Source organism: Solirhodobacter olei (assembly GCF_004010155.1).
Taxonomy (GTDB): domain Bacteria; phylum Pseudomonadota; class Alphaproteobacteria; order Rhodobacterales; family Rhodobacteraceae; genus Solirhodobacter; species Solirhodobacter olei.
On the sequence record NZ_RRYH01000018.1, the window covers coordinates 1 to 55,096 of the forward strand.

The 55,096-nt window shown below is 69.0% G+C and carries 54 protein-coding genes and 3 tRNA genes (1 of these 57 cut by a window edge); 19 read left to right on the top strand and 38 right to left on the bottom strand.

What is annotated here, in order from left to right; all coding sequences use genetic code 11:
* Positions 1-156: 156 nt before the first annotated feature.
* From EIP85_RS13620 to EIP85_RS13635, 4 genes are all read right to left on the bottom strand, one after another.
* Entirely contained in the window at positions 157-1,554 is a 1,398-nt protein-coding gene (locus EIP85_RS13620; protein WP_127902745.1) for a DUF5930 domain-containing protein, read from the bottom strand.
* Positions 1,555-1,657: 103 nt separating this feature from the next.
* Complete coding sequence (locus EIP85_RS13625) at positions 1,658-2,971, bottom strand: N-acetylmuramoyl-L-alanine amidase (protein ID WP_127902746.1); 1,314 nt, start codon at positions 2,969-2,971, stop codon at positions 1,658-1,660.
* 208 nt (positions 2,972-3,179) lie between these two features.
* Positions 3,180-4,439, bottom strand: a complete 1,260-nt coding sequence (locus EIP85_RS13630; protein WP_127902747.1) for an MFS transporter — start codon at positions 4,437-4,439, stop codon at positions 3,180-3,182.
* A gap of 202 nt (positions 4,440-4,641) precedes the next feature.
* Complete coding sequence (locus EIP85_RS13635) at positions 4,642-5,565, bottom strand: LysR family transcriptional regulator (protein ID WP_127902748.1); 924 nt, start codon at positions 5,563-5,565, stop codon at positions 4,642-4,644.
* A gap of 78 nt (positions 5,566-5,643) precedes the next feature.
* Here EIP85_RS13635 and EIP85_RS13640 point away from each other — a divergent pair, with 78 nt between their 5' ends.
* Positions 5,644-6,540, top strand: coding sequence for an oxidoreductase (locus tag EIP85_RS13640; RefSeq protein WP_127902749.1), 897 nt, complete (start codon positions 5,644-5,646; stop codon positions 6,538-6,540).
* Between the two features lie 125 nt (positions 6,541-6,665).
* Here the strand turns inward: EIP85_RS13640 and EIP85_RS13645 are convergent.
* Both EIP85_RS13645 and EIP85_RS23430 read right to left on the bottom strand, forming a co-directional pair.
* Positions 6,666-6,742, bottom strand: a tRNA-His gene (locus EIP85_RS13645).
* Positions 6,743-6,997: 255 nt separating this feature from the next.
* Positions 6,998-7,900 (bottom strand): GNAT family N-acetyltransferase, encoded by a 903-nt coding sequence (locus EIP85_RS23430; protein ID WP_127902750.1) that lies wholly within the window; start codon positions 7,898-7,900, stop codon positions 6,998-7,000.
* A gap of 117 nt (positions 7,901-8,017) precedes the next feature.
* On the opposite strand from EIP85_RS23430, the gene EIP85_RS13655 reads away from it, so the two are divergent.
* Entirely contained in the window at positions 8,018-8,239 is a 222-nt protein-coding gene (locus tag EIP85_RS13655; protein ID WP_127902751.1) for a DUF6324 family protein, read from the top strand.
* Between the two features lie 32 nt (positions 8,240-8,271).
* Here the strand turns inward: EIP85_RS13655 and EIP85_RS13660 are convergent, their stop codons facing one another.
* The 3 genes from EIP85_RS13660 to EIP85_RS13670 all read right to left on the bottom strand — a co-directional run bounded on the left by EIP85_RS13660 (position 8,272) and on the right by EIP85_RS13670 (position 11,314).
* Positions 8,272-9,810, bottom strand: coding sequence for a tripartite tricarboxylate transporter permease (locus EIP85_RS13660; protein ID WP_127902752.1), 1,539 nt, complete (start codon positions 9,808-9,810; stop codon positions 8,272-8,274).
* Positions 9,811-9,813: 3 nt separating this feature from the next.
* Positions 9,814-10,245: a tripartite tricarboxylate transporter TctB family protein gene (locus EIP85_RS13665; RefSeq protein ID WP_127902753.1), complete on the bottom strand. Its 432-nt coding sequence runs from the start codon at positions 10,243-10,245 to the stop codon at positions 9,814-9,816.
* Positions 10,246-10,315: 70 nt separating this feature from the next.
* Positions 10,316-11,314, bottom strand: a complete 999-nt coding sequence (locus EIP85_RS13670; RefSeq protein WP_127902754.1) for a Bug family tripartite tricarboxylate transporter substrate binding protein — start codon at positions 11,312-11,314, stop codon at positions 10,316-10,318.
* A 174-nt stretch (positions 11,315-11,488) separates the two neighbouring features.
* Here EIP85_RS13670 and EIP85_RS13675 point away from each other — a divergent pair, with 174 nt between their 5' ends.
* Genes EIP85_RS13675 through EIP85_RS13685 form a run of 3 tightly spaced genes read left to right on the top strand, consistent with a single transcriptional unit; the run spans position 11,489 to position 14,620 of the window.
* On the top strand, positions 11,489-12,160 hold the full coding sequence (locus tag EIP85_RS13675) for a response regulator transcription factor (RefSeq protein WP_127902755.1): 672 nt from the start codon (positions 11,489-11,491) through the stop codon (positions 12,158-12,160).
* The gene (locus tag EIP85_RS13680; protein ID WP_241560018.1) at positions 12,144-13,529 is read left to right on the top strand and encodes a sensor histidine kinase; all 1,386 of its coding nucleotides are present in this window, start codon (positions 12,144-12,146) and stop codon (positions 13,527-13,529) included. Before EIP85_RS13675 ends, EIP85_RS13680 begins: the two co-directional genes overlap by 17 nt.
* Positions 13,526-14,620 (top strand): ABC transporter substrate-binding protein, encoded by a 1,095-nt coding sequence (locus tag EIP85_RS13685; RefSeq protein WP_127902757.1) that lies wholly within the window; start codon positions 13,526-13,528, stop codon positions 14,618-14,620. The genes EIP85_RS13680 and EIP85_RS13685 overlap by 4 nt, the downstream gene beginning before the upstream one ends.
* A gap of 9 nt (positions 14,621-14,629) precedes the next feature.
* Here EIP85_RS13685 and EIP85_RS13690 read toward each other — a convergent pair whose 3' ends face one another.
* The 4 genes from EIP85_RS13690 to EIP85_RS13705 form a co-directional block, all read right to left on the bottom strand.
* Positions 14,630-15,160 (bottom strand): DUF2478 domain-containing protein, encoded by a 531-nt coding sequence (locus EIP85_RS13690; RefSeq protein ID WP_127902758.1) that lies wholly within the window; start codon positions 15,158-15,160, stop codon positions 14,630-14,632.
* Positions 15,157-16,572: a mannose-1-phosphate guanylyltransferase/mannose-6-phosphate isomerase gene (locus EIP85_RS13695; RefSeq protein ID WP_127902759.1), complete on the bottom strand. Its 1,416-nt coding sequence runs from the start codon at positions 16,570-16,572 to the stop codon at positions 15,157-15,159. The genes EIP85_RS13690 and EIP85_RS13695 overlap by 4 nt, the downstream gene beginning before the upstream one ends.
* Before the next feature lie 120 nt (positions 16,573-16,692).
* Positions 16,693-17,325, bottom strand: coding sequence for a nucleoside/nucleotide kinase family protein (locus tag EIP85_RS13700; RefSeq protein WP_127902760.1), 633 nt, complete (start codon positions 17,323-17,325; stop codon positions 16,693-16,695).
* Positions 17,325-18,383, bottom strand: a complete 1,059-nt coding sequence (locus tag EIP85_RS13705; RefSeq protein WP_127902761.1) for a dipeptidase — start codon at positions 18,381-18,383, stop codon at positions 17,325-17,327. Before EIP85_RS13705 ends, EIP85_RS13700 begins: the two co-directional genes overlap by 1 nt.
* Positions 18,384-18,592: 209 nt before the next feature.
* Here EIP85_RS13705 and EIP85_RS13710 point away from each other — a divergent pair, with 209 nt between their 5' ends.
* The 3 genes from EIP85_RS13710 to EIP85_RS13715 all read left to right on the top strand — a co-directional run bounded on the left by EIP85_RS13710 (position 18,593) and on the right by EIP85_RS13715 (position 19,764).
* Positions 18,593-19,060, top strand: coding sequence for an Rrf2 family transcriptional regulator (locus EIP85_RS13710; RefSeq protein ID WP_127902762.1), 468 nt, complete (start codon positions 18,593-18,595; stop codon positions 19,058-19,060).
* A gap of 107 nt (positions 19,061-19,167) precedes the next feature.
* On the top strand, positions 19,168-19,344 hold the full coding sequence (locus tag EIP85_RS22805) for a hypothetical protein (RefSeq protein ID WP_164871735.1): 177 nt from the start codon (positions 19,168-19,170) through the stop codon (positions 19,342-19,344).
* 81 nt (positions 19,345-19,425) lie between these two features.
* A complete protein-coding gene (locus EIP85_RS13715) occupies positions 19,426-19,764 on the top strand; it encodes a TfoX/Sxy family DNA transformation protein (RefSeq protein ID WP_127902763.1) in 339 nt (112 codons plus the stop codon).
* 30 nt (positions 19,765-19,794) lie between these two features.
* On the opposite strand, the gene EIP85_RS13720 is transcribed toward EIP85_RS13715, so the two are convergent.
* The 6 genes from EIP85_RS13720 to hemA form a co-directional block, all read right to left on the bottom strand.
* A complete protein-coding gene (locus tag EIP85_RS13720; RefSeq protein WP_127902764.1) occupies positions 19,795-20,256 on the bottom strand; it encodes a DNA polymerase III subunit chi in 462 nt (153 codons plus the stop codon).
* A gap of 5 nt (positions 20,257-20,261) precedes the next feature.
* Complete coding sequence (locus EIP85_RS13725) at positions 20,262-21,743, bottom strand: leucyl aminopeptidase (RefSeq protein ID WP_127902765.1); 1,482 nt, start codon at positions 21,741-21,743, stop codon at positions 20,262-20,264.
* 160 nt (positions 21,744-21,903) lie between these two features.
* The gene (locus tag EIP85_RS13730) at positions 21,904-22,566 is read right to left on the bottom strand and encodes a DUF1236 domain-containing protein (RefSeq protein ID WP_164871736.1); all 663 of its coding nucleotides are present in this window, start codon (positions 22,564-22,566) and stop codon (positions 21,904-21,906) included.
* Positions 22,567-22,803: 237 nt separating this feature from the next.
* A complete protein-coding gene (ispG, locus tag EIP85_RS13735) occupies positions 22,804-23,925 on the bottom strand; it encodes a flavodoxin-dependent (E)-4-hydroxy-3-methylbut-2-enyl-diphosphate synthase (protein WP_127902767.1) in 1,122 nt (373 codons plus the stop codon).
* Positions 23,926-24,045: 120 nt separating this feature from the next.
* Positions 24,046-25,323, bottom strand: a complete 1,278-nt coding sequence (locus tag EIP85_RS13740) for a helix-turn-helix domain-containing protein (RefSeq protein WP_127902895.1) — start codon at positions 25,321-25,323, stop codon at positions 24,046-24,048.
* Between the two features lie 136 nt (positions 25,324-25,459).
* Entirely contained in the window at positions 25,460-26,686 is a 1,227-nt protein-coding gene (hemA, locus tag EIP85_RS13745; RefSeq protein WP_127902768.1) for a 5-aminolevulinate synthase, read from the bottom strand.
* Between the two features lie 239 nt (positions 26,687-26,925).
* Between hemA and EIP85_RS13750 the strand changes: the two genes are divergently transcribed.
* Positions 26,926-28,296: a M20/M25/M40 family metallo-hydrolase gene (locus tag EIP85_RS13750; protein WP_127902769.1), complete on the top strand. Its 1,371-nt coding sequence runs from the start codon at positions 26,926-26,928 to the stop codon at positions 28,294-28,296.
* 83 nt (positions 28,297-28,379) lie between these two features.
* Here the strand turns inward: EIP85_RS13750 and EIP85_RS13755 are convergent, their stop codons facing one another.
* The 4 genes from EIP85_RS13755 to EIP85_RS13770 form a co-directional block, all read right to left on the bottom strand.
* Positions 28,380-28,649: a DUF1344 domain-containing protein gene (locus EIP85_RS13755; RefSeq protein ID WP_127902770.1), complete on the bottom strand. Its 270-nt coding sequence runs from the start codon at positions 28,647-28,649 to the stop codon at positions 28,380-28,382.
* Positions 28,650-29,194: 545 nt separating this feature from the next.
* A tRNA-Asp gene (locus EIP85_RS13760) sits at positions 29,195-29,271 on the bottom strand.
* Between the two features lie 196 nt (positions 29,272-29,467).
* On the bottom strand, positions 29,468-29,932 hold the full coding sequence (locus tag EIP85_RS13765) for a disulfide bond formation protein B (RefSeq protein ID WP_127902771.1): 465 nt from the start codon (positions 29,930-29,932) through the stop codon (positions 29,468-29,470).
* Positions 29,933-30,517 carry a YqaA family protein gene (locus tag EIP85_RS13770; RefSeq protein ID WP_127902772.1) on the bottom strand — a complete coding sequence of 195 codons (585 nt, stop codon included), beginning with the start codon at positions 30,515-30,517 and terminating at the stop codon, positions 29,933-29,935.
* Positions 30,518-30,729: 212 nt separating this feature from the next.
* Between EIP85_RS13770 and EIP85_RS13775 the strand changes: the two genes are divergently transcribed.
* The gene (locus EIP85_RS13775; protein WP_127902773.1) at positions 30,730-32,016 is read left to right on the top strand and encodes an FAD-dependent monooxygenase; all 1,287 of its coding nucleotides are present in this window, start codon (positions 30,730-30,732) and stop codon (positions 32,014-32,016) included.
* A 35-nt stretch (positions 32,017-32,051) separates the two neighbouring features.
* Positions 32,052-32,135 (top strand) — tRNA-Leu (locus EIP85_RS13780).
* Positions 32,136-32,549: 414 nt separating this feature from the next.
* Here EIP85_RS13780 and EIP85_RS13785 read toward each other — a convergent pair.
* On the bottom strand, positions 32,550-32,729 hold the full coding sequence (locus EIP85_RS13785) for a hypothetical protein (protein ID WP_127902774.1): 180 nt from the start codon (positions 32,727-32,729) through the stop codon (positions 32,550-32,552).
* A 153-nt stretch (positions 32,730-32,882) separates the two neighbouring features.
* Here EIP85_RS13785 and EIP85_RS13790 point away from each other — a divergent pair, with 153 nt between their 5' ends.
* Complete coding sequence (locus EIP85_RS13790) at positions 32,883-34,250, top strand: Hint domain-containing protein (RefSeq protein ID WP_127902775.1); 1,368 nt, start codon at positions 32,883-32,885, stop codon at positions 34,248-34,250.
* A gap of 160 nt (positions 34,251-34,410) precedes the next feature.
* Here the strand turns inward: EIP85_RS13790 and EIP85_RS13795 are convergent, their stop codons facing one another.
* Positions 34,411-35,019 (bottom strand): nucleotidyltransferase family protein, encoded by a 609-nt coding sequence (locus EIP85_RS13795; protein ID WP_127902776.1) that lies wholly within the window; start codon positions 35,017-35,019, stop codon positions 34,411-34,413.
* 2 nt (positions 35,020-35,021) lie between these two features.
* Positions 35,022-35,474 (bottom strand): Lrp/AsnC family transcriptional regulator, encoded by a 453-nt coding sequence (locus EIP85_RS13800; RefSeq protein WP_422067216.1) that lies wholly within the window; start codon positions 35,472-35,474, stop codon positions 35,022-35,024.
* Positions 35,475-35,565: 91 nt separating this feature from the next.
* Here EIP85_RS13800 and rocF point away from each other — a divergent pair, with 91 nt between their 5' ends.
* Positions 35,566-36,498 carry an arginase gene (gene rocF / locus EIP85_RS13805; RefSeq protein WP_127902777.1) on the top strand — a complete coding sequence of 311 codons (933 nt, stop codon included), beginning with the start codon at positions 35,566-35,568 and terminating at the stop codon, positions 36,496-36,498.
* Positions 36,495-37,553, top strand: coding sequence for an ornithine cyclodeaminase (locus EIP85_RS13810; RefSeq protein ID WP_127902778.1), 1,059 nt, complete (start codon positions 36,495-36,497; stop codon positions 37,551-37,553). Before rocF ends, EIP85_RS13810 begins: the two co-directional genes overlap by 4 nt.
* Here the strand turns inward: EIP85_RS13810 and EIP85_RS13815 are convergent.
* Together EIP85_RS13815 and EIP85_RS13820 are read right to left on the bottom strand one after the other, a co-directional pair.
* Positions 37,511-38,590 (bottom strand): lysine-2,3-aminomutase-like protein, encoded by a 1,080-nt coding sequence (locus tag EIP85_RS13815; protein ID WP_127902779.1) that lies wholly within the window; start codon positions 38,588-38,590, stop codon positions 37,511-37,513. The two genes, EIP85_RS13810 and EIP85_RS13815, sit on opposite strands and share 43 nt — an antisense overlap.
* A 125-nt stretch (positions 38,591-38,715) precedes the next feature.
* Positions 38,716-38,985, bottom strand: coding sequence for an usg protein (locus tag EIP85_RS13820; protein WP_127902780.1), 270 nt, complete (start codon positions 38,983-38,985; stop codon positions 38,716-38,718).
* A gap of 194 nt (positions 38,986-39,179) precedes the next feature.
* Here EIP85_RS13820 and gyrA point away from each other — a divergent pair, with 194 nt between their 5' ends.
* The 3 genes from gyrA (at position 39,180) to gluQRS (ending at position 44,231) form a co-directional block, all read left to right on the top strand.
* A complete protein-coding gene (gene gyrA / locus EIP85_RS13825) occupies positions 39,180-41,945 on the top strand; it encodes a DNA gyrase subunit A (RefSeq protein WP_206615539.1) in 2,766 nt (921 codons plus the stop codon).
* Between the two features lie 118 nt (positions 41,946-42,063).
* Entirely contained in the window at positions 42,064-43,404 is a 1,341-nt protein-coding gene (gene trmFO, locus EIP85_RS13830) for a methylenetetrahydrofolate--tRNA-(uracil(54)-C(5))-methyltransferase (FADH(2)-oxidizing) TrmFO (protein WP_127902782.1), read from the top strand.
* Entirely contained in the window at positions 43,401-44,231 is an 831-nt protein-coding gene (gene gluQRS / locus EIP85_RS13835) for a tRNA glutamyl-Q(34) synthetase GluQRS (protein WP_127902897.1), read from the top strand. Before trmFO ends, gluQRS begins: the two co-directional genes overlap by 4 nt.
* 10 nt (positions 44,232-44,241) lie before the next feature.
* Here gluQRS and EIP85_RS13840 read toward each other — a convergent pair whose 3' ends face one another.
* The 3 genes from EIP85_RS13840 to EIP85_RS22810 all read right to left on the bottom strand — a co-directional run bounded on the left by EIP85_RS13840 (position 44,242) and on the right by EIP85_RS22810 (position 46,214).
* On the bottom strand, positions 44,242-44,772 hold the full coding sequence (locus tag EIP85_RS13840; protein WP_127902783.1) for an RSP_2648 family PIN domain-containing protein: 531 nt from the start codon (positions 44,770-44,772) through the stop codon (positions 44,242-44,244).
* Positions 44,769-45,968: an RSP_2647 family RNA methyltransferase gene (locus EIP85_RS13845; RefSeq protein WP_422067217.1), complete on the bottom strand. Its 1,200-nt coding sequence runs from the start codon at positions 45,966-45,968 to the stop codon at positions 44,769-44,771. The genes EIP85_RS13840 and EIP85_RS13845 overlap by 4 nt, the downstream gene beginning before the upstream one ends.
* Positions 45,969-46,064: 96 nt before the next feature.
* Positions 46,065-46,214 (bottom strand): hypothetical protein, encoded by a 150-nt coding sequence (locus EIP85_RS22810; protein ID WP_164871737.1) that lies wholly within the window; start codon positions 46,212-46,214, stop codon positions 46,065-46,067.
* Between the two features lie 210 nt (positions 46,215-46,424).
* Between EIP85_RS22810 and edd the strand changes: the two genes are divergently transcribed.
* Together edd and EIP85_RS13855 are read left to right on the top strand one after the other, a co-directional pair.
* Entirely contained in the window at positions 46,425-48,230 is a 1,806-nt protein-coding gene (gene edd, locus EIP85_RS13850) for a phosphogluconate dehydratase (RefSeq protein WP_127902785.1), read from the top strand.
* Between the two features lie 138 nt (positions 48,231-48,368).
* Positions 48,369-49,010, top strand: coding sequence for a bifunctional 4-hydroxy-2-oxoglutarate aldolase/2-dehydro-3-deoxy-phosphogluconate aldolase (locus EIP85_RS13855; protein ID WP_127902786.1), 642 nt, complete (start codon positions 48,369-48,371; stop codon positions 49,008-49,010).
* Between the two features lie 45 nt (positions 49,011-49,055).
* On the opposite strand, the gene EIP85_RS13860 is transcribed toward EIP85_RS13855, so the two are convergent.
* The 7 genes from EIP85_RS13860 to murI all read right to left on the bottom strand — a co-directional run.
* A complete protein-coding gene (locus tag EIP85_RS13860; RefSeq protein WP_127902787.1) occupies positions 49,056-49,832 on the bottom strand; it encodes an enoyl-CoA hydratase-related protein in 777 nt (258 codons plus the stop codon).
* A 65-nt stretch (positions 49,833-49,897) separates the two neighbouring features.
* Positions 49,898-50,353: a cytochrome c-type biogenesis protein gene (locus tag EIP85_RS13865; protein ID WP_127902788.1), complete on the bottom strand. Its 456-nt coding sequence runs from the start codon at positions 50,351-50,353 to the stop codon at positions 49,898-49,900.
* Positions 50,350-52,323 carry a heme lyase CcmF/NrfE family subunit gene (locus tag EIP85_RS13870; RefSeq protein WP_127902789.1) on the bottom strand — a complete coding sequence of 658 codons (1,974 nt, stop codon included), beginning with the start codon at positions 52,321-52,323 and terminating at the stop codon, positions 50,350-50,352. The genes EIP85_RS13865 and EIP85_RS13870 overlap by 4 nt, the downstream gene beginning before the upstream one ends.
* Positions 52,324-52,469: 146 nt before the next feature.
* Positions 52,470-52,979: a holin family protein gene (locus tag EIP85_RS13875; RefSeq protein ID WP_127902790.1), complete on the bottom strand. Its 510-nt coding sequence runs from the start codon at positions 52,977-52,979 to the stop codon at positions 52,470-52,472.
* Positions 52,970-53,581: a holin-associated N-acetylmuramidase gene (locus tag EIP85_RS13880; RefSeq protein ID WP_127902791.1), complete on the bottom strand. Its 612-nt coding sequence runs from the start codon at positions 53,579-53,581 to the stop codon at positions 52,970-52,972. Before EIP85_RS13880 ends, EIP85_RS13875 begins: the two co-directional genes overlap by 10 nt.
* A gap of 293 nt (positions 53,582-53,874) precedes the next feature.
* The gene (gene ccmE, locus EIP85_RS13885) at positions 53,875-54,327 is read right to left on the bottom strand and encodes a cytochrome c maturation protein CcmE (protein WP_127902792.1); all 453 of its coding nucleotides are present in this window, start codon (positions 54,325-54,327) and stop codon (positions 53,875-53,877) included.
* 81 nt (positions 54,328-54,408) lie between these two features.
* Positions 54,409-55,096 carry the 3' portion of a glutamate racemase gene (murI, locus tag EIP85_RS13890; RefSeq protein ID WP_127902793.1) on the bottom strand. It continues 125 nt past the right edge of the window, so 688 of the gene's 813 nt are visible here — the last part of the coding sequence; its start codon lies off the right edge, out of view; it ends in the stop codon at positions 54,409-54,411.

A 55,096-nucleotide genomic window follows, 5' to 3' on the forward strand; every position in this document is an offset into this window, starting at 1 on the left:
GATACCGTTCAACCGCCTTTGACGCAGGCGCCCCGGGCCCGACCCGTTGGCTGCGCAGGCGCCTTTGCAGGTCCCAACGGCCGGCTTCTCTCCCCAAGGCTGAATCGGCGGATCCGGGCGGTTCCAGGCTGCTGACCGCCTGCCCCGCCACCTGTCCTATTTCACGATCCGGCCTTCGCGGTGGATCTCGAAATCCGCCACGCGGCGGCCCTGGCTGGGGGCAGCGAGGGCCCTGATGTAGGGCACCGGGTCGACATGGCGGTTGCCGATGCGGATCTCGTAATGAAGATGCGTGCCGGTGGAGCGGCCGGAGCTGCCCATGTCGCCGATGCGCTGGCCGCGGGTGACATGCTCGCCCACCTTCACGCGAACCTGCGACATATGGCCGTAGAGCGACTTCACCCCGAAGGCGTGCTGGATCAGCACCTCGCGCCCGTAGCCGCTTATCCAGCCGGCATGGATCACCACCCCCTCGCCCGTCGCATAGATCGGCGTGCCATAGGCGCTGGCCATGTCGATGCCCGGGTGGAAATTGCTCCTGCCGGTGAAGGGATCGGTGCGCGGCCCGAAGGGCGAGGTGTAGACAAACCTCGTCTTCAGCGGCAGGCCGAGGGGCAGATGCTCTTCCGCAAGACGGTAGTCGTTGAGCGCGCGCAGGCTCTCCAGCAGGCGGTTTGCGGCGCTCACGTCATGGGCGCCCTGCGCGTCATGGGGCTTGAGCGTAAGGGGCGAGAGCACGCCGCCCGACCCGGCGTCGTAGCTTGCCCGCATCTCGGCGACGACGCGCTTCGGATCGAGGCCGATCGACTTGAACATCGTCCCCATCGGCGCGGCGGCGGCGGTGACGGCGCTGTCGAGCTGCGCGAAGAGCAGCGCGTTGCGCTGCTCGATCAACTTGGCGCCGCGTTGGGCGTGCGCGGCCGCGGCCTCGGCTGCCGCATGGCGGGCGACGGCGTCATCGCGGGCGCTCGCGGTCTTCCACAGCTCCGCCGAAATCGCGTCCAGCGTGGCGGCGGCGTCCTCGTCGCGGCCGGCCGTGGTATAGTTCGCGCCGCTGACACGGGTCAGCTTGTGGCGCAGCCGCTCGGCCTCGTCGCGGGCGGCGTCGCGCTGGCGGATGGCGCGGCGCAGGATCTGCTGGACCACGTCGATATCGGTCTGCAGCTCCTTGCGGTGATCCTCCGAGGCGAGCAGCTCGGTCTGCATCTGCGACACCTGGCCAAGCGCGGTCTCGAACCGCTGGGAGGCCGAGGCGATCTCGGCCGTATGGGCCTCGCGGGCTTGGGTCAGCGCCTTCAGCCGACCCTGGAAGATGCCCTGCTCGAGGATCGACTGCTGATGCGCGTCGCCGGCCGAGAGTGTGCCCACGACCATGATCGAGGTGGCCAGGATCGCCCAGCCGATCAGCAGCGCCGAGCCGGCGAGCACCATCACCTGCGCCGAGGGGGTCAGCCGCAGGAAGCGCGTCTCGGTGTCGGACCGCAGGAACACGAGCCGCTCCGGGATCAGGCGCCCGAGGGCCTTGTTCAATCGATGCGAAATCCGTCCGCTCATCGTCCTGTCCGTGTTGCGCCCGCCCGCGGTGCCGGCCCCGGGGTCATGGCGCGGTGCGCCAGTGGATACATATCCGCAGCCCTTGCCGCAACCCGCCGCCCGCTCAATGCCGCAGCAGGGTCGCCTGGGCCGCGTCCTGTCTGGCCCAGTGGTCCATCGCCACGGCGATCGCCTTTTCCATCTTTCCCCGCCAGGCAAGGTCCTGCAGGTTCCTCAGGTCGGCCGAGCTGGAAAGATAGCCGAGCTCAAGCAGCGCCGAGGGGATATCGGGAGATTTCAGCACCGAGAACGCGGCCTCCAGATGCGGGCGGTGGCGCATGCGTATGCCCGCGGCGGTGATCGACTTCACGAGGTCGGCCGCGAACATGTCCGACCGCGGCTGGTTCTCGGTCCGCGCCAGATCCATCAGCACCGTGGCGATGCGGTCGTCGGTATTCGCGAGGTTCACCCCCGCCATGATGTCGTCGCGGTCATGGCGGGCGGCGAGTTCGGCAGAGGCGCGGTCGGTGGCCTTCTTGGCGAGCGTATAGACGGTGGCGCCGCGCGCCTCGCGCGAAGCCTCTGCATCGGCGTGGATCGACAGGAACAGGTCCGCCCCTGCCGCCCGCGCGATCGAGAGCCGCGTCTCCAGCGGCACGAAGACATCCTTGTCGCGGGTCATCACCACGTGAAGGCCGTCGCGGATCAGCACCTCGCGCAGCGCACGCGCGAAGCTGAGGGTGATGTCCTTCTCGTAGATCACACCGTTGATTGAGCCGGGGTCGATCCCGCCGTGGCCGGGGTCGAGCACCACTGTCAGCGGCCGATCGCCGGTCTGGCGGCGCTTGGGCGGGCCGACGGGCGCAGGTTTCGGCAGCGCCCAGCGACCGGAGGAAGGCGCACCGGCGGAGGCGAGAAAGGCCTTGTGGGAGGTTGGGGCAAGCTGCAGCTGCACCATCGCGCCGCCATCGAGGTTGCGCGTCGCCATTTCCGCCTGGCGGACCGCGTAGGGTCCGTCGAGCGCGATCACCATGCGCGACCAGCCCTGCGCGATCGCCCCGGCGCGGACCGCCTTGACATGCCGGGAGCGGGAGAAGGTGGCGGCATCGAAGGCCGACCATTTCACCTCGTGGAAATCGAGGACGAGGCGCGGCGGGTTGGCGAGCGTGAAGACCCGGTAGGGCACCGGGCGCGACAGCGACAGGACGAGGTTGATCGTCGGCTTCGATGTCGGGCCGAAGCCCGCCGCGTGATCGACGATGAAGGAGGTCTTGGGCTGGAACACCGCCAGTGCGGTCAGGGTCTGGTCCGCCCGCGCCTGCGTGGGCCAGAGCGCCAGCACCGGGCCGATCAGCGCGAGCGTCAGGGCCAGCGCCCGCCCGAGGCGCGCGCCCCGCGCCGCCGGCCGAAAGAAGAGATGCCTGCAAGTCCTGTTCATGCGCCTGTCCCGATCCCGGCGCATCTTAAAGACCAAATCGGCGCGGGGTGAAACCGCCCGGGCGGCCCCGACGGGAATGTGACCGGGCCGCGACCGGCCCTCGGCATGATCGCGCCGCAGGCGAAGCCGGCATGGACGACCCGGCAGGCATGGCCTCGACCGGCCGATGCGGCCGATGTTCGAGCGCTGAAGGCGCGGGGCGCGGGCCCTACTCCAGCTCGGCGCCGCTGAAGCTTCGGTGGTACATGTAGATATAGGCGCCCTGGAAAACCGCGGCGATGACGAAGGGAAGCTCCAGAAACCCCGCCTCGAACAGCGCGCCGGTCACCACCGGCCCGACGGAGCGCGGGATCTGCAGCGAGACGGAGGCCGCGCTGGCGGCAAGCCCGCGGCGGTGCTGGCGGACGATGCCGGCCATCACCGCGCTGCGGGCGCCAGTGGTGGAGCGGTTGAAGACACTGCGGAACATGTAGAGCCCGGCCGCGATCCAGAAGCTTGGCGCGAACGGCATCGCGATCAGCATGGCAAGGCCGACAAGCCGCATGATCACCACCATCCTCACCGCGCCGAAGCGGTCGGCGAGACGGCCCGTCACCAAGAGCCCGGCGCCTGACAGGAGAAATCCGAGCGCCATGAGCGAGCCGATCGATGCAGGCCCCTCGCCGAAGCGGATCGCGAACCAGTAAGAGATCAGCGGCCCGGTCATGCCGATCCCGCTGCCGTTCAGCATGTTCGACAGGATGAGCCGCAGGATCATCCCGTTCTCGCGCTTGCGGATCGCGGCCTCAGCGGCATCGGGAAGCGGCGCCGCCTCTGGGGCCGCGTCGCGCAGGCGGGCGGGCCTGGCCTCGCGGTCCTCGGCGCGGGAGATCAGCACGAGACAGACGGCCGAAGAAAGCGTGCAGAGCAGGAACAGCGGCCGGAAGGCGAGCGCACCGGGCAGCACCCCTTGCAGCCACGAGGGCGAGGTCGCCAGAAGCCCGCCGACCGCCATGCCGGCCGCGCCCGCCGCGCCGTTGATGCTGAAGATCCGGCCGCGCGACCCGGCCGGGGCGCTCTGTGCGATCCAGGCTTGCTCGACCGGCGAGAACGGGCCCGCCGCGCCGTTGCCGCCCCGCCCGAAGCCGCCGACGATCCCGGCCAGGCCGATGGCCAGCGGCGCGGCGCTCAGCGCCGCGACGAGGGCGGCAAGAAGCTGCACGCTCTCATATGCCAGAAGGAAGCGGCGGCGGCCGGCGCGGTCGCTCAACGGGCCGACGATCAGCGTCAGCACGGAACCGAACAGCAGCGCCCCGCCAAGGACCAGGCTGATCTCCACCGCGCTCCAGCCGAGACGGTGCAGATAAAGCGAAAAGTCGACGACCAGCGCGCCCTGGCCAATGCTGCGAACGGCCCGGATGCCGATCAGAAGGCGGATCGTCCGCAACCCCGAGTCGGTCTCGGGCGTGATCCCGGTTGTCCGGTTCATGCGCAGGCTACCAGTGTTAGAGACCGCGTGGCCTTACGCCTCTCTTCAGGGAGGCGCGAGGGCCCGGGCGCGCGGTGCCGGACTCGTGATCGCAAAGGCCGGAACGGGAGGCGGCCGCGCCACCCCCTTTCCCCGCCCTCAGCGCCCGTTGACGCGAGCGAGGACCGGGCGCAGCGGGCGGCCGGCGCATGGGCCTTCCCCGCTAGGTGCCACGCTCCGCACCCGGCCCGGCGATGTAATCGACGAAGGCGCGCAGCGGCGGCGGCATGAAGCGGCTGGAGAAATAGAGCCGCGGGCCCTCGAAATCGGACCACCAGTCCTTCAGCACAGGGACGAGCGCACCGCTTTCCAGATGCGGCGCCACCCAGTTGTGAAAGATGCCGACGATCCCCTGCCCGGCGACGGCAAGGTCGATCACCGCATGCGGCGCGGCGGCCCCTACGACAACCCGCGCCGGCGGATCGACCACGAGTACCTCGCCGTCCTTAGACAGTTCCCATGCCGCCAACGCGCCGCTTGCAAAGCGGACGCGGAGGCAATCGTGTTCCAGAAGATCGCCGGGGTGGCGCGGCAACCCGCGACGGGCAAGGTAGGCGGGCGCCGCCACCAGCGCCGAGCGCTGCCGGCGCGGGCCGATCGGCACGGCGATCATGTCCTGCGCCAGATGCTCTCCGTAGCGGATGCCCGCGTCGCAATCCGCCGCCGTCACGTCGATCAGCCGGTCGTCGACCTGCACCTCCATCCGCACGCCGGGATGGGCGGTGAGAAAGCCATCGATCAGCGGCGGCAGAATGTCGACCATCACCGCGCCGGGCACGTTGAGCTTCAGCAGCCCCCGCACCGCCTCGCCCGAGCTTGCCGCCGCGTCAAGCGCCGCCTGCGCTCCGGTCAGAAGCGGCGCAAGGCGCCCCGCGAGCTCGCGCCCGGTCTCCGTCAGCCGGACGCTGCGGGTGGTGCGGCTGAGAAGCGGCACACCCACCTGCCGTTCCAGCCGCGAGACCGTCTCGCTCACCGTCGAGGCCGAAAGCCCGAGCCGCCGCGCGGCGGCACGGAAGCCGCCCGCCTCGGCCACGGCCAGGAAGACCGAGAGATCGTCGAGCGAGGGCTGACCTGCAGTGTTCGGCATGCCGAACAACCTATTCGGAATTGCCCGGATTATCAATCAGCGCTCCTTGCGCCATCTCTGTCGCGAAAGGAGATCTCCATGACCGATCTTACCCCTGCCGCTTCCCCTCCGTCCTCCCCCGCCACCGCCGCCGGGCGCTTCACCTTCCCGGGCACCACAATCACGGTGAACCGGATGGGCTATGGCGCGATGCAGCTCGCCGGCCCGCATGTCTTCGGCCCGCCGAAGGACCCCGACGAGGCGCTGGCCGTGCTGCGCGAGGCGCTCGCGCTCGGCATCGACCACATCGACACGTCGGATTTCTATGGTCCGCATGTCACCAACCAGCTGATCCGCGAGGCGCTGCATCCCTATCCGGAACAGCTGACCCTGGTCACCAAGATCGGCGCCTGGCGCGACGATTCCGGCGACTGGATCCTGGAACGCAGCCCGGCATTCCTGCGCCGCTCGGTGGAGGAGAACCTCGAACGGCTCGGCCTCGACCGGATGGCGATCGTGAACCTGCGCATGGGTGGCCCGGAGGATGACATCATCGCACCGATGCGCGCCATGCGGCAGATGCAGGCGGAAGGCCTGATCGGACATATCGGCATCAGTACGGTGGACATGGCACAGCTAAGGGCCGCGCGGGACGTGGCCGAGGTGGTCTGTGTGCAGAACCACTACAACCTCGTCGAGCGCGGGGACGATGAGATGATCGACTTGCTGGCGGAGGACGGCATCGCCTACGTGCCCTATTTCCCGCTCGGCGGCTTCACGCCCCTGCAGACCGAGGGGCTGCACCGGATCGCGGCCGAACTCGGGCAATCCGCTCAGAGCGTGGCACTGGCCTGGCTGTTGAAGCGAAGCCCGAACATTCTGCTGATCCCCGGCACCTCGCGCCGCAGCCACCTGCGCGAGAACATCGCTGCCGCCGCGCTGGCGTTATCCGACGGGGTGATGGCACGCCTGAACGGCCTCGCCGAAGCGGCCTGAGGGATTTCGCAAGACGTCAAAGCGCCCTCGGTGCCCCGAAAAGGGCGCCGGGGCGCATGCGGTTGAGGTCGCTGGCTGCGGCGCACCAATCCCGGCAAGACCTAAGCATGGCAGATGGGGAGAAGTGGTACCGCCTCCCCGGCTCGAACGGGGGACCCCCAGATCCACAATCTGGTGCTCTAACCAACTGAGCTAAGGCGGCACTGGCGGGGATTTATCGCCACCTCCCCGCGATTGCAAGGGCTCATTGAAGGGCCTCGGCGCCTGCGCCGCGGCTGGTCAACGCGCCCCGGCGAGGACCGGCGAGAGCCCCGGCCAGAGCGCCGCCCCAGGCGTCCCTCCCGACGGGATCACGCCCGAAAGCGCCGACGTGACAGAGGCGAGCGCGACGAATTGGACGATCCGCGCGGGCCCAGAGCGCCGGTCGGCGCCGCCGCGACGAGGCCGCGCGCTGCCCTCACAGCGCGAGCTCCCAGGTCTGGTCGACCACCGCCTGGCCGAAGGCCTGCGTCGGCACGGCCTCTACCATTCGCCAGCCGGTGGCGGCATAGAGCGCGCAGGCCGCGCGGTGGCTCTCATGCGTCCAAAGCACCATGCGGCGGTAGCCGCGCGCCCGCGCGTAATCGGTGCAGGCCGCGAGAAGCCGCTTGCCCAGGCCCGTGCCCCGCGCCGCGGGCTCGACAAGGAAGAGGCGGAGCCGCGCCACCTCCGCGCTTTCCCGCACGCAGAAGATGCAGCCGAGCCGCTCGCCCGCCCGTTCGGCGATCCAGCCGCGCTCGCAGTCCGGGTCATGGCGCTCGATGAAGCCTGCGAGAATGCCCGCCACCAGCCCCTCGAAGCGCATGTCATAGCCCTCGTCGGCGGCATAAAGCGCGCCGTGGCGGGAGATGATCCAGCCCGCGTCGCCGGGGGCGAGGTCGCGCAGCGTGATCTCGCCCGCCCCCTCCTCCAGCAGGCCCCGGGCACGGTCCATCGCGGCGCAGAGCGCCTCTTGCCCCGCCGGGTCGAGGGTGGAGACCATCTCGCCGATATCGCTGCGTGAGCGCTGCACGAGCGGGCGGAAGGCGGCGAGACCCGCGGGGGTCAGCGACAGCAGTGACTGGCGGGCGTCCTGCGGGTCCGGCCGCCGGACGACCCAGCCCCTTGCGCGGAAGCGCTTCAGGATCCGGCTCAGGTAGCCCTCGTCGAGGCCGAAGGCCTGGGCGAGACCGCGGGCGGTCCTGAGCTCCCCCTCCGCCAGCTCGTAGAGCACGCGCACCTCCGGCAGGGTCAGTCCGCTGGAGAGGTAGCTCTTCTCCAGAAGCCCGAGCCGCCCGGTATAGAAGCGGTTGAAGGCGCGGATACGGTCGATGCGGTCCATCGGGCTCCTCCCCCGGCGTAATTGCGAGGAAGAATGACAATTTACTTGCCTGAGTCAAGCAACCTTCGCTTGCCTGCGTCCGCGCCCGGGGCTAGCGAGAGTCAAACGGAGGGCCTCATGAGCATCGACAAGGAAAGCGAGATCGCGGCGAACCTGCAGATCGGGCCGACGACGCTGGGCATGGTGCGGATCTATGTCGAGGGCGAGGGCATGGAGCTGCCGCTCGACTTCGAGCCGGAAGAGGCCGAGGAGATCGCGGAAGAGCTGATGGCCGCGGCCAAGATGGCCCGCGAGATGGCCACGCGCGCGCCGCAGGGCGGCGGCAAGAAGAAGCGCTGAAACAGAGCGGGGCGGCCTGCGGCGCCCCGGGCTTAGTCGGCGTCCATCGCCTCGGCCAGCTCGCCCTTGGCCCGCGCCATCCGCGCCTTCACGCGCTTGCCGACGACGATCGGCAGCAGGAAGCCCACCGCCGCCAGCACCCAGAGCGCGATCGCCAGCGGCGAATGCAGCAGCGCCCCCCAGTCGCCGTTGGAGATCGTCAGCGCCCGGCGCAGGTTGGCCTCCATCTGGTTGCCAAGCAGCACGCCCATGATCACCGGCACCAGCGGCACGTCGAATTTCCTGAGCACCCAGCCGAGCATGCCGAAGACCACCATCTCGTAAAGATCGAAGGTGGAGCCGTTGATGCCGTAGATCCCAACGAAGGAGATCATCGCGACGAGCGGCATCAGGAAGCGCGGCGGGATCAGCAGCACGCGGGCGAAGATGCCGACCAGTGGCAGGTTCATCGCGATCAGCATCACGTTCGCCATAAAGAGCGCCGCGATCAGGCCCCAGACGACATCGGGGTGCTGCGCGAACAGCAGCGGCCCCGGCGTGATGTTGAGCGACAGGAGCACCGCCAGAAGAACCGCAGTCGTCCCCGAGCCCGGCACACCCAGCGCCAGCATCGGCACCAGCGCGCCCCCGGCCGCGGCATTGTTCCCCGCCTCGGGCGCCGCCACCCCCCGCGGATCGCCGGTCCCGAAGGTCTTGTCGCGGTTCGAGATGTTCTTCTCCGTCGCATAGGCCATGAAGGAGCCGAGCGAGGCCCCTGCCCCCGGCAGCACGCCCGCAACGAAGCCAATGACGGTCGAGCGCAGCATCGCCGGCGTGCAGTGTTTCAGCACCGCCCAGGAGGCGACCGGCCGGCCGATCGCGACCTTGCCATGGACTTCGCCCTCTCCCCGGTGCTCGAGGAAGATCAGCACCTCGGAGAGCGCGAAAAGCCCGACGATGGCGACGAGGAAGTCGATCCCGTCATAAAGATGCACCGTCCCGAAGGAGAAGCGCGGCACCCCGGTCTGCCCGTCCACCCCGATCATCGCGATGCCGAGGCCGAGCGCGGCGGCGAAGGCTGCCTTGGCCTGGTTGGCAGAGGAGATCCCGCCCAGCGTCGCGAAGGCCAGCACATAAAGCGCGAAATACTCCGCCGGCCCGAAGAGCAGCGCGACCTTGACGAGCTGCGGCGCCAGGAACACCAGCCCCCAGGTCGCGATGAAAGAGCCCACGAAGGAGGCGATGCCCGAGATCGCCAACGCCTCGCCCGCCTTGCCCGCCCGGGCCATCGGATAGCCGTCGAGCGTGGTCATCACGGCAGGCTCGTCGCCGGGTATGTTTAGCAGGATCGAGCTGATCCGCCCGCCGTACATCGCCCCGTAATAGACCGAGGTCAGCAGGATCAGCGCCGCCGTCGCGTCGAGCCCGAGCGAGAACGAGAGCGGGATCAGGATCGCCACCCCGTTCGAGGGGCCAAGCCCCGGCAGGGCGCCGATGACGGTGCCCAGAAGGCAGCCGATGAAGGCAAGGCCGAGGTTCTGGAAGGTCAGCGCGACCTCGAAGCCATGGCCGAGCGAGGAAAACACGTCCATGGCTCAGATCCCCAGGAATCCCTTGGCCAGCGTCAGGCCAAGCAGCAGGTGGAAGACGACGTAGATGCCAAGCGCGATGGCGATCCCCGCCAGCGCCGCCTGCAGCGCCGAGGCGCCGAGCCGCCAGGAGAAATAGGCAGAGGCCAGCGCAGTCGCGAAGACGAAGCCCAGATCCGGCAGCAGCATCGCATAGGCCACCATGACGGCGACGGCGACGGCGATCTCAAGAAGCCGGCCGGCCGAGGGCCAGTGCGGCCGCGCATCGGGCCGCAGGATCACGGCAAGGCTCGCCAGCGCCAGAAGCCCGCCGATGATGAAGGGAAAGCCTTTCGGCCCGACCGGATCGGAGATGAAGCTCTCCTGGATCCGCGTGGCCTGCCAGATGTAGAAGGCGGCCAGCGCAAGGCCGACACCGCCGAGAGCGCGATCACCCATAGTCTTCCTCCCCCCGGATGATGAGATGCGGGCGACAGGGCCGCCCGCATCCGAAGCCTGCGTGAACCGCTTACTTGATCAGGCCGATTTCCTTGGAAATCGTCTGGATGTCACTGATCGACTTCTTGACGAAGGCTTCGAACTGCGGCCCGTCGAGGTCGAGCGGCGCGAGCCCGTTCTGCTCCATGACCTTCTTCCACTCGGGCGAGGCATAGACCTTCTTCACCGAAGCGACCCAGAACTTGTAGGCGTCATCCGACATCCCGCCCGGGGCGTAGAAGCCGCGCCAGTTGGCGCCGACAGCGTCGATCCCCTGCTCCTTGGCGGTCGGGAACGCGTGGAAGGCGCCCGGCAGGCGTTCCGGCGCCAGCACCGCGATCACCCGGATGTCGCCCGAGTCGACAAAACCCTTGGCTTCCGAGGCATCGCCCGTGAAGGCCTGCACCGAACCGGCGAGAAGCTGCGTGATCGCCTCGCCGCCGCCATCGAACGGAACGTACTTGATCGAGCGGAGGTTGTTGATCCCATCGGCTTTGGCCGCGATCAGCACCTTCAGGTGGTCCCAGCCGCCCACGGCCGAACCGCCCGCGATGGAGACCGAGGTCGGGTCCGCCTTGATCTTGGCGAAGAGCTCCGGCAGCGTCTTGATCGGCGAATTCTTGGCGACGGCGATGACGCCGTAATCCGCGCCGATCGAGCCGACCCAGCGCATCTGCTCCATCGTGTTGCCCGGGAAGGCGCCGGTGGCAAGCCGGGTCGCCGTGGCAGAGGAGGCCGCGACGATCAGGTTGTTGTCCTTCGAACGCTTGGAGACGACCTCGGCATAGGCCACGCCGCCGCCGCCGCCGGCGAGGTTGGTCACCTGCATGGTGCCCGGGATGATCTTGAGGTCCTGCATCACCTTTCCGACCTGACGGCAGGTGAAGTCCCAGCCGCCGCCGGGCGCCGCAGGGGCGATGCATTCGGCGTTGCCGGGCTCGAACGCGGTCGAGGGGCCGGCGAGAAGCGCGCTGGCGGCAAACGCGAGCGCGAGGCCCCGGCCGAGGCCGGGAAGTCGGATATTGAGCATGTGTCTCCTCCAGGTCTTTCGGACCGGCCTTCTCCCTTGGGGGCCGGAATGGGGCCTTCTAGGCCGCGAGCCTGTCACGAACCTGTCATCGCCGCCCTTCCGCAGCCCCCCTGCCCGCCCTATAGTCGCGGACCGGAAGAAGGCCGGCACAGCCGGCAGGGAGGAATTGGGCCGATGCGGCTCCTGCTCGTCGAAGACACCGAGGACGTGGCCGAGGCCGTCGTCGCCGGCTTCGCCCGCCGCGGCGATGCGGTCGACCATGCCGGAACCGTGGCCGACGCGCGGGAGCTGATCGCGCTGCAGGACTATGACGCGGCGATCCTCGACATCGAGCTGCCCGACGGCACCGGGACAGAGATCCTGCGCGCGCTGCGCGCATCGGGCAAGCCGACGCCGGTGCTGATGCTGACCGCGCGGGCGAAGGTCGACGACCGGATCAGCGCGCTCGACAGCGGGGCGGATGACTATGTCGTCAAGCCCTTCGATCTGCGCGAGATCGAGGCCCGCGTCCGCGCGCTGACCCGCCGCGCCGGGCCCGACCGCGCAGGGACGGTGGAAATCGGCAATGTCAGCTTCGACCCGGCCGCCTGCACGCTGTCCGTCGACGGCCGGGCGGTAGCGCTGACCCGGCGCGAATTCTCGCTGTTCGAGACGCTCTTGGCGAACCGCGGCCGGGTGATCCCGAAGGAGCGCATCCTCGAACGCATGTATGCCTTCAACGATGAGCCAGTCGGGACCAATGCGGTCGAGCTTTACATCGCCAGGCTCCGCCGCAAGCTCGAGGGATCGAGCCTCGCCATCAGGACCCTCCGCGGCCTCGGCTACCAGCTTGTCACCGATCCCTGATCCCGCGCCCCGCGCGCTCTCGCTGGCCGCCCGCCTCGCCGCCACGCTCGCGGCGGTGCTGGCGCTCGGCGGTCTGGCAGTGGCGCTCGCCGCCTTCGCCTATGGCCGCCATGCCGCGCAGGAAAGCTACGACCGGCTGCTGATCGGCGCGGCGAACCAGATCGCGGGTTCGATCACCATCCGCGACGGCGCGCCGCTGGTGGAACTGCCGGTGGCGGCGTTCCAGCTGCTCTCGCTCGCGCCACAGGACCGGATCACCTACGCAGTCTTCGGCCCGGACGGTGCGGTGATCACCGGCTATGACAGCGTAAGGTCGCCGCCGAAGGGCGAGACCTTCTACAATGGCCGCTTCACCGGAGAGCCGATCCGCCTCGTCCAGGTCCACCGCCGCTTCGCGGAGCGGCATTTTTCCGGCACCGTCACCGTCGTCGTCGGCCAGACGACCCGGTCGCGGGCCGAGCTTGCGTGGCAGATCACCCGCGGCGCGCTGACCGCGGCGGGGCTGGCCTGGCTGGTGATCTGCCTGCTCGCGGTCTTCGCCGTGCGCTCCTCGCTGCGCCCCCTGCGGCGGATCGAGCGCGCCCTCGGCGCCCGCGCGGCGCAGGACCTGACGCCGATTTCCGTCGCCGTCCCGGCGGAGATCGGCAGCCTCGTTGCCACCCTCAACCGCTTCATCGCCCGGCTTGACCGGCAGGTGGCGACGATGCGCACGCTGATCGCCGACACCTCGCACCAGCTCCGCACGCCCATAGCCGCGCTACGGGTGCAGGCGGAACTGGCGGCGGAGGAACAGGACCCCGACCGGCTGCGCGGCATCCTGGCCCGGATCCACGACCGCGCCGCGGGCCTCGGCCGTCTGACCGACCAGCTTCTGAACCACGCGCTGATCATCCACCGCGCCGATGCCGCCGCACTCGACCGGATCGACCTGCGCACCGTCGCGATCCGCGCCGCGGAGGAGACCGACCACGACCTCTTCTCCACCGGCGCGGAGCTGGAACTGGACTTGCCGGAGGAGGCTGTGCCCTGCCTCGGCGACACTCTCTCGCTTGTCGAGGCTACCAAGAACCTCGCCGGCAACGCCCTGCGCTACGGCCGCGCGCCGGTGCGGCTTTTCGTGCGGGCGACGCCCGCGGGACCGGAGATCGGCACGGCCGACCGCGGCCCCGGCATCCCCGAGGCGCATTGGCCCGACGCGGCAACCCGCTACGCCCGCAAGACCGGCGTCTCGCCGAAGAGCGCCGGCCTTGGCCTTGCCATCGCAGCCGCCGTGGCGCGCGCCCACGGCGGCACGCTTGCCTTCGCGCGCCCCGCAGCGGGCGGGTTCGAGGCGGCGATCCTCCTGCCCCCGCCGGGGGGCCGCCGATGATCCGCGCACTTGTCCTGCTCCTCGCCCTCCTCGCCGCCCAGCCGGCCGCCGCCGCACCGCTGGCGCCGGAGGCCACGGCCCATTACGGCCCGACAACGGCACCGCTGCGCAGCCTGCTGGTGCGCGGCACCACCGATATCGCGCTTTTTGCCCCGGTCCTGCGCGCCTTCGCCGAGGCCAACCCCGGCATGGCCGTCGGCTATGAGCAATGGGGGTCGAACCCACTTTACGAGGCCGCCGCGAAAGCCTGCACCGGGCGTTTCCCGGTGGCCGACCTGATCATCTCCTCCGCCGTCGACCAGCAGGTGAAGCTGGTCAACGACGGCTGCAGCCAGCCCCACCACTCCGCCGCCGTCGCCGCCCTGCCGGACGACCTGATCTGGCGCGACGAGGTCTTCGGGATCACCCGCGAACCGGCGGTGATGGTCTACAACCGCACGCTGGTGCCGCCCGGAGAGGCGCCGCACAGCCGCTTCGATCTGCTGGACCTCCTGCGCCCGGAGCACAGCCGCTATGCCGGGCGCGTGGCAACCTATGACATCGAGGCCTCGGGACTCGGTTATCTCTTCGCCTTCGCCGATTCCGAGCAGGCCACCACCTTCGGCCAGCTCATCGAGGCCTTCGGGCGGACCCGTGCGGTGGCCACCTGCTGCTCGGCCGAGATCATCGACGGCGTGATCTCGGGCCGCTACCTGATCGCCTATAACGTGCTCGGCTCCTATGCGCTGGAACGCGCGGCGCACAATCCCGAGCTGGTGGTGGTGGCGCCCGAGGATTACACGCTGATGCTGTCACGCGCGGCGCTGATCCCGTCGCGGGCGAAGGATCCGGCCGGCGCGGGGCGGCTGGTGGATTTCCTGCTGTCGCCCGCCGGCCGCAGGGCGCTCTCCGCCACCCACCTGATCGTCAGCCCGTCCGAGATCTACGCCACCCAAGCCGGTGGCGACGGCGGCACCGGCACCTCGCTTCTCAGGCCGATCCCGCTTTCACCGGTCCTTCTGGTTGGTCTCGACCGCCAGCGCCGGGCACAGTTCATCGCTCTCTGGCGCAAGACCTTCGGAGAGGACAAGACCACCTTCGTAGAGAAATAGCCCCCGCCCTCAGGCGGCAGTCCGCGCGGCGCCGATCGCGCGCCGCGCCCAGGTGAGGATCGCCTCCGGCTCCGCCGCCACCCGCTCGGTCCCACCGGTGAAATCGTCCCAGGCTGCCGCGTAGTCGTCCTTCAGCAGGGCGAGCACCGGAACGCCCCGGAGCGCCGCCTTCTCCAGCGCCGCGCGCAGGCCGCCGCCCTCCGCCTCGCCCCGCCCAAAGCGGTTGAGGATCAAAAGATCCACCGGCCCATCGAGCGCGGCGAGAAGCCCCGCCGCGACCTCCGCCAGGGCCGAGGGGTCGAGCGCGCAGGCCGTCGCCCCCGCGCCCAGATCCTGGGTGATCGCGCGCCGGGCGCCGGTCGTCACGTCCTCGACCAGCGTGACGTCACGCGCGCGCCCCGGCTCCGCCCGCTGAACATGACCGCATGGGCGAAAGCCTTCGGCCCTCAGCCGCGCCGCGGCCTCGGCCAGCGCGTCATCGGCCGCGCCGCCCCCAAGGCAGCGGATCGCGGCGATGAAGGGCGCGGCGTCCTGCGTCATGTGCGGCTATAGGCGTCCTCGTAGCGCACGATGTCGTCCTCGCCGAGGTAGCTGCCGGTCTGCACCTCGATCAGCACCATCGGCACCTTTCCCGGGTTCTCCATCCGGTGGACGGCGCCGAGCGGGATGTAGACGGACTGGTTTTCGCCCACGAGCTGCTTCTTGTCGTCGATGGTGACCAGCGCGGTGCCCTCCACCACGATCCAGTGCTCGGAGCGATGCACGTGGCTCTGCAGCGAAAGCGAGGCGCCCGGCGTGACCACGATCCGCTTGACCTGGAATCGCGACCCGATGACGAGGCTTTCGAACCAGCCCCAGGGGCGGTGGTCGCGCGGCAGGGTTTCGGCCTGTTTCGCGCCCTTCTTCTTCAGTGCCGCCACCGCGCGCCGCACCTCCTGCGCGCGCGACATGTCGGCGACCAAGACCGCATCGGGCATGGCGATGGCGACGATATTGTCGAGCCCGATGCCGACGATCTCCTGCGCCGCGGATTCGGACCGCAGCAGCGTGTTCTGACAATCGAGCGCCACCGCGGCGCCATTGGTGACAACGCCCTGCGCATCGGGTCCCGCCTCGCGCCAGACCGCGTCCCAGCCGCCGAGATCGGACCATGCGCCCTCGAAGGGCAGTACCGAGAGGTTTGCCGCCCGCTCCATCACCGCGTAGTCGATGGAGAGGTCGGGCAGCGTCGCCCAGGGATCCTTGGCGAGCCTGAGGAAGCCGAGGTCGGCCCTGGCCTCATCTACCGCCGCCTCGACGGGAGCGAGGAATTCCGGCGCATGTTCGGCAAAGGCCGCCCGTATGGTCGAGGCCTTGAAAAGGAAGATCCCGGCATTCCAGAGGTAGCGGCCCTCGGCCAGCATCTCCACCGCCCTCGCCTCGCCGGGCTTCTCGACAAAACGGCTCAGCGGCACCGCCTCCCCGCCCGTCGGCGCCTCGGACAGTTCCAGATAGCCATAGCCCGTCTCCGGCCGGTCGGGACGAATGCCGAATGTGACGATGCGCCCGGCCTCGGCCGCCGGCACGGCGGCGGCGACGGCGGCGCGGAAGGCCGCGGCATCGGGGATCACATGGTCGGAGGGGGCGACGAGGATCATCGCCTCGGGATCCTTCGCGCCGAGGTGGACCGCGGCGGCCAGAACGGCGGGCGCGGTGTTCTTGGGCTCCGGTTCGATCAGCACCGCGCCCGGGTCGATCCCGGCCTCGGCCATCTGCTCGGTCACGATGAAGCGGAAATCGGCGCTGGTGATCACCGCCGGCGGCTCGAATTCCTCTCCCGACAGGCGGCGGGCGGAGGCCTGGAACAGGCTCTCCTCGCCGGTCAGTGCGGCGAATTGCTTGGGATAGCTCTTGCGCGACAGCGGCCAGAGCCGGGTACCGGAGCCGCCGCAGAGGAGGACGGGATAAATCATCGAACGAACCTTTCCGTTTTGGAAATCGGAATTGGCAGAAGGTCTAACGCCTTGCGTCCTGCGAGAGAACCCCCGGCACGGGATCGTCACGCCCTTACACGCGGATCGCCGCCGGGCCGCTCAGTTCGCCAGCACCAGATCGGCCGGCCGGCTGCGGGCCCGCACCAGGCGGCCATTGGGCAGATCGTTCTCCTCCATCTTGGTGCGGACCACCCCGGGGGGAAGGCCGTAGCCCTGCCAGCGCGCCTCCAGCCGCTGGCGCAGCATCGCCTCGGGCACGTCGAGCCGCACGGTGAGATCGAAGAGCCCGTCGAGACGGTCCCAGGGGGGCATGTCCAGAAGCAGGTAGTTGCCCTCCGCCACGATCAGCTCCACCGAACGCGGGATCAGCCGTGCGCCTGCGCGGGCGATCTCGATCGCGCGGTCGAAGACCGGCACCGCGACCTCCTCCTCGGCGTTCCCGCGCAGGCGGACCAGCATGGCGGCGAAGCCGCCGACATCGAACGTGTCGGGGGCGCCCTTGCGCGCGCGGCTGCCGCGCGCCTCCAGCACGGCGTCGTCGAAATGATAGCCATCCATCGGCAGCACCGCCGCGCGGCCGGGCACGCGGGCGTTCACCGCCTCAACCAGCGCCTCGGCGACATGGCTCTTGCCCGAGCCCGGCGCGCCGGCGATGGCGACGATCCGCCGGCGCCCCGGCGGCAGGTCGGACAGCAGGCGCGACAAGGTCTCGATGTCGGTCCTTTCCTCCATCAGCCCCCCCAGGTCCGTTCCAGCACACCCAGCCAGTTCTCGTGGCAGAGCTTGCGGATCAGGGGCGCGCCGTAGCCATGCGCGGCCATGGCCTGCTGCAGTGCCGGAAGGCCGGTGACATCGCCGATCTCCTTCGGCACCAGCGCCCCGTCGAAGTCCGAGCCGAGCCCGACGTGATCCTCGCCAAGGTTGGCCAGAAGATGATCGAGATGGCGCATCACCGGCTCCCATCCCATGTCGGGGGATTTCTTTCCGTCGGGCCGCAGGAAGACTGTGGCGTAGTTCAGCCCCACCATCCCTTTCGACTCGCGGATCACGGCAAGCTGCCGGTCGGTCAGGTTGCGCGCCGAGGGGGTGACGGCATGGGCGTTGGAATGGGTCGCGACCAGCGGCGCGTCGGAGATCCGCGCGACATCGTCGAAGCCCTTCTCGTTCAGGTGGCTGAGGTCGATCAGGATCTTCAGCTGGTTGCAGGCCCGAACCAGGGCCTTGCCCGCCTCGGTCAGCCCCGGCCCGGTGTCGGGGCTGGCGGGGAAGCCGAACGGCACACCATGACCGAAGATCGTCGGCCGGCTCCAGACCGGCCCGAGCGAGCGCAGCCCCATTGCGTGGAAGACATGGAGCGCGTCGAGCCCCCCATCAATCGCCTCGGCGCCCTCCATGTGCATGATTGCGGCAATCACCCCGCGCGACAGGCAGTCTCGGACCTCGGCCACGGTGCGGCAAATCCGGAACTTCCCGCCGCTCGCCCGCTCCATCCACATCAGATGGCCAGCCATAGCCAGGGCCACTGGCTGCGCCGTCTCCAGCGGGACCGGCGGCGGCAGCGGCACGGCATAGGGCGGGTTGTCCATCATCGCCTCGTAATCGGGCGCGTCCGTGGTGACCGGAGACGGGATGTAGATCGCGAAAAACCCGCCCGCGAAGCCCCCCGCCTGCATCCGCGGCAGATCCAGATGCCCGCGGCCCTCGCCGGTCAGCCAGATCTCGTCGCGGCGGTCGGGCGCCCGGAGCAGGCGCAAAAGAAAGTCGTTATGGCCGTCGAGGACCGGGATCATGGCAGCGTCTCCTTTTCGGCCCGGGGACGGGATGGTCCGGGCGTCGTGCGGGATTGTTCTGGAGCGCGCGGAGAGGCGCAAGCCCCAAGCGACGCCACCGCGCTTCGCCCTGCTGCCTGCGGCCAATCCTCACGCGTGCGTGATCCAGATCAAGGAAATTCCCCACGAATCAATGCATCCAAGACACAGGTTTAGGGAGGGAAAGCGCGATGCGTCTGACGATCAGAACCAACCTCGCCCTGCGTACGCTGATGGCCTGCGCGGTCAACGAGGGCAAAACGCTCCGAAAGCACGAGATCGCAAAAGCCTGCAACTGCTCGGAAAACCACCTCGCCCAGGTGATCAATACGCTGGGCCAGCTCGACTTCGTCCAGACCGTACGCGGCCGCAACGGCGGGCTGCGCCTCGGCCTGCCGAAAGACCAGATCACCGCCGGCGCCGTCTGCCGCGCCTTCGAGGCAGGCGTGCCCTTCGCCGAATGCTTCGAGCCGGCGGCCAACTCCTGCCCGCTGACCGAGGTCTGCGTTCTTCGAAAGGCGCTAAAGGCCGCGCTCGAGGCCTTCTACGCCTCGCTCGACCGCATCACCCTGGCCGATCTGGTCGAGGATAACGAAGGTTTGAACCGACTTCTGTCACTTCCGGCGGAGCCGCGCCGGATGGCCGCCAGCTGCCCTTGACTTCCCCCTCCGCCTGCCGCATTGCCGCCGCATTTTGAAACCAGGCTGTTCGAACCTGGGGAAAATGCAGCATGGCGGTCTGCCGACCGCCGGTATGGAGCAGTACCATGGCACGGCGCGACGACAGCGCAACCCAGCAGCAGCAGGCCGAGATCCCACAGGACTCCGCCCAGCCCCCCAAATCCCGGCAACGCCCGCGCGAGACCGACGAGCGCCGCCGTTCCGACACCCCGACCCCGGCGCAGCGTCCGACGCCGATCATCACCGACTGGGCCTCGATCTAGGCAGGCTTTTCGGCGGGCGCGCGGCGGTCTAGGCTCGGCGAACTCGAAACCTCCGACCGACCGGCCTGCCCCGCACCCCCGATGCCCTCCGCGATCTCGACCATCCGCAACCTCGGCCCCGCAAGTGAAGCCGCCTTCGCCCGCGCCGGCATCGGCTCGGCTGAAGCTCTGCGCGCGCTCGGCCCCGATGCCGCCTACGCGCGGCTTCTCGCCGCCGGCGAGCGGCCGCATTTCATCGGTTATTACGTCCTCGTCATGGCGCTGCAGGGCCGGCCCTGGAACGATTGCAGGGGCGCAGAAAAAGACGCCCTGCGCGCCCGCTTCGACAAGCTGAAGGCAGAGGCCGCGCGGCCCGGCCCGGGCGCCAACGCCGCGATCGAGGCCGAACTCGACCGCATCGGCGTGATCCCCCGCCGGTAGCCCCGCGGTTAGAACCCCGGCCCGGGGGCTTCAGCCGCGCTCAGCCTTCTTCTGCCAGCGCCCGTCTTCCTCCGACCAGTATTGCGCCGCCGTCCCGGCATCGGTCAGCGCCTTCCACTGGCCGCGCGCACGCTCCACCGCGGCGTCGTCATTGCCGTCGAAGAGAACGCAGAGCCGCTCCAGCCCAGCCGCCTCCGCCTCCGTCACCTCCGCCCCGTCGATCGCCATCACGCAGGCGGCGTTGTTCGGGCAGTCAGGGGCGGTGGTCAGCAGCACCGGCTGGTCCGCGTCATGCGGTCCGCCGGCGAGGCCATGCGGTAAGAAACCCTCCTCCGGGCCGAGCCAGAGCTTCTGGTCCAGCCAGTCCATCCGCGCGGCCTCCCGCCCCCGGACGGCAACGCGCCAGCCCTGGGCCAGCGCGCGATCGATCAGCATCGCCAGCGCCTGTTCGACGGGCGAGCGGGTCAGGTGGTAGAAATAGGCCGCGCCCACGCGCCCTAGCCCTCGAAGCGGTCGCGGATCAGCCGGTCCAGCGTGCGCACGCCCCAGCCGGTCGCGCCCTTCGGCGCAAACGTGCTGTCGGTCTTCAGAAGCGCCGTGCCCGCGATATCGAGATGGATCCAGGGCACGTCAGGCTTCACGAAGCGCTGCAGGAATTGCGCCGCAGTCACCGCGCCCGCGGGGCGCCCGCCGACGTTCTTCATGTCGGCGATGCGGGATTTCAGCATCTTGTCATAGGCGTCGCCGAGCGGCATCCGCCAGGCACCCTCGCCCTCCGCCGCCGCAGCCTTCAGAAGCGCGTTGCAGAGCGCGTCGTCATTGGCGAAGACGCCGGTGTTCTCATGCCCGAGCGCCACGATGATCGCCCCGGTGAGGGTGGCAAGATCGACCATCCCCGAGGGCTTGAACCGCTCCTGCGCGTACCAGAGCACGTCGGCCAGGACGAGACGGCCCTCCGCATCGGTGTTGATCACCTCGATCGTGTCGCCCTTCATCGAGCGCACAACGTCGCCCGGCCGCTGCGCGGTCCCCGAAGGCATGTTTTCGACCAGCCCGACCAGGCCCACGACGTTGGCCTTCGCGCGGCGCAGCGCCAGCGCCCGCATCGTGCCGGCGACAACGCCCGCGCCGCCCATGTCCATCGTCATGTCTTCCATCCCGCCCGGCGGCTTCAGCGAGATCCCCCCGGTGTCGAAACACACGCCCTTGCCAATCAGCGCGAAGGGTGCCGCGCCCTCGGCCCCGCCCTTCCACTGCATCACCACGACCTTGGAAGGGCTGGCCGACCCCTGCCCAACGCCCAGCAGCGCGCCCATGCCGAGCTTGGCCAGCTCCGCCTCCTCGAGGATCTCGACATCGAGACCGAGGTCCTGCATCGCCGCAAGCCGGGCCGCGAAATCCTCCGTCGTCAGCACGTTGGAGGGTTCGTTGACGAGGTCGCGGGTGAAGAACACTCCCTCGACGACAGCCGCCATCGGGGCGGCGGCCGCCGCCACGGCCTCGGGTTGGGCGCAGAGGAAAGTGACCGTCCCGCGCGGCTTCTGCTCGGCGGTCTTGTGCGGGGTGAAGTCGTAATCGCGCAGCGCCAGCCCCTCGGCGATTTCCGCCGCGCGCGGATGGCTTCCGGCGAGAACCAGCAGCGCCGCCGTGCCACGCGCCCTGGCGATCGCGGCCCCGGCCTTGCGCGCCTCGGCTGCCGGCGCGCGCGGGTCGAGGCGGACGATCTGCACCGCCTCGGCGGCCAGCCCCGCCGGCCAGGCGAGATCGGTGGCATCGCCCGGCTTCAGCGCGCGGAACGCCTCGGAGGCCAGGAACCGCTTCAGCGCCCCCCGCATTGGCCGGTCGAGCTTGCGCGCGATCGCGGGCAGCCGGCCCGTGCCATCGGCCTCCGCCCCCGCGAAGATCACGATGCGGCCGGCAAAGCCCGAGACCTCTACGCCGTCCTGCGGCTGGAACTGGATTTCGGTGGGGCTGGTCATGAGGGACTCCGGGGCTCGTGGCTTGGAAACGCGCGGAGCCTAGCTGCTGCCCCGGACCTTGGCCAGACACGACTTGGCCCGATCGGGCCCCGCCCCGCGCATGGATGGGGCGGGCCCCGAAGGACCCGCCCCGCCTCGATGGACAAACAATCCCGGACGATCAGCCGAGGATCCGGACCACGGTGCGGCTCTGGTTGTCGACGACGACCGGGTGACCGTTCACGTAGATGTAGGAATACCGGCTGCTCGGCACCGGCGTCAGCGTGATCGTGCCGGGCACGACCATGCCCACATGCAGGTTGCCCTGGATCGTCACCGGGTTGACCGGGTTGGCGGTGACATAGGTCGTCACCTGCTTGTCGGGCGCGGTCGCAGCCGCCCCGCCCACGGCACCCACGGCGGCGCCGACGACGGCGCCCACAGGGCCGCCGACCGCCGCACCCACCGCGGCCCCGGCAACGGCGCCGCCGGCCGCATGGCGGTCGACCTTCTTCTTGTCGAAGGTGACGGTGGAGATCTGCGTTTCGCTGGTCGGCTGCGACAGCATGACCTGGCCGGTGCTGGTGGTCACGCCCAGGTCGCTCGACTGCATCCAGCCGGTCTGGCCGTTCGTCTCGACTTCGCACCAGTCGCCATTGGCCAGGCAGCCCTGGACGTTGATGGCGCTGTTGGCCGGCACCTGCTCCATCACGGTGTAATGCGCGCCCGGTCCGGCAAGGACGGCGCCATTTGTCACGACAGTCGCCTGCGTGACATCGGCGAAGGCCGCCGGCGCGATCATGAGCGCGGTGGCCGAAGCGGCGGCAAGCATCTTAAGAGGCATGGTGGTCTCTCCTTCTTTCCGCTGTGAGACGGCAACGGACATGGGAGAGGGCGCGCCCGGGTTCAAAGGGGGGCCGCCAGAGCGGCGGAAAAGGGCGAAACCGGCAATCTTCCGCCCGGGCGTCATCGGCGGATCGGCACCGGACCGGCGGGATCTGACGTTCACGTTCGCGCGCTTGAGCCTTGTGGGGTCCTGGCGCCGCACTAGCCGCGCGCGCCCGTCCCCACCGCGCGGCCGCTATTCCGCGGCTTCGGCCTGCGCCTCGATCTCGGCCGCGCGCTTCTCGACCAGCTCGACGATATGGTCGATCATCTGATCGTTGGTCATCTTGTGGCTCTGCTTGCCGGCCAGATAGACCATGCCGGAGCCCGCGCCGCCGCCGGTGAAGCCGATATCCGTCATCAGCGCCTCGCCCGGCCCGTTTACCACGCAGCCGATGATCGACAGCGACATCGAGGTCGAGACATGGGCCAGCCGCTCTTCCAGTGCGCTGACGGTCTTGATCACGTCGAAGCCCTGCCGCGCACAGGAGGGGCAGGAGATGATGGTGACGCCGCGGTGCCGCAGCCCCAGCGACTTCAGGATCTCGTAGCCGACCTTCACCTCCTCGACCGGATCGGCCGAGAGACTGACGCGCAGCGTGTCCCCGATCCCCATCCACAGAAGGCTGCCCAGCCCGATCGCCGATTTCACCGTGCCGGAAACCAGGCCACCCGCCTCGGTGATTCCGAGGTGGATCGGCGCGTCGGTTGCCTCGGCGATGCCCTGGTAGGCTGCCGCCGCAAGGAAGACGTCAGAGGCCTTCACCGAGATCTTGTATTCGCGGAAGTCGTTGTCCTCGAGGATGCGGATGTGATCGAGCCCGCTTTCCACCATCGCATCCGGGCAGGGCTCGCCGTATTTCTCCAGCAGGTGCCGCTCCAGGCTGCCGGCGTTCACGCCGATGCGGATCGAGCAGCCATGGTCCTTCGCGGCGCGGATGACTTCCTTCACCCGCTTCGCATCGCCGATATTGCCCGGGTTGATCCGAAGGCAGGCCGCGCCCGCCTCGGCCGCCTCGATCGCGCGCTTGTAGTGAAAATGGATGTCGGCCACGATCGGCACCGGGCTTTCGGCGCAGATCTCGCGCAGCGCGCGGGTCGAGGCCTCGTCCGGCGTCGAGACGCGGACGATGTCGGCCCCCGCCTCGGCGCAGCGCTGGATCTGTTCCACAGTGGCGCGCACGTCGGACGTGTCGGTATTGGTCATCGTCTGGACCGAGATCGGGGCATCGCCGCCAACGGCGACATTGCCCACCATGATCTGGCGCGACTTGCGGCGTTCGATGTTACGCCAGGGACGGATCGGATTCAGGGACATTGGTTCAGCGCCTGCGGAAGCCTCGGGCATCTGGGCGACTATCTAGGCCATCCCCGCCCGCGCGGCAACGCCAACCGTACCCCGGGCCCCCCGGAAAAGCGGCCCCGGAAGACCCCGCGCCTATTTCTTCGCGATCGCCGGCGACGCGTCGGCCAGCGCCACGGCCTTGGCCAGCGTCGGGTTATGGCTGAGGTCCGCGACGGTATAGGAGGACTCGAGGCTGTTCACCGAAAGCGCCAGCTTCTTCACCACGCTCGCGCCCGAGGCCGCCGGGCCATAGGCCTTCCCGTTGACGAGGAAATAGAGCGAGCCGGAATTGCCGGCGCGCAGCCGCGCGGGCTGGTCGCCCTGCGGCACGGTCCATTTCTCGCCCGCGTCGAGGATCTTCTCGAACAGGACGGTGCCATCGGCCCCGGTCACCCGCACCCAGCAGGGCCGAACGGCCATCAGCTGCACCTTGGGCGCGGCATCGGCGACGACCTTGGGCGCGGCTGTCCCGGCCCCTGCGGCACCGGGCTGCACCGCCCCAGCGGCCGCGGCCAGCGCGGCGGCCACCGGATCGGTCGGCGCGGCGGCCTGGGCCGGCGCAGCGCTGTCGGTCGTCGCACTTGCGCTCGCCACCTGCTGGTCCAGCCCGTCGGGCGAATTGGGATTGATCGCGGCAATCGGCCCGTCGCGCGGCACCAGCACAGGCACGTCAAGCGGCTGCGGCCGGTAAAGCCGGTCGAGCGCATCCGCCGAGGGGACCGAGACCTTGGCCTCCTTGCCATTCGCCGGGGCACTGCCCGGCAGATCGGCGACATTCGCCAGCGGATCAAGCGAGGCGACGACGCCCGGCGACTGATCGACCGGCGCCACCTGCACGCGCTGAACCTGCTGCAGCACCTGCCAGCCGCCATAGCCGAGCCCGCCCAAGAGCAGAAGCAGCACGAAAACCGACCCGATTGCCCGCGGTTCCACGCCCGACATCAGGCTGGGGCCGCGCGGCACGAAGGTGGCATTGGGATTGGCCAGCGGATCGCGGTTCTCGACCTTCGGCTTGGCCTTGGCCGCCGCCAGCTTCGCCGGAACCGCCATCGCCATCGAGTCGGTCGGGGTGAAATCAGCCTCGGCGCAGAAGCGCGTATAGGCCCATTCCGGATCCATCTGCAGGTAGCGGGCGTAGGAGCGGACATAGCCCGCAACGAAGCCCTGCGTCTCGAAGGCCGAGACGTCGCAGTTCTCGATCGCCGCGATATAGGTCGCCTTGATCTTCAGTTCGCGCTGAACGTCGAGCAGGGATTTACCGAGCGTGGCACGCTCGCCGCGCATGAGATCCCCCAGGCGCAGTTCGTAGTCGTCGAAACCTTTCGGCTTCTGATCTTCTACAGCCGAAGGTCTGATCCTTCGCCCGATCATTGCCACTGCCCCATTTCCCATCCCGCCGAACCGGCCGCTGGCCCCCGTTTTTTGACCGCCTCTAACGCGACTCAAGGGGTGCCTGCGCGACTACAGGATTAACACAGGGTTGTGAGGGATGCACTTGCAGAAGCGCTCAAGCAGACAACTCGGCGCGATTCAGCGCACAATGGGACCAAAGCCTGTCCATTGCCTTAACAAGCCCATCAATCATGCCCGGGTCATGCACCGGCGAGGGCGTAAAGCGCAGCCGCTCGGTCCCCTTCGGCACCGTGGGATAGTTGATCGGCTGGACGTAAATCCCGAAATTTTCCAGCAGCATATCGGACAGAAGCTTGCAATGAACCGGATCGCCGACATGGACCGGAACGATATGGCTGCCATGGTCGATGATCGGCAGGCCAAGCCCGCGCAGCCGCAGCTTCAGCGTCGCCGCCGCCGCCTGGTGGCGGTCGCGCAGATCCTGATCGGTCTTCAGGTGACGGACAGAGGCCGCCGCCCCCGCCGCGACAACCGGCGGCAGTGAGGTGGTGAAGATGAAGCCCGGCGCGTAGGAGCGGATCGCGTCCACCATCTTCGCGCTGGCCGCGATGTAGCCGCCGAAGACGCCGAAGGCCTTGCCGAGCGTCCCGTTGATGATGTCGAGCCGGTGCATCTGCCCGTCCCGCTCCGCCACGCCGCCGCCGCGCGGGCCGTACATGCCCACGGCATGGACCTCGTCGAGATAGGTCAGCGCGCCGAATTCCTCCGCCAGGTCGCAGATCTCCTCGATCGGGCCGAAGTCGCCATCCATCGAGTAGATCGACTCGAAGGCAATGAGCTTCGGCGCCGCCGGATCGTCCGCGGCCAGCAGCTCGCGCAGATGCGCCACGTCATTGTGCCGGAAGATCCGCTTCGCGCCGCTGCCGCCGCGCCGGATCCCCTCGATCATCGAAGCGTGGTTCAGCGCGTCGGAATAGATGATGAGGCCGGGAAAGATCGTCCTGAGCGTCGAAAGCGTCGCGTCATTGGCGATATAGGCGGAGGAGAAGACCAGCGCCGCCTCCTTGCCATGCAGGTCCGACAGCTCGGCCTCGAGCCGCTTGTGATAGACCGTGGTGCCCGAGATGTTGCGCGTCCCGCCCGAACCGGCGCCGGTGGCCTCCAGCGCCTCGTGCATCGCGGCAAGCACAACCGGGTGCTGCCCCATCCCGAGGTAATCGTTTCCGCACCAGATCACGATGTCCTTTTCGCTGCCGTCGGGCCGCTTCCAGACCGCATGCGGAAAGTTCCCCCGGCGCCGCTCGATGTCGATGAACACGCGGTAGCGGCCCTCGTCATGAAGGCGCTGCAGGGCGGCGTCGATCTTCCCGTCGTAATCCATCTAGGTCCCTTTCGCGGCTCGGCCTGACCCCGCTTCTAGGGAGTCCCGTCGACGCGCACTTTGATATCGGTCAAAAGCGCATTTCGCAAACGCACAAAGTGTCGCCCCGCCATGACCTTGGATCAACCCTCCGCGACAGGTTCGTGCGGCCTGACCCGCCTTCCCGCCCCTCCGGGGCCGCTCTGGACAGTCCCGGCCCGCCTGTTAGGGTCCGCCGCATCACCATGAAGGAGATTGCCATGGCGCTCGATGGCGTACTGAAAAAGATCGACGAGACCCTGCCCGCGTCCGTCGACAGGCTGATGGACCTGCTCAGGATCCCCTCGATCTCGACCGACCCGGCCTTCAAGGGCGACTGCGACCGCGCCGCCGACTGGCTGGTGGCAGAGCTGACCGCTCTGGGTTTCGAGGCCGCCAAGCGCCCGACCCCGGGCCACCCGATGGTCGTCGCCCGCAAGAAGGGCCCCGGCAAGCACCTGCTCTTCTACGGCCATTACGACGTCCAGCCGGTCGACCCGCTCTCGCTCTGGGATCGCGACCCGTTCGATCCGGAACTGCAGGACGGCCCCAAGGGCAAGCTCATCCGCGGCCGCGGCGCCGCCGACGACAAGGGCCAGCTGATGACCTTCATCGAGGCCTGCCGCGCCTGGAAGGAGGTGAACGGCGAGCTGCCCGGCAACCTCACGATCTTCTTCGAGGGCGAAGAGGAATCCGGCTCCCCCTCCCTCATCCCCTTCATGAAGGAGAACGCGGAGGAGCTGACCGCCGACATGGCGCTGATCTGCGACACCGGGCTGTTCGAGTCGAAGACCCCCGCCATCGTCACCATGCTGCGCGGGCTCCTGGGCGAGGAGCTGACGATCAGGGCCTCCAACAAGGACCTGCATTCCGGCATGTACGGCGGCGCCGCGATCAACCCGATCCGGGTTCTGGCGAAGATCATCGCGGGCCTGCATGACGAAACCGGCCGCATCACGGTGCCGGGCTTCTACGACGGCGTGCCCGAACTGCCCGACGAGGTCCGCGCCCAGTGGCAGGCCCTGGCCTTCGACCACGCGGCGTTCCTCGGCGATGTCGGCCTTTCGGTGCCGGCGGGCGAGCAGGACCGCACGCCGCTCGAGATGATCTGGTCGCGCCCGACCTGCGAGGTCAACGGCATCTGGGGCGGCTATACCGGCGACGGCTTCAAGACCGTGCTGCCGTCCGAGGCCCATGCCAAGATCTCCTTCCGCCTCGTCGGCACCCAGGATCCCCACAAGCTGCGCGAAAGCTTCCGTGCTTATGTCCGCTCGCAGCTTCCGGCGGATTGCGAGGTGGAATTTCACGGCCACGGAGCCTCGCCCGCGGGCCAGATGGCGATCGACGATCCGGCCTTCGAGAAGGCCCGCAAGGCGCTGGGAGAAGAATGGGGCGTGCCCGCCGCCTATGTCGGCTGCGGCGGCTCGATCCCGATCGCGGGCTATTTCAAGACCATCCTCGGGATGGACGCGATGCTGATCGGCTTCGGCAAGGACAACGACCAGGTCCACTCGCCGAACGAGAAATACGACCTCGAGAGCTATCACAAGGGCATCCGCTCCTGGGCGCGCATCCTCGCCGCGCTCGACTGATCCGGACAGGGCCGTATCAAAATAGAACGGGGGCCTCGCGGCCCCCGTTTTGCACCGTACCCGTGAAAGGTGACGGTGAGAGATCAGCCGGCGCTGGTGACGTTGGTCACGGTCGAGGTGCCGTTGACGTCCTGCCAGTGCAGGCTCACATGCGCGCCCGGCTGCAGCTGGGCTTCGAGCCCGGCATAAGCCACACCGAAGGTGTTGCCATTGGCCAGCGTCACGGTCAGCGCCGAGGGGTTGACCGACTTGATCACCGCGTCGGAGTAGTTCCCCGAGGTCTTCGCCAGGGCCGCCATCGGGGCGAGCGCGAGAAGAGCCGCAGCGGCGGCCGGAACCAGAATCGTTTTCATGTCTTTTCTCCTAATAACACGGGCCGGTTTTCCGGCTCCGTCCAGTTCGAACGGTCATCGCTTGTCGCGTCGGCCATCTCTGGCCCGGCAAGTCGCCGTTCGTGAGAGGTCAGATAGGTGCCCGTTTTCCGGGTAAAAGTGAACTAAACAGTTTTGTTATCTTTGGTAACACCCGCGTGATATGCCCTTGCGGAACCGCCACCCCGCCCTAACGGCGCTAAGGATGGAATGTGCTGTAATTAATAAGCTATTTTCCGCCGAAGCAGAGCTCGAAAACCGGAAAGGGGATTGCCTTTGGCGGCGTCCGCCCCAGACGCGCCGATAATCCGGGAAAACTCGCAACTCTCCCTAAAGTAGAATTCCAGGCAGGCCCGCTCACCTCGCCCCGGCCCGGAACAGCGGGCGCAGCCCGCGGGGGCCCGCGCCAAGGGCACGCCCACAAGCGATCGCACCGCAGCGGCGCGCATCGGGTCCAGATCTGTCAGGGAAAGCCCGTCCCGGGTGCATCGTCGAATGACGACGCCCGGGACGCGATCGAGGGGAAATGGCGCGGTTGACGGGGCTCGAACCCGCGACCCCCGGCGTGACAGGCCGGTACTCTAACCAACTGAGCTACAACCGCACTTCCCCGCCCTTCGATCACGTCCCGGGCGTGGGCGGGTTCTTACGCACCTGTCCGACCGGCGTCAAGCGACGAAATCACCCGATCGGGCGGTTTTCTCGTTCCCCCCGGAACCGCCCCCGAAAGCACCCTGAAAACCCAAAGAAAAACGGCGCCGGCCCCTCGCCCGGCGCCGTCCATCGTTCCTGTCCGGACCTCAGCGCGTCTTCAGCGCCGCGCCGATCCAGACCAGCACCAGAACGGCGGAAAAGATTGCGTTCCAGCTCGCCATCGAAAGATGAAGGAAGGACCAGGCCGCCTCGTCGCAGCGCACCACCGGCGCGGCCAGGATATGCGCCAGAAGGTCCTTGGCGGAGATCCCCTGCACCGTCATCGAGGAGGTGCAGCTCGCCGGCCCCGCCCACCAGTGGCGCTCCACCCCGGTGTGGTAGACCCCGAGTCCCGAGGTCGCCGCCGCGGCCAGCGCCCCGGCCCAGGGCAGCACCCGCCAGGGGATCACCAGCGCCACCACCCCGATCGCGATCGCCACGGCATGCGGATAGCGCTGCAGCAGGCACAGGTGGCAGGGCAGCAGCCCGCCGATGTACTGGAAGGCCAGCGCGCCGCCGAGCAGCGCCACCGATCCGAGAGTGGCCAGGAAGACAAGACCCGCGCGCGTCATCTAGAAGCTCCTTGCGGCGAAATAGACCAGGCCGAGCACCACCAGAAGAACCAGGACGATCCAGGCCAGGCGGCGCTCGATGAAGGCGACGATGCGCTCGCCGTGGTGCCGCAGCAACCAGGCCAGCGCGAAAAACCGCAGCCCGCGCGCGACAATGGCCGACAGCACGAAAAGCGGGAAGTTGAAGCTGATCACCCCGGCGAGGATCGTCACCACCTTCATCGGCGGCATATGGGCCAGCCCCGAGGTCACCAGCATTACCAGGATCGCGGCATCGCCCGCCTGCGACTTCAGCGCCTCGAAGGCGCCGAGCTTTCCATAGGCCTCCAGCACCGGGCGGGCGAGCAGGTCGAAGGCATAATGGCCAAGCGCCCAGCCGAACATCCCGCCCAGCACCGAGGTCACCGTCGCGATCACCGCGTAGCGCATCGCCTTGTTCGGCCGCGCCAGGCACATCGGGATGAAGAGGACGTCCGCCGGGATCGGGAAGACCGAACTCTCCACGAAGGAAATCAACGCAAGGGCCCAGGTCGCATGACGCGACCCGGCCCAGCTCAGGGTCCAGGCGTAGAGCTTGCGGAACATCGGGCCTCGCGACTTGTCCCTGCGCTTCGAGCATGGCGCGCGCGCGAGGTCAAGCGAAGGCCACGCTGCCCGGCGCAGCTTCACGCCTTGTTAACACCTCAAGCTGACACTTGCCCCACGGCCGACGCAGCAAGGGGCTTGCCGATGCGACTCCAGATGCGCCACGCGGTCCGGGTTGCGGACCCGCGGGAAACCCGCCTGAAAGGGCGGACATGACCGTCCTCATCGCCGGCGGCGGCATCGGCGGGCTGGCGCTCGGCCTGATGCTCGACCGGGCCGGCATCCGCTTCCGCGTGTTCGAGGCCGCGCCCGATCTGCGCATGCCCGGCCTCGGCCTGCTGCTGCGCCCCGACGCGGTCCGCGCCCTCTCCGATCTTGGCCTCGGCCCCGAGCTCGCCCTTATCGGCCTGCCGATGACCGAGGTCGCCGGCGTCACCCCCGAAGGCATCGTGACCGAAACCGCCCCCTGCGGCCAGGCCACGGGCAGCGAAATGCCGCAGCTCTCCGTTCATCGCGGCCGCCTCCATCGCCTGATGGCCGAGGAACTGCGACGCCGCGCGGGCGCCGACCGCATCGTCCTCGATGCCGCGCTGCAGGACGTCGCCGACAGGGGCGAGAAGCTGACAATCGATCTTTTCGACCGCCGCCAGAACCGCCCCGGCGGCACCACCCGCGGCCGCGGCCTCGTCGGCGCCGACGGCATCCACTCCACCGTCCGCGCCCGTCTTTACCCGGGCGAGCCGCCGCCGCGCTGGGACGGGCTCATGGTCTGGCGCGGCATAGGCCCCGGCAGGCCGCCGCGCGGCGGCCATTGCACCGTCGTCCTGCGCCAGGGCGACCGCCGCCTCACCGTTTCGCCCATCCCGTCCATCGGCGACGACCGGACACTGCTGGCCTGGACCGCGAAACTCCGCCGCCCTCGGGATTACGAATGGTCCGATGCGCATTGGGTCCCGCCCCGCCGCATCTTCGACCTCGCCGAGGAGTTCGAGGACTGGCGCTCCGACTGGATCGACGTGCCCGAGATGATCCGCGGAAGCCAGGACGTGTTCGAGCACCCGCTGCTGCGCCGCGACGAGCTGCCCCGCATGTCCCGCGGCCGCATCGCCCTGATCGGCGACGCCGCCCATCCCTCCTTCAAGCTCGGCTCCGGCGGGGCCAGCGACGCGATCCTCGACGCGCTCGCCCTCACCCGCGCCCTGCAGGGCCACGACAGCCTCGCCGATGCCTTCCGCGCCTACGACCAGCAGCGGCGCGAACAGCTCAGCGACCGCGGCCGCGAAACCCGCCTGGGAGCGGAGGCCCTGCCCAACGGCGCCCGCATCAGCTGGCGCGCCGTCCTGAAAGAGGCCGAGGCCCTTGCCGCCCTCCGCCCGCCGCCCCGGCCCAGCCTCCTCCCCCCCGCGCTCGAGGCCCAGGAGGGGATCGAACCCTCCCTCGCGCTGGCCAATATCGCCGCCTTCCGCGGCCGCGCCGGCCGCCCCTCCCGCCGCGATTGACGCGCCGGAAGCCGGCCGCTAAACCCGCGTCCAGTGCCCGAGTGGCGGAATGGTAGACGCAAGCGACTCAAACTCGCTCGGAGCAATCCATGCCGGTTCGAGTCCGGCCTCGGGCACCAGCTGTCTCACAGCTCTCTTCCTGCGGGCCACCCGCCCCGGATTGGCCTTATTCTGCCCTGGCGCTCCCTAAAACGTGACGCGATTCGGGGCGCCACCTCAGAAGATTTGAAACAATCAATGCGGATCGGCAGAATTGCCGCTCACCTGTGGGCAACTCTGTCCGCGGCCCCATCCGCGCGCCGCGCAACATATCTGGCAGACCGCGCGCCATGCGCCGCCCCAAGCGCCGCGCAAATTGGGCCACAATGGAAACAATATAAATCGATCGCGTACACGATTAGGCATCAATTTTGACGTTCTGCCTCTATTGCCCCCAAATTGACGGCATACTGGCTCAGGCGAGCCACTCACACTCCCAAATATCGGAAACAATCTCAGAAAGGTCCCACCAGACCTCTTGCCCCACTACCGCCTTAATTGGCCACGTGACCACCTTGAATTGCCCGTATTGCGCCACTTTTCGCTTTGGCCGGCTCCCCGCCAAGTTTAAAAATAGCTTGTCCGGGCAGCCGGGCATTCTGGCCGTGTGTATGGCCAGGATCGGTTTCGCGCCAACGGCGCAGGGAAAGACGGAACTCGCAGTCAGGCTTCATGCGGCGCCCCCTGCCGCATCCGCCGCCAGACCCCTGGCCCGGCGCCTGGAAAGCATTGTTTCGCCCTGCCACGCCATGCGGCGCCTGTAACGAGTGTGGCACGGCCGGCCGTTTCGCCGCCCGCGCCGCGTGGAGTTTTTGAAGGAGGCATCGATGACGACGTCGTATTACTATCTCGACGCCAGCGGAACGAAATGCAGCGTGGACGCGGGATCCGTCCGCCAGGGGGCCAACGGCACCTGGCACGACAACCACGGCCATATCTGCCATCCCGACGGTATCGTCGCGGGCACCCCGGGCGACGACCTCATCGACACCAATTACACCGGCGACCCGGATGGCGACCGTATCGATCATGGCGACGCCATCATTCCCGGCGCCGGCGTCAACGACGATGTCGTTCGCGCGGGCGACGGCGATGACGCAGTCTACGCCAATCTCGGCAACGACTTCGTCCACGGCGGCGCGGGCGACGACAAGCTCTACGGCGGCAGCGGCAACGACTCGCTCCTCGGCGATGCCGGCAACGACCGGCTGTTCGGGGGCGAGGGCACGGACACGCTCGCGGCCGGCAGCGGCAACGACGTGCTCTACGCGGGCGCCGGAGACGACCACCTGATGGGCGGCGCGGGCAACGACACGCTGGTCGGCGGCGATCCCACCGATTGCGAGACCTCCAACGACCGGATGGAGGGCGGCACCGGCTCGGACATCTTCGAAAACCTCCACGCCGGCGATTTCGTCGATGGCGGAGAGGACGCCTGCGGCGGCGAAGACAACGGCCCCGGCGACCGCGACATCCTCGACCTGCGCGGCACCGGCCCGTTCCACATCGTCCGCGACCCGGCCAACCCCGAGAACGGCACCGTCAACTTCCTCGACCACGACGGCGGCATCACCGGTTCGATGGAATTCGAGAACATCGAATGCATCATCCCCTGCTTTACCCCCGGCATGCGCATCGCCACGCCCAAGGGCGAGCGGCGGGTGGAGGATCTCAAGGTCGGTGACCGCGTCATCACCCGCGACAACGGGATACAGGAGATCCGCTGGATCGGCAGCAAGACGCTCGACGGCAAGACCCTCGCCGCCAACCCGCATCTGAAGCCGATCCTGATCCAGAAGGGCGCGCTCGGCGGCGGCCTGCCGGAGTCCGACCTACTCGTCTCCCCCAACCACCGGATCCTCGTCGCCAACGACCGCACCGCACTCTATTTCGACGAGCACGAGGTGCTGGTGGCGGCCAAGCATCTCGTCAACAACCAGGGCATCCAGGCGGTGTCCCGGATCGGCATCACCTACACCCATTTCCTCTTCGACCATCACGAGGTGGTCCTGTCGAACGGCGCCTGGACCGAAAGCTTCCAGCCCGGCGACTACAGCCTGAAGGGGATCGGAAATGCGCAGCGAAATGAGCTCTTCGAACTTTTCCCGGAACTGAAGACGCTCGAGGGCATCGGGGCTTATTCGGCGGCCCGCAAGACGCTGAAGAAGCACGAGGCCACGCTGCTGATCAAATAACGAGTGCCAGGCCCGGCGGCACGACCGGGCGCCTATGGGTCTGTATACGAGGGCGAGTGACTGGAAGGCGCGAAACGGGGAGCCCCAAATCCCCGTTTCCGTCTTCCAGGGCCCTCCTCACCCGACGTCCTGTTCCCCGGGTTGTCCCCGGCCGTTTCCGCTAAAGCCCCGTCCGCGCCCGCCAGGCCGCCCAGTCCTCCGGCGTGTCGAGGTCGGTAACGGCACGCGCCCCCGGCAGGGCCACCTCCCGCAGCCTCTCCCCATGCGCCGCGATCACCGGCCTCGGCCCGGTGTCGCCCGAAAGCCGCGCAAGCTCTCCGAACAGATCCGCCGGAAAAATCACCGGATGCCCCGGCCGCCCCGCGTCAGAGCATGCCCGAAGGATCGGCCGCGCACCGTCCGCCCGCCAGGCCGCCATCAGCCGCTCCAGGTCCGCCGCCTCCAGCTCCGGCAGATCGGCCAGCAGGATCATCAGACCTGCGGCACCCTCCGCCGCCGCCACGCCGGCGCGGATCGAGGCCGCCATCCCCTCGCCCGCCTCCGGCACTTCGACCATGACCACGTCGAGCCCCGCCAGCGCCGAAGCCCGCGCTCCGCCGCCAGCGGGCAGCGTCACGATCACCCGCGCCGCGCCGGCCTCCGCGGCGATGCGCGCCTGGCGGTGCAGGATCGCCTCGCCCGCCACCGGCTCCAGCAGCTTGTCCGCCCCCCGCATCCGCCGGGCAAAGCCCGCCGCCGGGATCAGCACCGCGATCTCGCCTCCCGCCATCGCTATCGGCTCCCTGGCCGACGGGTGGACAGAAGGAGGCTCGTCTCGCTCGTCGCCACCCCGTCAAGCCGCCGGATCTGGGTCAGCGCCGCGTCGAACTCCTCCAGCGTGCCGGTGCCGAGTTCGGCGATCAGATCCCATTTGCCATTGGTCGAATGCAGCGCCTGCACCGCCGGCATGCCCAGAAGCCGCGCCGCGATCCGCTCCGTCCCGCGCCCCTCGATCCCGATCATCATCAGCCCCCGCACCGGCGCCGCCGTAACGTCGCCCCGCGTCAGCACCGTGAAGCCCACGATCTCGCCGCGCGCCGCAAGCCGGTCCATCCGCGCCCGCACCGTGGCTCGCGACAGCCCCAGCGCCGCCGCCAGCTCGCTCAAGCTCGCGCGCCCGTCTCGCCTGAGCGCAGCGATCAACCTTTCGTCCTGTTCGTCCAATACGGTCAAATGCGCCGCCATTTTGCTCGATCCATCGTCCAATCTGAGCATAATACCGCTGGAAACCGCCGCAAGCTGGAAAGATCTTGCCGCCCACGGAAAGGGAGACCCGATGACCGAACCCAAGCACTGCATCCTCGTCGGCGCGCCGATCGACAGCGGCCAGAAGCGCGCCGGCTGCCTGATGGGCCCCGCCGCCTATCGCACCGCCGGCCTCGCCCGCACGCTGAACGAGCTCGGCCACACGGTCGAGGATCGCGGCGACATCGCCCTTCCCGCCCTCGCGCCCGCCCAATGCGCCAACCCCGCCGTCCATTCCCTGGCCGAGACAGTGGGCTGGACCAGGGAACTCGCCACCGCCGTCGAGGCCGCCTGCCCCGAGGGGCTGCCTATCACGCTCGGCGGCGACCATTCGCTGGCGCTCGGCTCCGTCGCCGGCGCCGCCGCCCATGCCGCGCGCGCCGGCCGTCCGCTCTTTGTCCTCTGGCTCGACGCGCACACCGATTTCCACACGCCGACCACGACGCAATCCGGCAACCTCCACGGCACGCCAGTCGCCTATATCGCCGGCCGCGACGGGTTCGAAGCATTCCCGCCCTTCCCGGCCCCCGTTCCGGGCGAACGGATCTGCATGTTCGGCATCCGCTCCGTCGACCCCGCCGAACATGCGGCACTTCTCGAAAACGACATCGAGATCAACGACATGCGGGTTCTGGACGAGCATGGCATCGTCAAGCCCCTGCGCGGTTTCCTCGACCGCGTCGCCGCGGCGAACGGCCTGCTGCATGTCTCGCTCGACGTCGACTTCCTCGACCCCGCCATCGCCCCCGCCGTCGGCACCACCGTCCCCGGCGGCGCGACCTTCCGCGAGGCGCATCTGGTGATGGAACACCTCCACGAATCCGGCCTGGTCACCTCGCTGGACCTCGTGGAACTCAACCCCTTCCTTGACGAGCGCGGCCGCACCGCCCGGCTGATGGTCGATCTCGTCGCCTCTCTCATGGGCCGCAAGGTCTTCGACCGCCCGACACGGAGTTACGCATGACGCCCCCGTCCAAGCTCGCCCTCGTTCCCTTCCTCAGCGTCGAGGGGATGATGAAGCTGGTCCTCTCGCGCGGCATCGAACGGGTGCTGCGCGAACTCGCCGAGGCGATCGAGGAAGATTTCCGCCGCTGGCCCGCCTTCGACAAGACCCCGCGCATCGCCTCGCATTCCCCGGTCGGGGTGATCGAGCTGATGCCGACCTCGGACGGTGCGCTCTACGGGTTCAAATACGTCAACGGCCACCCGAAGAACATGAAGGAAGGCCTGCAAACCGTTACCGCATTTGGACTTTTGGCCGAAGTCGCCACCGGCTACCCGGTCCTTCTGTCGGAAATGACCATCCTCACCGCGCTGCGCACCGCCGCCACCTCCGCCATGGCCGCCCGCGCGCTGGCGCCAAAGAACCCGCGCGCGATGGCCATCATCGGCAACGGCGCCCAGGCAGAGTTCCAGGCGCTGGCCTTCAAGGCCATCTGCGGGATCGAGGAGGTTCGCCTTTACGATATCGACCCCGCCGCCACCCGGAAATGCGCAAGAAATCTCGCCACTTCTGGCCTCACTCTCACCCAATGCACGAGCGCGGAGGAGGCGATCCTCGGCGCCCAGATCCTGACCACCGTCACCGCCGACAAGCAATATGCGACGATCCTGACGGACAACATGGTCGGCGCCGGGGTGCATATCAACGCGGTCGGCGGCGACTGCCCCGGCAAGACGGAACTGCACCGCGACATCCTCACCCGCTCCTCGATCTTCGTCGAATACCCGCCCCAGACGCGGGTGGAGGGCGAGATCCAGCAGCTCGACCCCGACCACCCCGTCACCGAGCTCTGGCAGGTTCTCAGCGGCGCCGCGCCGGGGCGCACCGATCCGCGCCAGATCACGCTCTTCGATTCCGTCGGCTTCGCGATCGAGGACTTCTCGGCCCTGCGCTACGTCCATGGCGCGATCCAGGGCACCGGCCTCGCCCAGATGCTCGACATGATCGCCGACCCCGACGACCCGCGCGACCTCTACGGCATGCTGTTGCGCGCCGGGGCCAAGGCGGCCGCCTGATCCCGCTCCGGATCTCGGTACAGATGGCGGCCGCCCTGCCAGTCCGTCACCTCGTATAGCCCCGGCCCCGCCTCCACCACATGGGGCGGCGCGACCGGCACCTTGCCGAAGCCGCCCGGGATATCCAGCACGTAGGAGGGCAGGCAAAGGCCGGAGATCCGCCCCCGAAGCGCCTGCATCAGCGCCTGCCCCTCGCCGATCGTGGTGCGGAAATGCGAGGTCCCCGGCGCCAGGTCGCAATGGTGCAGGTAATAGGGCTTGACCCGCAGCGCCACGAGCCGGCGGAACAGCGCGGCCAGCGTTGCGGGATCATCGTTGACCCCGCGCAGCAGCACGCTCTGCGACAGAAGCGCCACGCCCGCATCGGCCAACCGCCCCAGCGCCGCCTCCGCCGCCGCGCCGATCTCTTCCGCATGGTTGGTATGGACGACAAGGTAGACCGGCCGCCCCACCTGCAGCGCCGCGATCATCTCCTGCGTCATCCGCTCCGGCGCCACCACCGGCACGCGGGAGTGGAGCCGCAGCACGCCCACATGCGGGATCGCCGCCAGCCGCCGCATCACCTCACCCAGCCGGCGGGCAGAAAGCGACAGCGGATCGCCTCCGGTCAGGATCACTTCGGTGACCGCCGGCGTTCGCGCGATGTAATCGAGCGCCGCGGCCAGCTCCGCCTCCGGAAGCGCGGCCGACTGGCCCACCACCTCGCGGCGGAAGCAGAAGCGGCAATAGACCTCGCAGGCATGGGTCACAGCCAGGATCACGCGGTCGGGGTAGCGATGCGTCAGCCCCGGCGCCGGGCTGTGCGCCCCGTCGCCGATCGGGTCCGTCAGCTCCTCCGGCCGTCGCTCCAGCTCCTCGGGCCGCGGCACGAACTGCCGCGCCACGCCCGCCGAGGCGCTGGCCTGCACCATCTCCGGCGTGATCCGCATCTTGTAGCTTGCAAGCACCGGCGCCAGCGCCGCCAGATCCCCCGGCGCGGCCAGCCCCGCCGCCACCAGATCCTCCGCCCCGCTTATCGCCTTGCCCCAAACGCCCATGAAAGCCCCGCCGATCTCCGGCCGGGCTTATGCGCAGCCCCGCCCGACAGACGCAAGCCTGCGCTTTTTCTTGGCCCAAATACTCCGCCGCCGCCGCTCCACACCGCCGGGCGAAGCGGGCGCCGTCAGTGCACCCGGAACTCTCCCACCACGTTCCGCCATTCCCCCGGCGCGATCAGCTTGCGGTGGGTGAAGCGAACAGAATGCAGCGGCCCCTCGATCTTCTCTTGCCAGAACTCGATGAACTTGAAGAGCCGCGGATAGTCCGGCGCCAGGTCATACTCCTGCCAAAGGTAGCTGTTCAGCACGGATCGGTAGTCCGGCATCCGGTAGAAGAACTCCGCCGTCGTCAGCCCATATCCCTTCAGCATCAGCTCGGTCTCGGTTTCGCGCATGCGCCACCCCTTTTTGCCCCCCCCTGAGGACATGCTCGCACAATCCAATTTATTTTCAATAAAAACAGTATGTTGTCACTCCATCGCGGCGGCTGCCAAAGGCTGCGGCTTCCCGCCATTGCACCCCAGAGCTAGGTTCGGATATAGTCCGGCCAACCAGATGTTGAGCATCGCAAGCCAAAGATCGGAACGACGTGAGCGATACGCCGGAACCTCCTGAAAACGCGGACGAAATGACGCCGGAGCGTGCCCGTTACGAAGGGCCGCAAATCTCTGTCGAAGACGAGATGCGCCATTCGTTCATGGATTACGCCATGAGCGTGATCGTCTCGCGCGCGATTCCGGACCTGCGCGACGGGCTGAAACCCGTCCACCGCCGCATCCTCTACACGCTCTGGGAAAACGGCCAGACCCACAACAAGCCCTACCGCAAATGCGCCACCGCCGTGGGCGACGTCATGGGCCGCTACCACCCGCATGGCGACATGGCCGTCTATGACGCGCTCGTCCGCATGGCGCAGCCCTTCTCGATGTCGGTGCCGCTGATCGACGGCCAGGGCAACTTCGGCTCGATGGACGGCGACCCGCCCGCGGCCTACCGCTACACCGAAAGCCGGCTGGCGAAAGTCTCCGAACAGCTCCTTGTCGACATCGACAAGGACACCGTGAACTTCATGCCGAACTACGCCAACGAGCGGAACGAACCCACGGTCCTGCCCGCCCGTTTCCCGATCATGCTGGTGAACGGGGCCGAGGGCATCGCCGTCGGCATGGCGACTCGGATCCCGCCCCACAACCTTGGCGAGGTGATCGACGGCACGCTGGCGCTGATGGCGAACCCGGACCTCACCTCGGAAGAGCTGATGAGCTACATCCCCGCCCCGGATTTCCCGACCGGCGGGCAGATCATGGGCCGCGGCGGCGCCCGCAAGGCCTATACCGAGGGCCGCGGCTCCGTCATCATCCGCGCCAAGACCCATATCGAAGAGCTCCGCAAGGACCGCTTCGCCATCGTGCTCGACGAGATCCCCTACCAGGTCAACAAGGCCTCGATGATCGAGAAGATCGCCGAGCTGGTGCGCGACAAGAAGCTCGAGGGCATCGCCCATGTCCAGGACGAATCCGACCGCGTCGGCGTCCGCGTGGTGATCGAGCTGAAGCGCGATGCCACGCCCGACGTGGTGCTGAACCAGCTCTGGCGCTTCACGCCGATGCAGACCTCCTTCGGCTGCAACATGCTGGCCCTGAACGGCGGCCGGCCGGAAACGCTGACCCTGCGCGAGTTCCTCAGCCATTTCGTGGCCTTCCGAGAAGAGGTCGTCGCCCGCCGCACCGCCTACGAGCTGAACAAGGCGCGCGAGCGCAGCCATATCCTCTGCGGCCTCGCCGTGGCCGTGTCGAACGTGGACGAGGTCGTGGCCACCATCCGCGCCTCCGCCGACCCGGCCGAGGCGCGCGAGAAACTGATGACCCGCCGCTGGCCGGCACATGACATCGCCGATTACATCCGCCTGATCGACGACCCGACCCACAAGATCAACGACGACGGCACCTACAACCTGTCCGAGGCCCAGGCCCGCGCCATCCTCGACCTTCGCCTGCAGCGCCTCACCGCCATGGGCGTGAAGGAAGTCACCGACGAGCTGCAGGACCTCGCCGCCAAGATCCGCGACTACCTCGACATCCTGCGCTCGCGCGAGCGCATCATGGCGATCATCGCGGACGAGCTGACCGAGGTTAAGACGAACTACGCCGTGCCGCGCCGCACCGAGATCATCGACTGGGCCGGCGATCTCGACGACGAGGACCTGATCGAGCGCGAGGACATGGTCGTCACCATCACCTCCGCCGGCTGGATCAAGCGCACGCCCCTCGCCGATTTCCGTGCGCAGCGCCGCGGCGGCAAGGGCCTTTCGGGCATGGCCACGAAGGAGGATGACGTCGTCACCACCCTCTTCGTCGCCAACACCCATACCCAGCTTCTGTTCTTCACCACCGACGGGATGGTCTACAAGCTGAAGTGCTGGCGCCTGCCGCTCGGCGGCCGGACGGCGAAGGGCAAGGCCATCGTCAACATCCTGCCGATCCCCACCGGCACCTCCATCGCCGCGATCATGCCGGTCGATGCGGCCGAGGAGGAATGGGAGAACCTGCAGATAATCTTCGCCACCTCCGCCGGCGACGTGCGGCGCAACGCGCTGTCCGATTTCACCAATGTCATGCGCAACGGCAAGATCGCGATGAAGCTGCCCGAGGGTGTCTCCCTCGTGAACGCCCGCATCTGCGACGAGAACGATGACGTGATGCTGGTCACCGTCGGCGGCCGCGCGATCCGCTTCCGCACCACCGACGTGCGGATCTTCAAGGGCCGCGATTCCACCGGCGTCCGCGGCGTGCGGCTGGCGGAGGGCGACAGCGTCGTCTCCATGGCCGTGATCCGCCATTTCGAGGCCACGCCGGAGGAGCGCGCCGCCTACCTCAAGATGCGCCGCGCCCAGGAAGGCGTGGTGGACGAAGCCGAGGCCGACGAGGACGAGGAGGCGGTCGAAGCCGGCCAGCTTCCCCTCGAACGCTTTGCCGAGATGTCGGCGGCCGAGGATCTGATCCTCACCGTCACCATGGGCGGCTCCGGCAAGCTGACCTCCTCGCACGACTATCCGCTGCGCGGCCGCGGCGGTCAGGGCGTGAAGGCGATCTCCGCCGGCCCGCGCGGCGGCAAGGTGGTGGCCTTCTTCCCGGTCGAACGCAGCGACCAGATCATGCTGGCCACCTCCACCGGCCAGTCGATCCGCTGCCCGGTCGAGGGCATCTCCTTCCGCTCCCGCTCTGCCGGCGGCGTGAGGGTGTTCAACACCGGCCCGTCGGAAGACGTGGTCTCCGTCGCCCGCGTCGCCGACAATGGAGACGAGGAAGCGGAGGTGGCTGACACCCCGTCCGCGGATGAAGGCGGGGAGGCGTAAAGCACCGCCGGTCGTAGGGTGCGCATTCATTGCGCACCTTCCGCCTCCCGCGGACGACCCAGGCCCTCCTCACCGCGCCCCCTTCCCCTCGGCCCGATTTCCCCCTAAATCGCCCCTCATGAGCGAGACCCTACACATCGTCGGCGGCGGCATGGCCGGATCCGAGGCCGCCTGGCAGGCCGCAGAGGCCGGCCTCAACGTCGTCATCCACGAAATGCGGCCCCATGTCGCCACCTTCGCCCACAAGACCGGCGACTTGGCCGAGATGGTCTGCTCCAACTCCTTCCGCTCCGACGATGACGAGCGGAACGCCGTGGGCCTCCTCCATTGGGAGATGCGCGCCGCGGGCGGCCTGATCATGGAAATGGCCGACAGGCATTCCCTCCCCGCCGGCGGTGCGCTTGCGGTGGACCGCGAGGCCTTCTCCGCCGCCGTCACCGAACGCCTCCGCGCCCACCCCCTGATTTCCGTATCTGAAGAAGAGGTTACGGAGCTGCCCTCCAGCGGCAACTGGATCATCGCCACCGGCCCGCTGACCTCCGGCGCGCTGGCAGAGGCCATCCGGGCAGAGACCGGCGCCGAGCAGCTCGCCTTCTTCGACGCCATCGCCCCCATCGTCCATGCCGAGACCGTCGACATGTCCATCGCCTGGCGCCAGTCGCGCTACGACAAGGGCGAGACGGAGGAGCAACGCACCGCCTACCTCAACTGCCCGATGACCAAGCCGGAATACGAGGCCTTCATCGACGCGCTCCTCGCAGCCGAAAAGACCGAGTTCCACGAGGGCGAGACCGCGGGCTATTTCGACGGCTGCCTGCCGATCGAGGTCATGGCCGAACGCGGCCGCGAGACCCTGCGCCACGGCCCGATGAAGCCGGTGGGCCTGACCAACGCCCACAAGCCGGCCGAGAAGGCCTATGCCGTGGTCCAGCTTCGCCGCGACAACGCGCTGGGGACGCTCTACAACATCGTCGGCTTCCAGACGAAGATGAAGTATGGCGCGCAAACCAATGTTTTTCGTATGATTCCCGGATTGCAGGACGCCAGCTTCGCGCGCCTTGGCGGCATCCACCGCAACACCTTCATCAACTCGCCCCGCCTGATCGACGCCCAGCTCCGCCTGCGCTCGAAGCCGAATATCCGCTTCGCCGGCCAGATCACCGGCGTCGAGGGCTATGTCGAAAGCGCCGCGATGGGCCTTCTGGCCGCCCGCCTCGCCGTGGCGGAGCTCGCAGGCCGCGAGCTTGCCGCCCCGCCGCCCGAAACGGCAATGGGCGCGCTGGTCCACCACATCACCGGCGGCGCCGATGCCAAGACCTTCCAGCCGATGAACGTGAACTTCGGCCTCTTTCCCCCGATCGACGCGAAGGGCGGGCGCAAGGGCCGCAAGGACCGTTACAAGGCCTACACGGATCGCAGCAAAATCGCCTTTAATGAATGGCTTGCGGGCCAAGACTGATGTATCGAACGAGGTTTGCACCCTCGCCGACCGGCCTGCTGCACCTCGGCCATGCCTTCTCCGCCCTCACCGCCCAGGCCCGCGCCGAGGCCGGCGGCGGCACGGCGCTCCTGCGGATCGAGGATACCGACCGCGCCCGCTGCCGCCCGGAGTACGAGGCCGCGATCTACGACGACCTCGCCTGGCTCGGCTTCCGTTGGGAGGGGTCCGTCCGCCGCCAGTCGGACCACCTGGCCGATTACCAGGCCGCGCTCGACCGGCTGATCGCAATGGGCCTCTGCTATCCCTGCGGCTGCACCCGCGCCGATATCGCCGCCGCCGCGCCGCAGGAAGGCGCGGCCCCGGGCGTTTACCCCGGCACCTGCCGCCACCGCACCATGGATGGATACAGGCCCGGAGAGGCGATCCGCCTGAACCTCGCCAAGGCCCTCGCCAAAGCACCCGGCCCGCTTGCGTTCGACGAGACCGGCGCCGCCCATGCCGGCCGCCATAGCGTTGACCCAGACCGGCTGATCGCCGAGACCGGCGACATCGTGCTGTCGCGGAAGGACATCGGTCCCGGTGCCTATCACCTTGCCGTGGTGGTGGACGATGCGCTGCAGGGGATAACCGACGTTGTCCGCGGCGAGGACCTTTTTGACGCCAGCTACTTGCACGTCGTTCTTCAGGCGTTGCTGGACCTTTCTACGCCGCTTTATCACCACCATCGGCTGATCCGCGACGAGGCCGGCAAACGCCTCGCCAAGCGCGACGACGCCCGCGCCATCGCGACCTACCGCGCCGAGGGGGCAACGCCCGGTGACATCCGCCGGATGATCGGTCTCTGACGGTGCGCCTCTAACCCAGCGCCTTGCCCAGCCGCGGCAGCCCGGCGCGTTTCATCAGCGCCCTGATCGGCTGCACCTCGCCCGAAAGACGCTCCGCCTCCGCGCGCACGGCCTCTGCCACGCCCGCGACCGTGTCCCGGTCGAGGCCCAGCAGGAAACCGTCCGGGTCAAGCCGCGCCAGCCCCTCCTCGGCCAGCGCGCCGCGCGGAAAATCCTTGGCGTTGAAGGTCACGATCGCATCCGCACCGGCGGAGATCGCGGTGGCCAGCACATGAACATCGGCCGGGTCGGGCAGCCAGAGCCGCGCCTCCAGCGCCGGGTTGGCCGCCCCCTCGGCGCCCGCGAACCCGGCCCGGGTCAAGGCGCTCTCCCCCCGCGCCAGCGCCTCCTGCGCGGGGCCGAGCTTGGCCGCCGCCCGCGCCCATTCCTCGAGGATCCGCGCCGACCAGAGGGGCTGGTAAAGCCCGGCCCGCGCCGCGCCCAGCAACACCTCGCGCAGAACCGTCGGGTAAAGCACGCAGGCGTCGAGGACGGCCTTCACGCCACCAGCCGGTAGAAAAGCGCCTTCAGATAGGCGGTCTCGGCCAGCTGCGGCAGCACCGGATGGTCCGGCCCGGCAAAGCCCGTGTGAATGATCTGCCCGCGCCGGCCGCCGCGCCCGATGCCCCGGGTGCAGGCTGTGCGGAACGCGCCAAGGTCCGCCGCGTGCGAGCAGGAGCAGAGGCCGAGATAGCCGCCCTCCGCCACCAGCGGCGCGGCCAGCCGCGCCACGCGCTCATAAGCGCGCAGCCCCGCCTCCAGCGCCTTCCTGTTCGGCGCGAAGGCGGGCGGGTCGCAGATCACCACGTCAAAGCGTTCGCCTTCCTTGGCCAGCGCCTCCAGCACCGCGAAGGCATCGCCCTGGCGCGTCGCAAACCGCTGCGCCATGCCCATCCGCGCCGCGCCCTCGGCCGCCAGCCCCAGCGCCGCGGCGGAACTGTCGACGGCCAGCGCCGAGGCAGCGCCCCCCGCCAGCGCGGCAAGCGAGAACCCCCCGACATGGGCGAAGACATCAAGCACCCGCGCGCCCTTTGCCAGGCCCTGGGCGAAGGCGTGGTTCGGCCGCTGGTCGAAGAACAGCCCGGTCTTCTGGCCGCCGATCAGGTCGGCCATATAGGTCGCCCCGTTCATCGCCACCGGCACCGGCGCGTCGACCGCGCCTTTCAGCACCACCGTCTCCTCCGCCAGCCCCTCCAGCCCCCGCGCGCGCCCGGTGCCGTTCTTCACGATGGTGGAAACGCCGGTGACCTCGGCCAGCGCCTCGGCCAGCGGGGCGATCAGCGCCTCGGCCCAGGCGGCATTCGGCTGGATCACGGCGGTGTCGCCGAAACGGTCGATGATGACGCCGGGCAGCCCATCCGCCTCGGCATGGATCAGCCGGTAGAACGGCGCCGGGAACAGCCGCTCGCGCATCGCCAGCGCCAGCGACAGGCGGCGGGCGAACCAGGCACGGGCGACCTCGGCCTCCGGATCGGCATCGATCATCCGCGCGATGATCCTGGAGGCCGGGTTCATCGCGACCAGCCCCATTGCGCGCCTGTCGCTGTCTTCCAGCACGGCCAGCGTGCCGGGGGCCAGCGCCTTGGTGCGCCGGTCCATCACCAGTTCGTCGGAATAGACCCAGGGGAAGCCGAAGCGGATCGCGCGCGCCTCCGCCTTCGGCAGCAGCCGGACCACGGGGCGGGATTGGGAAGCCATGTCACTCATGCGCCTTCCCTAGCCGGAAGCCGCGGCGCGGGGAAGAGGCAGCAGCGGCGAAGGCCCTTTCGCCCCCGCCGCGCGAACGTTCGGGGCTCAGGCCCCGCGCAGCGCCGAGCGCCCGTGCGGCAGCCGCAGGTGGCGGACCAGCCGGGCGACGGCCCGGCGGATCATCTCCGCCCGCATTGCCTGCGCTTCGCGCTGGACCCGTTCCACGATCTCCGGGCTCACATAACCGATGTTCATCTCAGGCACTCCTTGATCAGGATCGCCTCCCTGCCCCGAAGGTTAGGTCAAACGCGCTGCCCTTTCCAACGCCTATCCCGCAACTCCGCCTTGCAGATTCAACAAGCCTGCGCCGAGAATTTGAATTGTTAGCGCTAACGGTCTATGTTAGAGCGCAGCCGAACCTGACTGCCCGCCGCCGCCTCCGACCGGCCCAAGAAAGGAGCGCCCATGCCCCTCGACAGCACCATCGCCCGCGTCACCGACAGGATCCGCGCCCGTTCCGAGGCGCCCCGCCGCCGCTATCTCGATCAGGTCGCCCGCGCGGCCGAGGCAGGTCCGGCCCGGGCGCATCTGAGCTGCTCGAACCAGTCGCACGCCTATGCCGCGTCGGGCGAGGACAAGCTTTCCCTCGCCCAGGGCCGGGCGCCGAACATCGGGATCGTGACCGCCTATAACGACATGCTCTCCGCCCATCAGCCTTACGAGCACTACCCGGATCTGATCCGCGCCGCTGCGCGCCGCGCCGGGGCCACGGCGCAGGTCGCGGGCGGGGTGCCCGCGATGTGCGACGGCGTCACCCAGGGCCAGCCAGGAATGGAGCTTTCGCTCTTCTCGCGCGACGTGATCGCCCTGGCCGCGGGCGTGGCCCTCTCGCACAACTGCTTCGACGCGGCGCTCTACCTCGGGGTCTGCGACAAGATCGTGCCGGGCCTGGTCATGGCCGCCGCCACCTTCGGCCATATCCCCGCGGTCTTCCTGCCTGCCGGCCCGATGACCTCCGGCATGCCGAACGACGAGAAATCCAAGGTCCGCAACCGCTTCGCCGCCGGCGAGGCGACGCGCGAAGAACTGATGGCGGCCGAGATGGCGGCCTATCACGGGCCGGGCACCTGCACCTTCTACGGCACCGCCAACACCAACCAAATGCTGATGGAGTTCATGGGCCTGCACCTGCCCGGCGCGAGCTTCGTGAACCCGAACACGCCGCTGCGCGAGGCGCTGACAACGGCCGGCGCCGAACGCGCCGCCCAGATCACCGCGCTGGGGAACGACTACCGCCCCGTGGCCGACATCCTGGACGAACGCGCCTTCGTCAACGGCATCGTCGGGCTGATGGCGACGGGGGGCTCGACGAACCTCGTCCTGCACCTGCCCGCCATGGCCCGCGCCGCCGGCATCCTGCTGGATCTCGAGGATTTCGCCGAGATCTCGGCGGTGACGCCGCTGATGGCCAAGGTCTACCCGAACGGACTGGCCGACGTGAACCATTTCCACGCCGCGGGCGGGCTCGCCTTCCTGATCGGCGAACTGCTGGAGGCCGGCCTCCTCCACCCCGACGCCAAGACCGTCGTGGGCGACGGCCTTGCGCTCTACGCCAAGGAACCGAAGATGATCGACGGCGCGCTCAGCTGGGCCGATGGCCCGGCCACGACGCTGAACGACAGGATCCTGCGTCCGCATGAAGCGCCGTTCCAGCCGGAGGGCGGGCTCAAGCAGCTTTCCGGCAACCTCGGCCGCGGCGTCATCAAGGTCTCCGCCGTCGCCCCCGAGCGGCACGTGATCGAGGCCCCCGCCCGCATCTTCCACGACCAGGAAGAGGTGAAGGCGGCCTTCAAGGCGGGAGAGTTCACCTCCGACACCGTGGTCGTGGTCCGCTTCCAGGGCCCCCGCGCCAACGGCATGCCGGAACTGCACTCGCTCACCCCCACGCTTTCGGTCCTGCAGGACCGCGGGCTCAAGGTGGCACTGGTGACCGACGGCCGCATGTCCGGCGCCTCCGGCAAGGTGCCGGCTGCGATCCATGTCTCCCCCGAGGCGGCAGAGGGCGGCCCGATCGCCCGGCTGCGCGACGGCGACCGCGTCCGCCTCGACGCCAACGCCGGCACGCTTGAGGTCCTCGCCGAGGACTTCGACAGCCGCCCGGCGGTCCAGGCGGACCTGTCCGCCAACACCCACGGCATCGGCCGCGAGCTTTTCGAGGTCTTCCGCCAGAACGCCGGCCCCTCGACGAGCGGCGCCGCGACGGTGGTCTGACACGGGCCGCCGCCCCGGGCACCAGGCCGGGGCGGCAGGGCAAAAAATCTCTTGCCTCCGGCGGGAGTATTTGAACCAAGAAGAAGCAGCCGGCGCCCCGCGCCGGCGCGAAGACCCACGACGCCCGAAGGAGGCTCCATGACCCCGCAAGACGCATCGACCAAGGCCGCGGAGATCTGCCGCCTCGCCCCCGTCGTCCCGGTTCTCGTCATCGACGATCTCGCCCATGCCCGCCCGCTGGCCGAGGCGCTGGTGGCCGGCGGCCTGCCCGCGCTCGAGGTGACGCTGCGCACCCCCGTGGCGCTGGAGGCGATCCGCATCATGGCCGAGGTCGAGGGCGGCGTCGTCGGCGCCGGCACGCTCTTGACCCCCGCCGATGTCACCGCAGCCAAGGCCGCGGGCGCGCGCTTCGGCGTCTCGCCCGGCGCGACGGACCGCATCCTCGACGCCTGCGAGGGCGCGGACCTGCCGCTCCTGCCCGGCGCGGCCACGGCCTCTGAAGTCATGGCGCTCTACGAACGCGGCTACACGGTGCAGAAGTTCTTCCCGGCAGAGGCCAACGGCGGCGCCCCGGCGCTGAAAGCCATCGGCGCGCCGATCCCGCAGGTGAAGTTCTGCCCCACTGGCGGTGTCAGCCCCAAGAACGTCGCCGACTACCTCGGCCTGTCCAACGTGCTTTGCGTCGGCGGCAGCTGGGTCGCGCCGAAGGAGCTGATGGCCAAGGGCGACTGGGAGGGCATCACCGAGCTTGCCCGCGCCGCGAGCCTGCTTCCCCGCTGAGAGAGCCGGGCCCGGGTCGGGCCCCCGGCGGCCCGGCGGGCGCGCTCAGCGCCCGCTGAACCGGGCCTTGCGCTTTTCAAGGAAGGCCGCAACCCCTTCGCGGAAATCCTCCGTCAGCCCGCAATGCGCCTGAAGACGCGCCTCGACGCCAAGCTGGCTCTCGAAATCATTCGCCATCGCCGCCCGGACGGCGGCCTTCAGCGCGCCATGCGCCAGCGTCGGCCCCTCCGCCAGCACCCGCGCCCGCGCCTGCCAATGGGCGGCGAAGACATCGTCCGGCACCGCCTCCCAGATCATGCCCCAGTCGACGGCCTGCCGCGCCGTCACCGGCTCGGCGAACAGCATCGCCCCCATGGCGCGGGCGAAGCCCACCTGCCGCGGCAGCAGCCAGGTGCCACCGGCATCCGGCATCAGCCCGATCTTGGTGAAGGCCTGCACGAAGACCGCGCTCTCCGCCGCGATCACCACGTCGCAGCAAATCGCGAGGTTCGCCCCTGCCCCTGCCGCCGCCCCGTTCACCGCCGCGATCACCGGCAGCGGCGCCGCCGCGATCGCCTTCAGCATCGGCTCGTATTCGTCGCGCAGCACCTGCTCCAGATCGCCGGTGCCGAGCGCTGCATCGCTGAGGTCCTGCCCCGAGCAGAAGGCCCGCCCCGCGCCGGTGATCACCAGCGCCCGCGCGCCATGGCCGGGGGCCTCCTCCACCGCCCGGGCGATCTCCGCCCGCATGGCCGAATTGAGCGCGTTCATCCGCTCCGGCCGATCGAGCGTGATCACGCCCACGCCCTCCGCCGTCTCGTACCGGATCGTGTCGAATGCCATCGCCGCCTCCCTTGATCGGGTCGACTATGCCGCGCGCCGCGCGCTTCGACCAGCGGGACGGCGCGTCATTCCTTCAGGATCTGCGCCAGCCGCGCCTCGTCCTCGGCCGAAAGCGCCGGGGTCTCCTCCCCCTGCCGCTTGCGGCGGCGCAGGTAGACCGCGACGAGGCCCAGCCCGAAGATCAGCATTCCCGGCGCCGAGCCCCAGAGGATCAGGTTCGCCCCGTTCGCCCGCGGCTTCAGCAGCACGTATTCGCCGTAGCGGTTGACGATGTACTGCACGACCTGCTTGTCGGTATCCCCGGCCAGCAGCCTCTGCCGCACCAGCACCCGCAGATCATGCGCCAGCGCCGCGTCGCTGTCGTCGATGTTCTCGTTGCGGCAGACGAGGCAGCGCAGCCCCTGCGAGATCTTCTCCGCCCGCGCCTCCAGCGCCGGGTCCTTCAGCATCTCGCTCGGCAGCACCGCCTGCGCCGCGAGCGGCGCGAGCACCAGCGCCAGGATCAGCGCCAGCCGCCTCATTCCGCCGCCACCTGCGCGGCCTCCGGCTTGCGGGCGCCCGCCGCGACGCGGTAGCGCCGGTCGGTCAGGCTCAGCAGCCCGCCCAGCCCCATGAGGATCGCGCCAAGCCAGATCCAGTCGGCGAAGGGCTTGATGTAGCTGCGGGTGTCGTAGCCGCCATCGGCCTGTTCGTCGCCCACAACGATGTAGAGATCGCGGAAGATCCCACGCGAGATCCCGGCATTGGTCGTCGGCATCCCCGCCACCGGGTAGAAGCGCTTCTCGGGATGCAGCTCCGTCACCAGCGCGCCGGCACGGCTGACCTTCACATCGGCCACCGTGGCGCGGTAGTTCGGCCCCTGGGCCTTGTGCACGTCATTCAGCGTCACCGTGTAGGGGCCAAGCGCGAAGCTCTCGCCGACCTTGGTCACGCGGATCACCTCGACCTGCCAGGCCAGCACCGCGCAGACCCCGAAGATCGCGATGCCAAGCCCGCCATGCGCCACCGCCCGCCCCCAGTCGGCCCGCGGCAGCCGCGCCAGCCGCCCGAGCCGCGCCCCGACAGGGCCACGCCCCGACCGGCTCAGCAGATCGACGACCGAGCCCGCCACCAGCCAGGCGCCAAGCCCCAGACCCACCGGCCCCAAGGCCGAACGCCCGGTCTGCATCGCCCAGGCCAGCGCGCCAAGCGCCACCGCCAGCGCCACCGCCGCCCAGAGCGGCCGCGCCACCCGCGCCAGCCGGGCCCGCTTCCACGGCATCAGCGTGCCGAAGGGGATCATCACTGCAAGCGCGATCATCAGCGGCGGGAAGACGAGGTTGAAATAGGGCGGGCCCACCGAAAGCTTCCGGTCGAAGGCCATCTGCGCGATCAGCGGCCAGACGGTGCCGACGAAGACCACCAGAGAGGCCACGGCCAGCAGCACGTTGTTCAGGATCAGCGCCGTCTCCCGGCTCACCACGCCGAACAGGCCCTTGGCCTCCATCGCGCCCGCCCGCGCGGCATAAAGCGTCAGCGCGCCGCCCATGAAGACGCCAAGGATCGCGAGGATATAGATCCCGCGCTGCGGATCGTCGGCGAAGGCGTGAACCGAGGTGATGACGCCCGAGCGCACCAGGAACGTCCCGATCAGCGAGAACCCGAAGGCGAGGATGGCCAGCAGGATCGTCCAGCTCTTCAGCGCCTCGCGCTTCTCCACGACGATGGCGGAATGCAGCAGCGCCGCGGCGAAGAGCCACGGCATCAGCGAGGCGTTCTCCACCGGGTCCCAGAACCAGAACCCGCCCCAGCCCAGCACGTAATAGGACCACCAGGACCCCATCGCGATGCCGATCGTCAGGAACATCCAGGCCGCCAGCGTCCAGGGTCGCACCCAGCGCGCCCAGGCGGCGTCCACCCGCCCCTCGATCAGCGCGGCGATGGCGAAGGAGAACGCCATCGAAAGCCCGACATAGCCGAGGTAGAGGAACGGCGGATGGAAGGCGAGGCCGGGATCCTGCAGAAGCGGGTTCATCCCCTGCCCGTTCATCGGCGGAAAAGCCAGCCGCACGAAGGGGTTGGAGGTGAACAGGATGAAGATCAGGAACGCCACCCCGATCGAGGCCTGAACCGCCAGCACCCGCGCCTTCAGCCGCGGCGGAAGGTTCCCCCCGAAGACCGCCGCCGCCGCCCCGAAGCCCGACAGGATCAGCACCCAGAGCAGCATCGACCCCTCGTGGTTCCCCCAGGTGCCCGCGATCTTGTAAAGCAGCGGTTTCAGCGTGTGAGAATTCTCCACCACCACGCGAAGCGAGAAATCGTCGGTCACATAGGCCCACATCAGCGCGAAGAAGGCATAGGCGATCAGCAGGAACTGAGTCGTCGCCGCAGGCTCCGCAACCGCCATCCACCCGGTCCAGCCCTTCTGGGCGCCGATCAGGGGAATGACCATCTGCAGGACCGCGACGGCGAGCGCCAGCACGAGGGCGAAGTGACCGAGTTCCGTAACCATGGCGCGATCATATTCGGACCCGCACGGGCCGCCAATGGCCCTGTGCGCCGATGTCGCGGTCGTGCAGTCACTTTTTGGGCGACCGGCAGCGATCCGTGACGCAGCCCCGCCCGGCGCCCCAGCGCCGGGCTGCGCCTGCCTGCCCCTCAGCGCATCCGCCCCTGCTCCCACTCCGCAAGGGCCGCATTGTCCCCGGCCAGCGCCGCGGCCTCCGGTCCGGGCACCGGCGCGGGCCGCGGCGCGGACGACGCCGCCCCCCGCCCGGCGCGGAAATAATGCGCCTCCCGCGCCCCGAAGTAGAACGACACCACCGCGCCCAGCAGCCACCACAGCGGCTCCGGCACCTGGTCGAGCCCCTGCATCCGCAGCGAGAACCCCGCCGGATCCGCCATCGCGTAGATGAAAAGCCCCAGCGTGCCGAGCGCCAGCAGCGGCCGCGGCAGCCGGTTCAACCCGTTCACGAAGCGGTCGAACCGCCCCGTCCCCGTGCTTGAGAACTCCGCCCCCGCCTCTGCCAGCGCGGCCTCGTAGGCGACGGCCGAAAGCGCCATCTCCTGCGTCCGGTTGGGCGTGAACACCTCCGCCAGCCGCGCCGCCGACTGGCCCACGGCCTGCGCCGCGTCGCCCAGCCCCAGCACCTTCCCGATCAGCCCCATGCCGCGCACCTCCCCGCATGCTGTTCCGCCGTCAGCCGGTATCGCGGCGCGATGAAACTCTCAGCCCGCATGATCCAGCCGCCCTTGCCGCCATCCCGCGCCCGGGCGAATTTCCGCAGGGCCGGCCGGGCATCGGCCAGCGCGTAGTAAGTGTTCCGCCGCGCGATCCCGTAGGCATCGACGATATGCCCCGGCGCCTGCGCCGCCGCGTTCCGCGCCGCCCCCGCCGTCTGCGGCCCGACCACGCCATCCACCGCGCAGGCAAAGCCCATCCGCGTCACCAGACGCTGCAGCAGCCGCACCGCCTCGGCCCCGGCATTGACGTACATGTCGAAGACCTCCGGCTGCAGCGGTTCCGGCAGCAGGTCCAGCCGGGGCGCGCGGAAATACTCCGCCACGAAGATCTCCGCCGCCCGCTGCGACGTCAGCGCCTTGAGATCGGCCACCGTCACCGCCCCGTCGCCGTCGAGGTCCAGCTTCAGCCGCCGCAGGGTCGCCAGCGTCACCCCGTGGTTCGTCGGCCCGCCCGGATCGGCGGGATCGTCGACAAAGCCCCCCTCCCGGGCAACGATCTGGCGGGCAATCTCCTCGACACGGTCCATGGCGCTCCCCCGGCTCTGATCGGGGAAGCCTCCTGCGGGAGGGTTAACACCGCCCTTGGGCACCGCACGCTGCCCCGCCCGGCGGCGGGCGGCCGGACATGTTCGGAACGCCGGACCGGTGCGAAAGCGGTGCAAAAGCGGTGCTTTTACGGTATTCTCTTTTTTCCGCCACTTCAGTGGGTTGGAAGACGAGATGCAGAAACGCCCCGGATCCCGGGGCGCTGCCTCAACACCGCTTTAACGATTGCCGCCCGCGTCCGGGCCTCGCCGCCCGCGTCCGGGCCGCGCCGGCGTCAGCTCGAACCGGGCTTGACGTACATGCCGTCCTTCTTCAGCGCGTCGAGCACCTCGCGCGGCATGTAATTGGCGTCGTGCTTGGCAAGGATCTGCGTCGCGCGGAACACCTTGCCGTTCCACGTCCCGGTCGCCACCGTCCCCTTGCCGCCCTCGAAAAGATCGGGCTTGGCCGAGGCGCCGACATAGTCCACCGGGATCTCCTTCTTGCCGTCGGTGACCACGAAGGTGAAATCCACCCCGTCCGTCGGCTTGATCGAACCGGCCTTCACAAGCCCGCCGACCCGGAACACCTCGCGGGGTGAAATATGCTCGCTAAGTATCTGGCTTGGCGTGCGAAAATAGTTGATCCCGCCGCGCAGCGCATAGCCGATCATGGCGGTGGAAACCGCCAGCGACACCGCCGCAACGACGATGATCTGCACCCGCCGCTTCTTCTTGAGCCCTTTCATCGCGCCTCCGACTCGAGCCGGAAAAATGTGGACCCGCCTCGCGCCCCTGTCGAGGGGCCTGCGCCAATCGGTAGCATGGTCTCAGGCCGCCTCGAAGCGGATCGGCCGGCGCAGAAACTGCACCGCCTTGTCCGACACATAGGCCGGGTTGCCCGTCGTCAGGAAGCGGGAGGCCGTGCCCGGACCCAGGAACTCCGGATGCCGGGCAAGGTAATCGGCCAGGCTCTCCGCCACCAGCGCGGCCTGCGAATAAAGCCGCACCTCCGGACCCAGCGCGGCCTGGAACACCTGCTGCATCAGCGGGTAATGCGTACAGCCCAGGATCGCCGCCTCCGGATGCGGCATCCGCCGTTTCAGCGCCTCGACATGGCTGCGCACCAGCGCCTCGGCCAGGATCTCGTCGCCCTGCTCGATCGCGTCGACCACGCCCGCGCAGGGCTGCGCCTCCACGTCCACGCCGATGGCGCGGAACGCCAGTTCCCGCTGAAAGGCGCGCGAGGCCACCGTCGCCGGCGTCGCGAACAGCGCCACATGCTTCACCTCGACTTCGCGCGGGGGGGAGTTGTCGCCCCACTGCCGCTCGGTCAGCGCCTCGATCAGCGGCACGAAGACACCCAGCACACGCTTGTCGCCCGGGACCCATTTCTCCTGCATCCGCCTCAGCGCGGCGGCAGAGGCCGTGTTGCAGGCCAGGATCACCAGGTCGCAGCCTTCCGCCCACATCCGTTCGACCGCGGCGCAGGTCAGCTCGAAGATGTCGTCCGGCGTG

Bases quoted from the DNA above. Each gene is read 5' to 3' on its own strand.
- EIP85_RS13695 (WP_127902759.1), bottom strand. From the start codon at position 16,572: ATGATTTATCCCGTCCTCCTCTGCGGCGGCTCCGGTACCCGGCTCTGG.
- EIP85_RS13815 (WP_127902779.1), bottom strand. From the start codon at position 38,590: ATGGGCGTTTGGGGCAAGGCGATAAGCGGGGCGGAGGATCTGGTGGCG.
- EIP85_RS13715 (WP_127902763.1), top strand. From the start codon at position 19,426: ATGCCCTCCGCGATCTCGACCATCCGCAACCTCGGCCCCGCAAGTGAA.
- EIP85_RS23430 (WP_127902750.1), bottom strand. From the start codon at position 7,900: ATGGACCGCATCGACCGTATCCGCGCCTTCAACCGCTTCTATACCGGG.
- EIP85_RS13870 (WP_127902789.1), bottom strand. From the start codon at position 52,323: ATGGTTACGGAACTCGGTCACTTCGCCCTCGTGCTGGCGCTCGCCGTC.
- EIP85_RS13635 (WP_127902748.1), bottom strand. From the start codon at position 5,565: ATGCCGAACACTGCAGGTCAGCCCTCGCTCGACGATCTCTCGGTCTTC.
- EIP85_RS13765 (WP_127902771.1), bottom strand. From the start codon at position 29,932: ATGACGCGCGCGGGTCTTGTCTTCCTGGCCACTCTCGGATCGGTGGCG.
- EIP85_RS22810 (WP_164871737.1), bottom strand. From the start codon at position 46,214: ATGAACATCGGTTATGTGAGCCCGGAGATCGTGGAACGGGTCCAGCGC.
- EIP85_RS13790 (WP_127902775.1), top strand. From the start codon at position 32,883: ATGACGACGTCGTATTACTATCTCGACGCCAGCGGAACGAAATGCAGC.
- EIP85_RS22805 (WP_164871735.1), top strand. From the start codon at position 19,168: ATGGCACGGCGCGACGACAGCGCAACCCAGCAGCAGCAGGCCGAGATC.
- rocF (WP_127902777.1), top strand. From the start codon at position 35,566: ATGACCGAACCCAAGCACTGCATCCTCGTCGGCGCGCCGATCGACAGC.
- EIP85_RS13800 (WP_422067216.1), bottom strand. From the start codon at position 35,474: ATGGCGGCGCATTTGACCGTATTGGACGAACAGGACGAAAGGTTGATC.
- EIP85_RS13775 (WP_127902773.1), top strand. From the start codon at position 30,730: ATGACCGTCCTCATCGCCGGCGGCGGCATCGGCGGGCTGGCGCTCGGC.
- EIP85_RS13750 (WP_127902769.1), top strand. From the start codon at position 26,926: ATGGCGCTCGATGGCGTACTGAAAAAGATCGACGAGACCCTGCCCGCG.
- EIP85_RS13820 (WP_127902780.1), bottom strand. From the start codon at position 38,985: ATGCGCGAAACCGAGACCGAGCTGATGCTGAAGGGATATGGGCTGACG.
- EIP85_RS13860 (WP_127902787.1), bottom strand. From the start codon at position 49,832: ATGGCATTCGACACGATCCGGTACGAGACGGCGGAGGGCGTGGGCGTG.
- EIP85_RS13865 (WP_127902788.1), bottom strand. From the start codon at position 50,353: ATGAGGCGGCTGGCGCTGATCCTGGCGCTGGTGCTCGCGCCGCTCGCG.
- EIP85_RS13675 (WP_127902755.1), top strand. From the start codon at position 11,489: ATGCGGCTCCTGCTCGTCGAAGACACCGAGGACGTGGCCGAGGCCGTC.
- EIP85_RS13810 (WP_127902778.1), top strand. From the start codon at position 36,495: ATGACGCCCCCGTCCAAGCTCGCCCTCGTTCCCTTCCTCAGCGTCGAG.
- edd (WP_127902785.1), top strand. From the start codon at position 46,425: ATGCCCCTCGACAGCACCATCGCCCGCGTCACCGACAGGATCCGCGCC.
- EIP85_RS13625 (WP_127902746.1), bottom strand. From the start codon at position 2,971: ATGAACAGGACTTGCAGGCATCTCTTCTTTCGGCCGGCGGCGCGGGGC.
- EIP85_RS13770 (WP_127902772.1), bottom strand. From the start codon at position 30,517: ATGTTCCGCAAGCTCTACGCCTGGACCCTGAGCTGGGCCGGGTCGCGT.
- EIP85_RS13705 (WP_127902761.1), bottom strand. From the start codon at position 18,383: ATGATCCCGGTCCTCGACGGCCATAACGACTTTCTTTTGCGCCTGCTC.
- EIP85_RS13710 (WP_127902762.1), top strand. From the start codon at position 18,593: ATGCGTCTGACGATCAGAACCAACCTCGCCCTGCGTACGCTGATGGCC.
- trmFO (WP_127902782.1), top strand. From the start codon at position 42,064: ATGAGCGAGACCCTACACATCGTCGGCGGCGGCATGGCCGGATCCGAG.
- EIP85_RS13880 (WP_127902791.1), bottom strand. From the start codon at position 53,581: ATGGACCGTGTCGAGGAGATTGCCCGCCAGATCGTTGCCCGGGAGGGG.
- EIP85_RS13795 (WP_127902776.1), bottom strand. From the start codon at position 35,019: ATGGCGGGAGGCGAGATCGCGGTGCTGATCCCGGCGGCGGGCTTTGCC.
- EIP85_RS13730 (WP_164871736.1), bottom strand. From the start codon at position 22,566: ATGCCTCTTAAGATGCTTGCCGCCGCTTCGGCCACCGCGCTCATGATC.
- ispG (WP_127902767.1), bottom strand. From the start codon at position 23,925: ATGTCCCTGAATCCGATCCGTCCCTGGCGTAACATCGAACGCCGCAAG.
- hemA (WP_127902768.1), bottom strand. From the start codon at position 26,686: ATGGATTACGACGGGAAGATCGACGCCGCCCTGCAGCGCCTTCATGAC.
- EIP85_RS13785 (WP_127902774.1), bottom strand. From the start codon at position 32,729: ATGAAGCCTGACTGCGAGTTCCGTCTTTCCCTGCGCCGTTGGCGCGAA.
- EIP85_RS13740 (WP_127902895.1), bottom strand. From the start codon at position 25,323: ATGATCGGGCGAAGGATCAGACCTTCGGCTGTAGAAGATCAGAAGCCG.
- EIP85_RS13660 (WP_127902752.1), bottom strand. From the start codon at position 9,810: ATGGACGTGTTTTCCTCGCTCGGCCATGGCTTCGAGGTCGCGCTGACC.
- EIP85_RS13845 (WP_422067217.1), bottom strand. From the start codon at position 45,968: ATGGCTTCCCAATCCCGCCCCGTGGTCCGGCTGCTGCCGAAGGCGGAG.
- EIP85_RS13755 (WP_127902770.1), bottom strand. From the start codon at position 28,649: ATGAAAACGATTCTGGTTCCGGCCGCCGCTGCGGCTCTTCTCGCGCTC.
- EIP85_RS13855 (WP_127902786.1), top strand. From the start codon at position 48,369: ATGACCCCGCAAGACGCATCGACCAAGGCCGCGGAGATCTGCCGCCTC.
- ccmE (WP_127902792.1), bottom strand. From the start codon at position 54,327: ATGAAAGGGCTCAAGAAGAAGCGGCGGGTGCAGATCATCGTCGTTGCG.
- EIP85_RS13670 (WP_127902754.1), bottom strand. From the start codon at position 11,314: ATGCTCAATATCCGACTTCCCGGCCTCGGCCGGGGCCTCGCGCTCGCG.
- EIP85_RS13875 (WP_127902790.1), bottom strand. From the start codon at position 52,979: ATGGGGCTGATCGGGAAGGTGCTGGGGCTGGGCGACGCGGCGCAGGCC.
- EIP85_RS13620 (WP_127902745.1), bottom strand. From the start codon at position 1,554: ATGAGCGGACGGATTTCGCATCGATTGAACAAGGCCCTCGGGCGCCTG.
- EIP85_RS13725 (WP_127902765.1), bottom strand. From the start codon at position 21,743: ATGACCAGCCCCACCGAAATCCAGTTCCAGCCGCAGGACGGCGTAGAG.
- EIP85_RS13690 (WP_127902758.1), bottom strand. From the start codon at position 15,160: ATGACGCAGGACGCCGCGCCCTTCATCGCCGCGATCCGCTGCCTTGGG.
- EIP85_RS13630 (WP_127902747.1), bottom strand. From the start codon at position 4,439: ATGAACCGGACAACCGGGATCACGCCCGAGACCGACTCGGGGTTGCGG.
- EIP85_RS13665 (WP_127902753.1), bottom strand. From the start codon at position 10,245: ATGGGTGATCGCGCTCTCGGCGGTGTCGGCCTTGCGCTGGCCGCCTTC.
- EIP85_RS13655 (WP_127902751.1), top strand. From the start codon at position 8,018: ATGAGCATCGACAAGGAAAGCGAGATCGCGGCGAACCTGCAGATCGGG.
- EIP85_RS13685 (WP_127902757.1), top strand. From the start codon at position 13,526: ATGATCCGCGCACTTGTCCTGCTCCTCGCCCTCCTCGCCGCCCAGCCG.
- EIP85_RS13700 (WP_127902760.1), bottom strand. From the start codon at position 17,325: ATGGAGGAAAGGACCGACATCGAGACCTTGTCGCGCCTGCTGTCCGAC.
- EIP85_RS13640 (WP_127902749.1), top strand. From the start codon at position 5,644: ATGACCGATCTTACCCCTGCCGCTTCCCCTCCGTCCTCCCCCGCCACC.